The sequence below is a fragment of the Metabacillus sp. GQ13 genome (assembly GCF_059758525.1).
On the sequence record NZ_JCAXET010000001.1, the window covers coordinates 57672 to 115342 of the forward strand.

Here is a 57671-nt window from a genome sequence, read left to right on the forward strand (position 1 = left end):
AATTTTTTATTTGCGATTTCAATCTCATTTTCCCCATGAGTAGTCATCTCTTCTAGAGTTAGTCTATAAAGAGGATCAACAGCTATTGCATCATAACCTCTTTTACTTAACTCAGCTACAAACGAAGAAGCACCTGAAGCAACATCTAGAATTCTACCACTTTTCAATAATTGCTCATCAAGAGAAAATATTTTTTCATACTCTTTGAAGGAACGACAAGTCATAGCTACCCCTAATTGCTCATAATCTTCAGTTTTACTCACTCTTCTCAACTCTCCTTTTCTCGTCTCAACTTTTCTCTGCTCTTCTAAAGTTTTACAGATATATTATAATATGATATGGGAAAATTTACAATATGTTGTACTGCACAATTGTTGGAAGACAAATAATCGCTTTACACAACTGAATTCCGTTTAAGGTTCAACGGCTAATAGTCTTCACTTTTTTTACCTACCCAAGAAAGCTTAATAAAAATCGAATAACCCTGAATTCAGCTTATATTAGGTAAATATTAGATTTGATTCCTTTCAATTCTAGATATTGTTTCTAGTTGGTTTTTTTATTTTTTCTGTTTTTGTTTCACAAATTTTTTATTAGATAGTGATGAATATTTACTAACTTACTAGGTAAGTAAGAGTAATCTCTTTTTCACTATTTCCCAATCACTTTCGATGATACTATAAAATACCGAGTTCCGATATGTTCCATTTTTTCGAATCATATGGTTACGTAAAGTGCCTTCCTTTTGTCCTCCAATTTTTTCTATAGCTTTTTGAGACCTAATATTTAATTCATCTGTTTTAAGTTGTACTCGGATAAAATTTAGGGTTTCAAAACAATATTTTAATAACAGATACTTACATTCAGCATTTATATGAGTTCCCCAAACAGATGGTGTTAACCAGGTCCAGCCAATTTCTAACCGTTTGTTATGTTTTGATATTTCTAGAAATCGTGTACTGCCAATAACTTTGTCATTTTCTCGAAGTAACACGACAAATGGAAATTCTGTTCCTGTTTTTTTGTTGTATAATGCTTCTTCTACAATTGATTCCATATCATTAAATGTTTCTACTATGATGTCTGGATAGTGTGTCCAAATGGTTTTATCTTTCCCTATTTCATATAACTCTTGGATATGAGTTTTTTGCATTGGAACGATTCGAACAAACTCTCCTGTTAATTCCTCAATTGAAATATTCATCATACCTTTCTCCTTTAGTATAAATTCATATCAACCTAACCGCTCAAATTAAAAATTGCTTAAATTCATTTAATAAAACCTTACGATAAAATAAATGCTCAACTAAATTTCCAGTGTAATCTCCTAATCTCCCAATTCTTATTTTTTTTCAATTTTTTGAATGCCTGCATTAAATACTAGAAATGACTTTACATAGCTCTTCGGTATTGCTTACGGCAATTTTACTTTTTAAAAACGGGAATCCATATTTCACTTTTAAACGTTTGTGAGGTTAGATCTTTATTCTCATTCCATAGGATTTCTGGACCTTCTATTTGTTCGTAGTTTGATGATGGAAACCATTCGGAATAAATACGTCCCCATACATTTTGTAGTGTATCTGGAAAGGGTCCGATTGCTTCAAATACAGCCCAAGAAGAAGCAGAAACTTCAAGTTGAGAAAGGTTTTCTGGAACATCTTTAGTTGTTGCTACCCCAATATAGTGATCAAGCTCTCCCTTTTCCTCCATTCTACCTTCTGAAAAGTTCGTGGATGCACTAAGTAAGCCGATAGGTTCAATGTTAGAAAGTGTTTTAAGATGATTTATTGTTTCACCATCTAGACTTTCCCACATGGTAGCAATCTCAGGATTAACTCCATTGAAAATAATAGGTACTCTTTTCTTCAAACCAACGATACGAAATGCCTCTTTTTCTACAATACGATAGTTCATTTCAATTCCCCCTTTAATTGATAACTGGAAGGCCATTCTTGGGTAAGCTTTAAGTGAGTGTCCATTGTTCCTAGCTTCTGACGGAGTTACACCGTGTAATTTCTGAAAAGCTCGAGCAAATGAATCTGGTGAGCTATAGCCGTATATTATTGCAATGTCTATTACTTTCACGTTGCTGTCTTTAAGTTCAAATGCTGCAAGAGTAAGTCGTCTTCGGCGGACATATTCTGATAATGAAATTCCAGCAAGGAAGGAAAACATTCTTTTAAAATGATATTCGGAGCAGAAAGCCTGCCTAGCAACTTTTTTAAAGTCAATGTCGCAAGTGAGGTTGTCTTCGATATACTTTATTGCTTCATTCATGTTCTTAAGCAAATCCATTAAATGACCTCCTTGTTCAAAAGAATAACAGGAATTGAATGTAACCATCCGACATTTGGTGCACCATTATGTAGGCTTTAACCTTTTTATCAATTTAGTGTAAATGTAACGCATCTGTTAACTGATAAAAACGATCTTCTATAGTTATGAAGGACGAAAATGTCTATCCATAAAAAGTAGCATCTCAAAATCGACTTCATCTATGGAACCAATTTGTTCTTTAAAATCCCATAATTTAATTGCAGATGTTTCATTATTCTCTTGAAATGGTTGTAGTTTATCGAGCGTAGTGAAATATACAGGATTAAATTTGATGTTATCATTTGATATTTTTTCACTTTTATTAGACCCTTAAACTCCAAATCATCTACCTTTTGACCAGTTTCCTCATAAAGTTCCCTAAAGGCGCATTCCTTTGCTGTTTCGTTTTCTTCTCTTTTTCCTGCGGGTAATTCCCACTGTTTTAATTAAGAAAGAAAAACGTTGTCTATTTAAAGCAATGTACCTAATAGATGATGATTTTTTCTATTCAATATTTTTATTTATCCTTTACTTCATGAGGGACTTTATTCCTTGACTGTATTTTTTGATGTTCAATTGAATTAGATTTAATTAAACCGTTATTTATGTCATTAATAGGTGTATAGAGATTACTAGATGTAGTATTTTTCCTTCTAAACATCTTAAAAAAGCTGAAAATAACTACTGCAATTATTAGTAAAGGTACAATGTATTGCATATTTACACCACCTAAATGATATCTAAAAACGAGTAACTATATTTTACCATATGTTGATAAACTTTCAGTTATATCCCATAGTTAAGAACGAGAAAACTTCCTATCCATCAAAAAATAGTAGATTGAGTTATTAAGCACATTGCAAAATCAAAGGTTGTAAGTTTTCGATCTAGCTTTTTTTCAACTGTCTAACATATAATAGTGAACATAAGAGTAGGATTGCTATCGAAAATTCATATATGTTTTCCAAAAGGTTAATCAAAATAATCTCCTCCACTGTGATCAACAATTTTATTCCATAACTCTTTTTGCACCATTCCTTCAACGATCCTTTTTTCACAGCCCAATTATGATGTTGATGAATATGAATAAATAGCTCTCTAGATCTGTCATATACTTATACCGATCCAAATGGTCATTGTCTAATGGTTCCTGCACTTTTTCTGATAATGCCGTTAAGTAAAAATATCCATCAAAAAGTAGAGGTCCATTTTTTGTAGATTTAAAATATTTACGAGCATCGCCAATATAGAAGCCTATATATACTATATAACCTGTTTCTTCTAATATTTCTCTTTCTATACAGTCTTTGTCACTTTCAAAACACACACACGGTACGAAATAATGGCCCCTTATAGTTTGAACCAATAAAACCATGTCTTTTGTAGAAGTGAAAATCACCCCATAAACACCTTTTCTTATTTGAAAATAAAGATCAACTATCTTTTCTCCAAATATTTCATCGATTCAAATACCTTCTTGCTTCTAATCTTAAAAAACTCCATCTCATTGATTGATTGTTTTAATTTTGCATTTATTATTTCTTGCTATTTGTCCCTTCTTAAAAAATAAAAAACCAGTAATTCAACTTTAAGGAGTTAATAGGACTGACTTTTAATTTATAAATAGTACTAAAATATCGATAAACCAAGTATTGTAAAGATAATCAATACAATTGCTCCTAAAACAATTAAAGATATACTTTTTAATAAATTATTTTCCTGAGCTTGAATTCCGCATAATGATGCTCCTAACATTACTCTAGCGGGGTTGGCCATAGTTGAATGGGAAGAGCTAGCATTTTGAGCAAATGTAACTAAATCAGGAGACAATCCCACTTGACTAGCTGTTTGAATTTGTAGCTTAATAAACATGGCATTTGAGCCTGTATTACTTCCTGTAAGAAAACCTCCAATTCCACCGATTAGGGGAGAAATCAGTAGAAAACTACTTCCGAATACTATCCCTGTAGCATTTGCAAGGATTGTTGTCATTCCTGCTTCTGCCATTACTTCTGAGATACCAACAAAAGCTGCAGTTGAAATAGTGAAAGGGATCCATTGTTTAAAGGTCTTTTTTAGAGAAAGAAAAATCGTATTCTTTGAGATTTTAAAGATGAAAATAGTAAATATACAAGTAACGAACAACCAAAATCCTGGTGAATAAAGCAATGCCATAGAAAAAGAGTAAGATGGTAAGCTAATCACGACATGAGTCTCTAAAAATTGTCTGAAAGGTGTCCATAAACGAGAAATGAAGATGAATCCAGTTAAGATAATGTAAGGACTCATTACTTTAAATATACTCATTTTGCGATGTTCTTCAATTGAAACTGATATTTGTGTAGCTGTTGTTTCGGTTTTCTTTGATTTAGTTGAAGAAATCTTAATAATGACTATGCCCATTCCGGTAGTAATTAAAGCACCTAGAACACCAGCCAATTCAACACTAACAAAAGCATTGAAAAGGAGAATTGAAATTGAAAAAGTTAACGTAAATAAGGTAATCTCCTTCCATTTTGTTTTTATCGCATTAGTCCCTCCTGCTATATAAACTGCAGTAACAAGAAAATAAACAAAAACGGGAATACTTATTAAAGCAGAACCTGTTCCTATTTTCTGAAGTGAAATCCCTCCAAGTTCAGATCCTATTACTGTCCCCGTAGCTAATGCTCCCCAGGGTACGGCAAGTAAACTAACAAGCCCCAATAAAGCAGATTTCATAGGACTAAAACCCAATGCAATAAAAATTGGCGCAACCATCATAAATGCAATACCAAATCCACTTGTAGATTCTATTAGTGGGGAAAGCCCAATAACCATAATCATCACTTGTATAATATGATCGTTCGTAGTTTGTGAGATAAAAGTTGCAATTGCTTGAATCCCCCCTACACTGTTAATCAAATGGAAAAGAAATATACCAAAAAAGAGAACATACGCAGCAATAAATGAAATTAATATTCCTTTAAAAGATGAATGAAAAATATCCAATGGTGCAAGATTGAAACTAGGAAAGTAGATAGTAATCATAATCGTCACAATATAAGATAAAATCCCTGTTCGTAATGATGTTAGTTTCAAAAAAAAGAGAAAGATGAAAATACATAAAATAGGTAATAAGGCAAGTAACAATGTCAATATAAACTCCCCATTTCAATAAAAATACGTTTACACCCGAAAGGTGTAAACGTTAATTCTCATTAAATTTAGCTATATAACGTATGCAAGCTAGACTGAGCACTTGCAAATAGCGAAAAGAAAATTCGATCAGGGGGAGTCGATACATAATTTAGATCATGAGGGGCAGCGTTTTGAGTAAGCCACTTTACGGAGGCCCATGACCCTGCAATTTCTCCTCCTAAACCCATAAGATATTCACGTTTATTTAAGCGTTTCAAAAGGTTGGTCCGCTTTAAGGTTTGAACAATTGCTTTTCCTACGATTTGTTCATTTAAACTTTGAAACGGACTAGTCGTTATAATATTTAATTTAATATACTCTGGAATAATTGATGTAGCAGAATCTGAACGATTCATATTAAGACACGCAGCTGTAAAATCGTTCCCTCCAAATAGTACTCCATTTACTTCTACATGATCTCCTGCAACATTTAAGATATCTTCCGCCAAATGGAAAGAACCAGATGTTTCTATCATAACCGATATTCCGTGAGTAATATGTTTGGCATCAAACTTCTCCAAGAGACGGTCAAACGTTTCTATAAACATAGTAACCTCTTGTGGGAAAGTTACCATGGACAATAATACTTGTAGTTTAGTTGGTATACCATTGGTATTTGCCCTTTTAGCAGCTTTAATTACTCCTTCACACCACAATTCGCATATATCTTCTCTTTGGACTGTAACTCTAACACCTCTACAGCCGTGGTATGTTTCAGTTTCATTCGCCAGAATATTAATACGCTCTACAACAGCCTTTTCATTCAACCCGTATTTTTTTGAAAATTGAACAGCATTAAACTCCTTTGGAAATATCATGTTGTAGGGCATACACAATAGCCTTACTACAGCGATATCACCAGTTCCAACTTTAAATACATCGTAGATCATATTTGTAAACCTTTGGAGATATTGCTCCTTATATTTTAGATACTGGTCACTGATTACTTCTTTTCCCAAGAATACAATTCTCATAAGATCTATGTCATCAGGATTATTCCACATTCTTTCGTCGCGTAATAATCCAAGTCCATAACTATCAGAACAATTTTTCAAATGAAGGTTTCCATCGATAACTGATATATAACTACCAAACAATCTAGTTAGTGCCATTGTTTTAGAGGTATGAGCAGTAGATAGTACCTTCAAACCAGAGATCTCTTGAGCAGCATCTTTTAATATTTGAAAACCTTTGAATTCAGAAGATTCAGCTGTATGTATTAGAAAATCCCTATTTTTCAGATAAGTCTGTGTATGGATAATATTTTTTTCAGCTTTTACAGGTCCACCGATTTCTAGTGATTCAAGATAGGATTCTGCTAATATATCATAAAGTTTATAAATTCGAGAGGGTTGGGATAGTAATTTCCCTTTAAATATAAGTCCCTTATTTGCATTTAAAGATACATATTCTGATTCATTTATTTCACTGCTACTAAAAAGAACAGATCTAGTAGGTTGTTCTATTGTTATTTTGCTACCATCATTAAATGTATAAATTAGTTTTGAAAGTTCCGATTTTTTTTGATAGTCACAATTTACACCTACTAATGTTGGAACACCCTCACAACTGGCTTGCACTGGACAGAAAGTAGTCCTACCTTTTTGATTCGTGAAAAATCCTTTTGAAGACTTTAATACATAAAAGTCCTCAAGATTGCCATTCTTACAAGAGTATATTAAATCAATTGTCGTGTTTCTTATCTTTGCCTCCTGTAATAATGACTCACCAAGTTGACAATCAAGAATTAATTGGCCAGTTACATCGCCAGGGAGAATACTATCTCCTCTACCGATAACTTCCTGATCATTTACATTAATGAAATTAGAAGAAAGTATACTAATTAAATCTTCTTCTTTTATATCAAACAATACGTCCTGAGGAGATTTAACTGCTTTGGCTATTTTATTAAGGTCATCATAAATTTGGTTTTTTTCTTCTAATTTAAGCATTGGTCATCTCCCCTTGTTGCAGATATACAGAAGTTCCATATCGAGGATTACCTGTTCTCTCTTGGAATTTAGTAATCATTTTTTGGGTTATTTGACCCACTTCACCATTTGAAACTTCTAAATTATTGATACGAATCACACCAATAATTTCAGCGTGAGTTCCTGTAAAGAAAACTTCTTCAGCATGAATTAATTCATAAGGAGTAATATCTCTTTCTACGACTTCAATATTCATATCGTTCGCAATATCAATTACATTCCCTCTTGTTACACCTGAAAGAATCCCATTAAAGGAACCAGGGGTCACCAATTTATTTTTATGTACCATAAAAACATTGCAAATGGTAGATTCCGAAACAAATCCACGAGAGTCTAGCAAGATAGCGTCATCAGCCTGATATTCATTTGCTTCCATTTTTGCAACGATACTATTAATATAATTCAGTGACTTTATCTCATGTGATGTTGCATCGACCGAATCACGCCGGGTGGATACTATAACTACAGATAGACCCTTTTGTTTTACTGATGAGCCGTGGACATTCGGCAAATCTTCTACCATTATAATCAGGCTGGGACTTTCACAAGATCTTGGATCTGGTCCAATAGGCCCCCTTCCTCTTGTTACAATTAAACGAATATAAGCATTATGGAGCTGATTCTTATGCAGTGTCTGTAATATGAATTCACCAATCTCTTCCTTTGAATAAGGAAGTTTAATACGAAGGCTTTTAGCAGACCTTAAGAGTCGGTCCAGATGTTCATTCATTTGGAAAACATAACCCGAATAACAACGTAACCCTTCATATATGCCGTCACCATATAGTAAACCATGATCATAAACGTTTATTGTTGCATTTTCCTTGGTTTTGTACTTACCATTTACAAAAATTAATGAACTCATTAGTAACCCTCCGTATCATTTTAAAAAAAATTTAATAACAAGATAGTGTTTTCCCTTATGAAATTAATTGATTTTCAGGTTGTGAAAATCATGCCTCCTTGCTATTATTTAATTATGGAACCAAATCCACTATAATGGATTTGGTTCCATAATATTACATGTAATAAAATATTGTCAAGAAAAAAATCCACTATAGTAAATAAAGAGAGGGACTTATATGGAATTTGGAACAAATATAAAAAGAGAAAGAAAGAAAAGAAATTTAACTTTAGAAGAATTGGCTGAACGTTCGAAGGTTAGTAGATCAATGTTATCTATGATTGAAAGAGGAGAAAAAAATCCGACTATACAAGTTGCTTCTCAAATAGCTGAAGGACTAGAAGTGACCATTTCTCATTTGTTAGGAGAACAACAAAAAAGTGAGGTAATTGTTATTAGAGCAAGTCAAAAATTAATATATAAAGATGAAACAACCGGTTTAGAAAGACATCTTTTATCACCCTCGTTTTCAGCTAATGGAATAGAGTTTGTTCTAAATGTAGTTCCACCGTTACAGGAGACAGGTACTTTTCCTTCACATAAAAGAGGTGTGAAAGAATACATATATGTAGCACAAGGAAACCTAAAAATTGAGTTAGGTGATCAACCGGAAACGTTTATATTGGAGCAAGGAGATTCAATATATTTTGAAGCAGATTTAAAACATCGGTTCATAAACATTTTAAATATAGAGTGTCATTATTATTTAATTATTGATTCACACGGAGTTGGTTAGTAATCGTTTCTAAATTTAGGGGATTTTTAGTTAAAATACTATATATAGTCAAAAAGATAATAATATTGGATATCATTTAGATTTAAATCAATACTGTCGAACTGGGGGAAAATTATGTATAAACTGCGAGGCCATCATCTTTTTTGCCTTCTCGGCTATCGGGGAATGGGATATTCCCAAGAATACGTAGAAAATATGACACGTTTGCATCAAACCTTAAGAGACAACCCCCTCACATGGATCGAGCTTGTAAAGGGTCCCGATCAGTTGTGTGAAAAGTACCCAAACTCTGGTGAATATCACTGCCAAGCCGACGATATTTATGATAGAGATGCTGCTATATTGGAAAAATTAGGGCTTAAAATCGGACAAATTCTGAATTGGGAGGATATTGAGTTACAAATCAGAAAGTATGTTGTCCCCTCTGATATCCAAACCGTGTGTGAAACTTGTTCCTGGCGTTCATATGGGGTTTGTGAAGAAGGGATTCAAGAGGTTTTGAAAGGAAAGGGCTTAAGGGAAGTTAAATAAGCCCCCTTTTATTTAATATGAATGTGCTATGTCTCCTTAAGTATGCCTTTTTTTGAAATAAAGTATTTTTTGATGGTAGCAAATCACCTAGTGATGATTACTATTCACTAATATTACTTTATAAGCTTAATTTGTTTATTTTAAATGTTTATCCAGAAAATCAAGAACTTTTTTATATTGGCTAGTCCCTCAAACTTTATGTATCTGACCTGTAATTCCAATTTTCGCAAATTGCTGGTCCATGGTTAGGAAGTTAATGGGTCCATACCAGTCCACAGCCGCCTGAATTTTATCAGAAACATCTATATTCCCAAGAATAGGATTTTTAAATTCAGCAACATCACCCGAAGTAGCAAACATTGCTTACAATGCACCACCAGCAGAGCCTCCTCATGTCGCAATCTTATCCGGATTAAGAGAAAACTCTGACGCATTGGACCTAATGAAACGAATAGCTGCTTTTACATCCTCAATGTCTGCGGGAAATTAGCTTCCCCACTTAACCGATAATTAATAGACACAATTGCATAGTTTCTTTCGAGACCATTTAGTGCATATACACAGTCAGGACCACGATTCACCGAATGCAAAAGCTCCTCCGTGAATGACCAAAATGACCGGAAATGTACCGTTTCCTTCTGGCAAGTAGATATCCAACTTTTGTGTTGGTTAAATATCCGCATACGGAACTTCCAAAAATTTTCTGTGGTAATAATCCACATTTAATATTTGTAGGACCGTTCCATTCTTTCCCTTAACTTCATAGCTTGAATTGGTTGTCTCTATGATTTTTGTCCAGTATGTCTATTTTTATTTCTTTACTCTAGAAAGGGTCATCCCATCACCGATTGGAATAAGTACAGATTCTAGTTGTGGATGATTGGCAACAGTTTTATTAAAATTCTTCATAAATTCCGTATAACGTTTAGGTGTAGTATTTGGGTCTGCTACACTACCACCCGCAAGAACGTTATCAGTAACAATTAAAGCTCCTGGCTCCGCTAGATTGATGCAATACCTCAAATAATTTTCATAATTTTCTTTGTCAGCGTCGATAAAGAAAAAATCAAATTGCTTATTTTCAGCTACTAATTTTTCAAGGCTTTCCAAAGCGGGTCCTGTCATATATGTAACTTGATCGCCAAAACCAGCTTTAGTTAGATTGCTTTGTGCTAACTTTGCATATCTCTCCTCCAATTCAAGAGAAGTTAATTTGCCCTCACTACCGAATCCTCTGGCAAGGCATATCCCACTATAGCCACCAAGAGCACCTATTTCCAAGACATTTTTAGCTCCTGAAATAGAGATTAGCATCGCTAATAGTTTTCCGGAGGAAGGAGATACTGATATCGGCGGCATCTCGTTTTCCTTTATGGACGCAATAACTTCTTCCAACCGATCATCATAATTATGAAAAACTGTATCGATATAACTGTTAATTTGTTTCATCAAATTCATCTCCTTTTTGCTCATTATTTAAAGCCTCTTTACTTTCCAGTACTGATGTTTCAGCTTCTTCAATCTTTTTTTCATGATCTACATCGATTGATTCGCCTTCATGTAATTCAAATAATTGTATAAATTCGTTAATGATCATATCAAGCGCTTTTAATTCTCCGATTAAAATTTGATTAATAGATTGAAACTGTGGTTCCTCCAACTGTTGTTTAATGGTGGATCGCTTAAGATTCATCATTTCTAAAAAGGTAATTGCTCTCCCTCTGCGGAAGGTTTTAGCACCACGTTTATGTGAACTATGGTCTCTTCCTTTATGACGCTCACCACGGTGATGCCCCTCGTTTTTAAAATCCTTAAACTTTTCATCTCTCATAATATAGCTCCTCTCTTTGTATACATATGTATACACCCCATTACATTACCTATTGTATACATATGTATACACGTTGTCAATTTAAACGCAAAGAAATGATATCTTTTGAGTTTAAATTGATGTTCAACATATCCCTTACTGACCTTCTAAGACATGAAAAGAGGTAATCATAGAACAGTCAATCTTTTTCAGAATTCAATACGTTGAAGGATCAACGATAGTCTAAAATTATGCTTAATCGATAACAAACTGAAAAGAGCCAAACCCTAGGATATCTGGGTATGGCTCTTTTGCTTACTTTTAATTAGTTGACTTTATGTTAACTAGTATTGAAAAGAGTGTTTAGAGTGAGAGTTCAGTCTCTTATTCTACTTAAAAGTTATTGAAATAAACTTCATCACTTAATATAGATTGATAATGCTAGTCTTTACTAATACCAATACCAATGGATAAATAATTTGTCTCCGCAATTACGTCAATCTTATGATTATCTTTTTCGTAAGTTGTCAAAGAACCCTCCTGAAAAGTTTTTTCCCAACCACGTGTTTTGATCTGCAAACGATAGATAAATGGGAGTCCATCTTTTTTTGTTTCTGAAGTACCTATCCATCTCGCGGAATATGATTAAAAATCCTCTCGGTTATTTGTTACTGCAGCAAATTTAGGTATCGGAAAACGATTAAATTTTTTTGACTCTTCAAAAGAAAAAACGGCCCATGTATAGATAATAACGAATAAAGATAGAATTGACGCTAGGCAGATAACTCGTTTCTTATTAATCAAGTTGAACTTATATTGGTACATTTTACCACGTTTTTTCTTGAAAAAGATAAGAAGACGGCCACTGATGGACCGCCTTATTCCTAAATATTAACTTTATAATTCAATGCTAATTCATCTGCGGGTAAACCCCTTATCCCCCAGTTATGTTTTGGGGTTTCAAAATTTGTCATTTCAACATCTTGTGGTGAGATTCTAAACTCGCTTTTTATACGTTCAAAGAGTAATTTAGTAAATGTTTTTTCGCCTCTATCGTTCGACCTTCGAACATACTAATCTCAATTATTGTATATGCTTCTGTTCTTCCACTTGCATAGTGAGATTCGCTTTATCCATTGGGAAAAAGCGATGAAATTTCTTATCCGAAGTAAATTCAAGAACTTCCACCATACACTCATGAATCACATTTGATACCATTTCCTTTATTGGATTTATGTTATCTTTAAGCCCATAAATTTTAATTTGCCCCATTTCTCAGCTCACCTTTCTCTTCTCATCTAAACTGGCTAACCATATTATTCTCCTAATACGTTGAAATTCCTTCTTTACATATCCTTTTCTAGACTTGCTTCATATAAATCGATTATTCCTGAAAATCTTTCAGCTTTACATATTTATTAACAACTAGAAGCTGAAGAATATTTTCTTAATACATTCTTCAATTAGTTCTTTTGCTCTTAAAATCTCTTAACAAAAGCAATGGTCAAAATCAGGGATAAGCACCATTGTTTGTTCTACTAATTTAAATTTTTCACTATATAAATGGCCTTACTCCATATTGAAGTAAAGCCGACCATTCCTTAAAGGGGAAATTTAACCTCTATTAATCTCGATCTATCAAAATACCACTTAATTGTTCTACACTCTTAACAATATATGTTGGTTTAGATTCAGTTAGTTCTTTAAAAGAACCATACCCATATGTTACCCCAATAGAATCAATTCCAGTGCTAGTAGCACCAATAATATCATGCTTTCTGTCACCGATCATTATAAAGTCATCTAATTGATATTCATGATAGTGATCTAGTATGTATTGAATAATTTCTGTTTTGGCTGTTCTTGTCCCATCAAGATTACTTCCGACAACAAGATCAAAATACTCATCAATTTTAAAATGGCTTAGAATTCTCTCCGAAAATACAGTAGGTTTGGAAGTTGCAACAACCAACGTTACATTTTTTTCTTTTAAGGACTTTAATAGGTTAGGAATCGTTGAATACAACTCATTTTCATACATCCCCTTTTCTATAAATCTTTCTCTATATAATTCAATTGCTTTTCTCGTCATTTTCTCATCAAAATGGTAATAATCAGCAAAAGAAATTTGAAGTGGTGGACCGATAAAACATTCGAGTTTATCAAGATCCTGCTCATCAATGTCCATTTTTTGTAATGCATACTGAACAGATTTAGTTATCCCTACCTTAGGATCTGATAGTGTACCGTCCAAATCAAATAAAATTATTTTGTATTTATCCATAATAAACTCCTCTATTGCTTCTGTTTTTCTATACTACTTTTTAAAGTACCAAAAGAACTGGTCATTACACTTCTAACTATTTTTTACCTTCTAAATTAAGCTTTGTTGCAAAATAAGAACTTGTAAAAAAGAAGATTGTTCCAAGAATCCAGCCGAAGCTTGGCGAATATTCAAATATATTTTTTAATCCCATTCCACTTGATATTGCAGCCACACCTAGCATTTAGAAAAAAATGGTATAGCGATGATTATTATTCATTAGATTAGCCTCCTAATAGCGTAGCAAGTATACAATTGTTAACCCTTTACTGGTTTTTCAAATATAATTTCGTACTCTAGTGGTGCACCATTTCCATTAAATTTTGTAGGCAATACTTGTACTAAACGCCAGCCTTCTATAGCATACTCTTCTATCACTTCTCTATGTTTTGGAGAAGTGAAAAACCCACCTGAAGAAGTCTTTATAAATGTATATTCGTACATCTTCTAATCCCTCCATTTGTACCTTTTATGTAACAGTTACCCCATTATGTTAGAAAGATAATAGAGAAATCAATAAGCTCCTAGAGAACTAATACTAGTAACAAAATGTGCAATTAATAGATATTGGTTGTTATTCGTATTTTTTTCGAGCGAAAAAAATAAAAAATAGACAAGAATAAACTTATGATAAAAGTGACTGGCCATAGATTATTTAAAGGTAAAACTTCAAAATTGATGAGGAAATTGGCGATGTAGAAAACATGAATCAATAATAATAAAGGAATGATCATTCTTCTCTAATGACACCTCGGTTCGGTTTACTATTTTTTATATCTAAATTTTACCACATTATGTGAAATAGCTGAATGGAAGATCTTTTTCCCCAGTTGAACTCGTAGAAAAATTGATACAAGCTAGAATAATTCAATCCGTCTGTATCATAATAAAATAAAAGGGTGTGAATGTATGACAGAAAAGGCAGTTATTGAGGAGCTAAACACGATATTGAGAGGTACATATATGGGAATACGTTCGCTCGAACACTACATTCAAAAGGTAGACGATTTTGAATTAAAGAACAATTTTCAATCCATGCAACAAGAAGTTAAATTAAATGCACTAAAGGTAGCTGAACGAATTCAGAACTTAGGCGGAGTACCAGCAGACGATGAAGGTGTCTCTGGGTCTATGCATAGCTTCATGCATAAAATCATGCTTTCTGATGATAGGAGAAAAATAATTGAAGATGCCATTGAAGGCGTTGAAAAATATGGCGTACATTATTCAGAGGAACTTGTTAAAGGTGATTTAGATCCAACGAGTAAACAAATTGTTGAGGATGTAATTGATAGTAACCGTAGACATACTGATACGTTAAAACATTTACTTCATTGAAAAGTAGGATGAGAAGACATAGAAGACCTCTATAAGACGATGGTCTTCTTGTTGATTGAATAGTTTGCACACGATTATCAAATTTATCTAGATCTAGAAAGGAAATCAATCAATTCTCGATATGCTTTCTGTTCTAACTTCTCATTGTATTTTTGAGAGTATCGGTCACTAAATCCATGTTTCCCATTATAGTTTTGGATCTCGACTTGATGTTTAGCTAAATTCGAAATAAATTCACTACCACCAAATGTATGTTCTTCTAGCGAAAAGAATAGCAATGTAGGACATTTTGGTACGATATCTAGATAATCTCTTATACGTGATCCATAATACCCAACTATTCCATCAATATATGTTTCCTCACTACATAACCAAGCAATAGTTGCCCCTATACTAAATCCAACAATGTAAACTTTTTGATAATGCCCACGTTTGTTTTTTAGTTCAAGCTTAATTTTATCCGAAGCATTTGTGAAGCCTACGTTATTGATAAAATGTTGGTATGCTGTTTTCTCTTGGGAATAATCAAAAGCTGTTTCACGTTCTAATAAATTTGGGCAAATCACGTCAAACCCCTGGTCTGATAAAGATTTTGAAAAACTCATCATAAATTGATTTATGCCATAAATTTCATGAACTAGTATGATTAGAGAGTCTGAGGTTGTTATCATTTTTTTGCCTCTATTCTATATCTTTATGATAAAATACACTAATTTCCTTTCTAAAGGCTTCTACCTCGTTTGCCCGTATTGTTCTAATAAATGTTCTTCGATTATTTCAATAGTTTGTTTGTTTTCTAAATAGTTCATTATATGCTCTCTTATATTAGGATACAAAATAACAGTATGTAATTCAGCTAGTTTAATCCACTTTACACCCGTTTGGAACGGATCTGGATGATCAGGTAATTTTGGTCTGGACCCATCTCTTATTTTACATTCGAAGAAAAGACTTAACGAGTGTATCTCACCATATTTATTATCGTTTTTGGCAGGTGAATACTCGTAAACAAACGATAATGGTCCAACATCTACATCAATAGCTGCTTCTTCTTTTGCTTCTCTAGTGACTGCTTCAAACATTGTTTCACGAGGTTCTACCCCACCAGATGGTAAATTATAATGAAGTCCGTTTTTATCATTAAATTCGATCAATAAAATCGAGTGGTCCTCTATAATGAACGCACCTGCTCGTACTCTAATAGGATAGGTCATCTACTCACTCCTATTCTTCATCATTATATAGCGTTCTTTTGCTTCCCTTTACTTGAAAATGCACCAAAAATATCGCCTATGAAACTTATACTTCAATCATATTTGATGCTCCTTTCAATGCTTTTCTTATACTAATTATACGAATCAACCACCGATAAAGTTTCATCTTACTCCTTTATTCCAGAGAATGATAAAGTTTTTAATAAAGCTTTATAAAAAAGCAAAGCATAAACATGTACAAAATTTCATTGATTTATTATGATAGCTATACCCTACTCAAGGAGGAATAAAATGAATAAGAAAATTCAAGATTTATTATCTACATATACTTTTACAAACGGAGTAGAATTAAAAAACCGTATAGTAATGGCTCCGATGACTAATTTTTCATCTAATCCAGATGGCTCAGTTACCGAAGCAGAAGTAAACTACTATGCTCGCCGTTCCAAGGGTGTAAGCATGGTCATTACTGCTTGTGCCTATGTAACAGCCAATGGCAAAGGATTTCATGGTGAGTTTGGTGCTGACCGTGATGACTTAATACCAAGTTTAGCTCAGTTAGCAAAAGGAATTAAAGATCAAGGTGCGAAAGCTATTCTACAAATATTTCACGGCGGTAGAATGTGTCCTCCTGAGTTGGTTCCAAATGGAGAAATCGTTAGTGCAAGTAATATACCAGCAGAACAAGGTGGAGTTTCAACCGAAGAACCAGAGGTCAAACCAAGAGGGTTAGCGGAATCAGAGGTTGACGAAATCGTCCAAGCCTTTGGGGAAACAACTTGTCGTGCCATTGAAGCAGGGTTTGATGGCGTTGAAATACATGGAGCAAATGGATATCTGCTACAACAATTCTTTTCACCACATTCGAATCGCCGTGAAGATCGTTTTGGTGGTAGCATCGAAAAGCGGATGACCTTTCCATTAGCTGTGATTGATAAGGTGAAGAGTGTCGTTAACGAGCATGCTAAATCTCCTTTCATTGTTGGGTATCGTTTTTCACCTGAAGAACCAGAAACACCTGGAATCACGATGGCTGATACACTAACATTTGTGGATGTATTAGCTGAAAAAGGGCTAGACTACCTTCATGTTTCTCTTTTTGAATTCTTTTCTGAGCCTAGTAGGGGTGTTGATGATTTAACTAAACCACGAATAGACTATTTACTAAAAACGATTAAAAACCGAGTACCGCTTATCGGTGTAGGTTCGATTTACTCGGCAGCTGATGCGCTCGAAGCATTTGAATCAGGCGTTCCGCTACTAGCGCTGGGAAGAGAATTAATTATCGACCCTGATTGGGTTCAAAAGGTTGCAGAAGAAAGGGAAGATGAAATCATCACCCAGTTAGACAAGGATATGCAAGAAGAATTGGTTGTACCTGATCCTTTATGGAACGCGATTATTAATACCCCTGGATGGTTTCCGGGTGTATAACATTTAAAATAGTATTTCCAGTTGTTTAGTGTTTAACATTAAGACCTTTCTTTTTTATACATAAGGAATTGTTCTTTGTTCATTTATTAGAATAAACTCTCACATCAATTTACGTAGTTCTTTGAGTGTGGGAGTTTATTATTTAATTTAACCATCCAATGCTTTATACGATTGATGACAAGTTGTTTTAGCTAATAGCCTGTAATACTTTGCATCTTATATAAACGAGCGTATAACCATTAATATACTTAAGATGAACCCTATTAACCCAAGAAAGGAAAATACAAGTAATTCTTTTATTTCTTTTTTCCTTATTAATTTTGGTATTTCAATTGCAAATAGGATCAAAAAAAAGATGATAATAAACAAAATTTTAAACATATATCAACCTCACACTTAATAAGATGATGAATCTTATTCTGATAAACCAATCCTTCTAACAAATACTTTTGAATCAATCGATACGTCTAACTCTGAAAACTTCTTGCTCCATTCCTTTTTATATGTCGCGTTCCATTCTTTTGGGTATTTTTTGTAGACAAATTCTCCAAAACCGACAATATCTGAATCTAACTCATTTTTTGTCTTATGCAATCCTTCTTGTATTTTATCTCTAATTTCTTTTTCTATTTCCTTTTCTAATTTATCGATGTTCTTAGAATCATTTAAATTTAATTCTGAGGCATTTTCTATAACCTTCAACTCTGTTGTCGTTTTTACTGTAATTGTAATCCGCCCATCGTTAATTTTAGGGATAATTTCTGTTTCAGATCGAAGAACATTCGTGCTAATATTGCCACCACCTTTTTCTTCAGGAATTTCAACTGTAATAACACCCATTTCCATTTCATTTCGTAGCCATAAAATGCCCCTCATTTCGGAGTCGTTCACCCATCCCACTAATTTATCTCCTTTAAATACAGCAGCACCGAAGACTTCTTGCGTTTTTTTTGATTTATCTTTAACTTCAACTTCCAAAACACTTACTGCAAATTCTGGTGCTGAAGGCTCTAAACCTTCTGTAAGCAGCATGTCTAAGAAATCATTAATAGTTACTTGCAACCCCATACTTTGCTTTGTTAATTCTCTAGTTTCTTCAGCTGAAACACTCTCTAGACTCGGTGCACTACTGATAACCTCAAACGCATACCCTTTTGTAAACATAATATCACTATTCATCCTAGGTTCATGAAACCTTGAATAAAAATCAATTACATTTGAGACACCTTTTTTAGCTAGTTCCTCTCCTATTAATAAAATCCTACTATGGGAAAAGAAAATCCTTCTAGATAATTTACCTTGGAGGTGTCGATAGGCTTCTGAAAGTGTTTTGCCAGTCTCTGAAATCATAAATGTACTATCCCCACCGCCTTCTGAACCTGTAGTTGGTCCTAATTTTGATGGAATCGCAACTTGAAGCGTTAAAAGGATTTGTTCGTCTTCTAAAAGGTCTAACCCAATAGCAGTCACAATCGAAATGTCATTAATTTCTTTTCGATTCCAGCACCCAGTAAGTAAGAAGATTGATAGTAAAAATACAAATGATAATTTAATGGTTTTCATCAGCACCATCCTGTCTGTCTTCTTTAAATAGCTAATTTTTTCGATTTTGTGCTCCTAACCTTTTCAAATTCCTTTTTCCTACTTGTTTAGGACGATTGTCCATTTTCCACCATGGTGCCCGAATAAATACGTCTTTAAGATTATTAAAATTAAAAGGTGCAACAGGTGCAAGGTATGGAACACCGTAAGATTGTAACTGAACCAGATGAACTAAAATAAAAAATACCCCTAGCAGGATGCCATAGAAGCCGAGCATTGCCGCTAGAAACATCATGATAAAGCGAAGAAGACGAATCGCTCCTGTCAGGCTGTAACTAGGAAACATAAAAGATGCAATCCCGGTTATTGCAACGACAATGACCAAAGGAGCTGAGACAATACCTGCTTCTACTGCTGCTTGACCAATTACTAAGGCACCTACAATACTCACTGTTGAGCCAATTGGTTTTGGTAGCCGTAAACCTGCTTCCCGTAAAGCCTCAAAGGTAATTTCCATTAACATCGCTTCTACGATCGCAGGAAAAGGTGTTTTTTCTCTAGATGCAGCAACACTAAACAATAAGTTTGTTGGCAATAGTTCCTGATGAAAGGTTGTCACGGCAATATAAATGGATGGAAATAATAAGGCAATAAGTAAAAATAAATACCGGATCAATCGAATAAACGAAGCCATCATGAATCTCCCGTAATAATCTTCAGGAGAATTCATCATTTGAAAAAAAGTAACGGGTACAACAAGACCAAATGGACTGTTTTCTACAAGGATCCCTACCCTGCCTTCTAGAATATTTCCAACAATTCGATCAGGTCTTTCTGTTTGTAATACTTGTGGAAATAAAGAGAATGGACTATCTTCAATAAATTCTACAATGTATCCACTATCCTCAATCGCATCAATGTCAATCCGTTTTAGCCTTGTTCGTACTTCCTCAATTAATGAGGATTCCGCAATTCCTTCAATGTAGGTAATAACAACTTCAGTTTTAGAGAGGTTACCCAGCTTTAGGCTTTCTAATTTAAGTTTGGTAGATTTTACTCGCCTACGAATCATGCTTGTATTTGTTCGAATATTTTCAGTGAAGCCCTCTCTTGGGCCTAACACAACTGATTCAGAAGGAGGCTCTTGAACCGATCTTTGTTCCCAAGATTGCTCACTTATCAAAAGTGCTTGATTAAATCCGTTTATAAGTAACGTTGTCCCACCAATTAACAGATGATCAACTATTTGTTGAATGGTGTCCCCATTCTTTACTTTTCCTGAGCTTATTTCCGTTTCAATATCTTTTACTGTTAAATGATCCTTGTTTATAAGATCTTCTTTTTGGTTTAGTAAGGGATTTAAAATATTACTTTCCATTCTTTTCATATCTACTAGCCCATCAAGGTAAAGAATAATTGCCGTATAGGTCGTAGTTATTTTAAATTTCCGATAAGAAAAATCTGAAGAACCATCAAACTCTTTTCTAATCTTAATGAAATCGTCTTCGATCATTCCTGTTAAAAGATCACTATCATTCTTCTCCGTCTCTTGATTCGTGCTTTTCTTACTTTTAACTGGTAGAGAAGAACTAAATAATTTCATCCAACTTGAAATTTTCATATAATACCCCCAGAAATGATGAATAAATTCCATTTACGACTGAATTTTTTTTCGAATAAACGCGATACAAAGTAATAAAAAAGGGAAAATAATTTGCAAAGGTATATGGATATAAAAGGTCACTATTTCTAAACCAATTTCATTATATTTAACTTGATTTGATGCAGTTAAGAGTGATAATGGAGGGATAATTGTTCCTAGTCCTAGGTATACCGAACGAATCTGTTTTAACTTAAATAAATGAGCAATTCCAACAGCTGCCCCAAATGTCCAACCTCCAATCTTAAAAAATACCCCTGCGACCATCATTAAAATAACTAATGCATCAAAACGCTCAAGAAAATCAGCAATAGAAACCATTCGTGTTGCAGAAAGAAGAGGAAAAAAATCTTGACTGTAAATTTCAGGTCCTAAAACCGATAAAACCATGATCAAATTTACCGTCATCAAAACACCTGTAACAAGAATGACTGTTATCCCAATTTTTCTCACATGTTGCTTGTTTTTCAAAAAAGGTAAAAACATTGTGATAATGATTGACTCTCCAAACGGGAAAGTTACAACTGTTGGAAATACCTCTTTCAAAATTGGTTGTAGCCCATTACCTAAAATTGGGGAAAGATTTCTTAAGGTAAAGTGTTCAACACTAACCATTAGCATCCAGATGACCAACATTGACAGAATATAAATCGGAAATATTACTTCCCCCATTCTGCCAAAAATATCAACTCCACTTTTTAAACAATAAACCAATAACACCATAAAACTACCAATAACTATGATCATTGGCGTGTCAACCAAGATCGTTGCAGCCATTAATTCTCCAAAATCCCGACAAGCTTTAGCAGCTAAATATGTAAAATAAATGATGTAGATCAAAATAAATGGAAAGGCAAGAAACTTTCCAATAAGCTTAGGGATTATTTGAAGCAACGTATCTTCTGGATAATAGGTAGATAATTTTGTATAGACTAACATTAAGACGAGGCCACCTGACATCGCAACTAAAATTACCAACCATGCATCCTGCTTTGCATTTGCTCCTAATCCATAAACCAATGTATTCCCTATTAAAAATCCAACGAGCACATAAATTAGCTGGAGAGGACTTATTTTTTCCTGTTTCATTTGATCACCCTAAAAAGTGAATTTTAACCATGTTGAGAATTACAGATTAATGGATCATAACTTTGCAAACAATCACTATAGTAGGTACGTGAAAAACAGAAAAAATACCTGTCTGTATAGGTGATTTCAAATGTATCTCTTTAATCACTTTCTTTACTCTAATACAAGCTATAATTTGCCTTTTTCTTTATTTTTATCCATAACTCCCTAGTTTTTACTCAAATCAATCATCTACTATTCATTAAAAAACTCCCACTTGTGGCAAGAGCTTATAAGTAATGGTTTAAAATGCTTCTTATGAGCACAATAAAATCAGAAAAGACCAAATCCACTTACGATTTGGTCTTCTACATAGCACTTATTTAGATGTCTTAATAAAGGCAGTTTCGCAAAGATTGTTGTTTTCCGTACAAAGTACTAATGTACACATTTTAAGTATATCTTCGTGCCCTTTACGCTAAAATACTCTAATATTCCTTTGGACATAGCTTTAATTAGCACTAGAGCAACAAAATTTCAGGAATGAGCCTAATAAAAAAACACAGCCTAAATTAAGGAATGGAAGATGTAGTGTTTTTCTCAATCAGTTGGCTAATTGGACTCAATCGTATCATCAGGATCAACAAGATTAGAAAAGAACCATGTTTTACCTTCATCTATTGAAGTAAAACGCAGAAGAACTTTTCCTCCTTGATAATCTCCATTTGACCCCTGATTGACAAGCAACGTACCATGGGATCCATCGAAGGTAGGAATCTGCGCAACTGTAAATATCCCTTTATACTCATTCGGAATTGGTATTTCGACCTCATCCCAATTTTCTCCACTATCAGCTGTCCGGTATAAGGATGGGCGTGGCAATTCATCATTCACTGTAATCGAGCCAAATGAAATAAAACCAAGTCTTTCATTAATAAACCCACCGCTTGTCACGAATTGATTTGTTGCTTGAACATTTCCCGTTTCTACCCAATTTTTGCCGCCATCTGTGGTTAGATAGATCGCATGGGCTTCAAAACCCATGGTCCGGTCGCCAGTTACAAATAAATAACCAAATTGCTCTGACGTGTAGTCAAGCATTCGTAATCTTATACCAGGTAACTGACTTGGTACATTAAATTCATCCCATGTTTCCCCTTTATCAGAAGATTGCAGGATTCTGAGAGTGTCAGCATCACCAATGACGAAGGTTGTTTTTTCAGGAGATATAATATAACTATCTTCGACTAAAGCATTTCTTGAACCACTATAATCCCCTTTAAACAATTCTTCTATATTTATAGGTACTTGTAACCAGTGTTCACCATTATCATAGGTAACTTTCAACACATTATTAGCAAGTTCATAGAGATTATTGTCTTCCGATACCTTAATACCTGCATCCTTTTGGTATTTATCGGTAACAGGCGCTAAATCAGAAACAGCATTTGAGGTCTCTTCTATCCGCATAAGTGAATATTCATTCTCACTTGTTTTCTCTATTCTTAACGTCCATTGGATATCTTTAATCGTTCCGTCCTCTTGTATCTCACCCCAGTTATTGTGAATGCTCCACATTTTCTTTGCTAACTGTGCTGAAAAAGTTACGGCAACTGCAAATTCTTTTTCATTTCCTGCTAATAACTTATATTCATCGTATTCAACATCAGTAAGTCGTTTCCATGAAGTCATATCTTTCTCTGTAAAGGTCTGTATATAAGTCATCCAGACTAGGTATGCGATATTTTCTAGATCTTTATCATCAGACTCAACCGTATAAGTTATTGGCAAGTACTCGTTTAAATCTTCTTTGTAAAATGTAAGGTAATATGTAACTGAACCTGCTGTAATTAATAATAGAAATATTATGCTTATGATAATTAAATACCGATATTTTTTTTCATCAATATGATAATTCTCCTAAAAATTTCTAGCTCTTTGTAAGAGTATTAATTCAAATGTTATTTTAATTTGGAATAATCGCTAAAAGGTTTATTACCATGATATATCAATCTGATTTTTACTTATTATTTTTTACATCTATATCTTCTCATCCTGTTAAACACTTGAGTAGATGATGGTTTGCATCGAACTGAAAAGGAGAGGTTTTAAAAGTAAGTACTTCTATTTACTCCTATTTACATAATAGCCTCTGTGTCACAATATCTGCGTACAACTCCATCCCATCGGTTTTAGCAATATGAATGACATCTGAAAACTTCTCACTATTTGGCAGGATTGATAGCAACAGGTTTTCACTTTCCAGGATCCTTATAGGCTGATAAACGACATCCTTTTGACCATCAAAAATAGCTACATAAAAGATCCCTGTTTCAACGAGGTCTTGGAAAAAGTGACTACCATAGGATAACTCGGGCATTAATCCAGCTTCATCAGAAGCTACTTCACAAATAATCGACATATTACATAACTCTGTAAAATGAACGGGTACACCTAATGAAGGGGTGGTAGTTCCCCATCTTCCAGGGCCGATTAACATCGTGTTCTTTCCTTTCATCTCACTGTTGATTTTGCCAATCTGTCGGGCGACAGCATATTTCCCTTGTTCATTAAGCTCCAAGTATGACTTTGGATTTACGGAAACAACATAGTCAACAGGTAAGCGAACATTTCCCCCCATAAAGTTCCCTTTCGTAGAGAAAAAACAGTCTTTTTCATCTATAAGCTTTGGTATCTCGATGGAATGTCCTAATCCTCTCGTTTGCAAAGGACGACATTGCAAAAGATTCACTTTGAAATCTTTGTTATTTGAAAAGTTTGCTGTAAATTCGATATCAACAGGGTAATCATAAACAGTCGATAATAGCGATAGCATGTCTCTCATTAGTTGAGGGAATTCCGTGTATTTGAGTAATCTTTTAAAATCAAGAATATAGGGTGCTTTTCTATCGGTATATCCAAGCTCACGCAGCCGATTTGCTGTCTCGTAATCGACACTTCCAAATAGTCCATTGTCTACCTTACTAGGAAATGGAATGATGTCTTCTAATCTTTTTCCAATTAAATTGTTCTCTTTTAAAGCGAGAACATCAACAGTATTTTGTGAAAACTTTTTTTGATCCTCGGCATTCATTTGTGGTAATCGGAGTGGATTATCTAAGCAAATAATTTTAGCATAATCGCCAACCGTTCGATCTACTGCCCTTGTACCAAGTCCAAATACTAGTCTGAGCATACCAGCATCCATATCTACACTATCATCCCATACGTAAAGATTAGAGGAATTTCCGACACCTGCAACATGCGGGAAAAAGTTCTCATCATAATGATCTCCAGAAACTCGTTGAACCAAGATCGCCATCTGTTCGTCTCGATCAAAAAGTCCTCTGTTCATTCTGTAAGCAAGTGCCTCCTCGTTCATTGTACTAGCGTAAACGATCCTTATCGCTTGTTCAAATGCTTCGTACCTTTCCTCAGGTGTACCCTGATTTACACAAAAAACACTCTCATATTTTCCCGCAAAGGCATTCCCAAAATTATCTTCAAGTAAAGAGCTGGAACGCACGATAATTGGTGATTGCCCAAAGTACTCGAGCATCCTCATAAATTGCTCCTTTATATTTTCCGAAAATCGACCGTGGAGAATCTTTTCCTTTAATTTTGGAGCATATTTAAAATAGCCTTCTTTTGACTTTTGTTTGGTTCGAAGCTTCCACCAACCATTTTGGACGATATACGTGTAAAACACATCTGAACCAAGATAGAAGGAATCATGTGGCTCCATATATGGCGTGAAGCGATCTGCGCCATCACGCTCTAAGATTTTTCTGGCCAGCAGCATACCAACACTTTTCCCTCCAATATAGCCGGTTCCTACTTCTCGTGATTCAATCATAAGTAAATCTTGTAACGTAAAATAGTTGTCACAAAGCTCAAACATTCTCGTTTCTCTACCTATTAATAATGACAGTAAGAGTTTTTTTGTATCTTCCTGTTTTTCTGGTGCAAGTGAAAGCTCTGCCTTTGCTTTATTAAAGACGATATCCCAATAATCTTGCCGTTCCTCTACACGATTTATGCTCGAAAATAGTTCGGCTGCTTCTGTGCTTGCAGTAATACAAACTGCTTCCTGGCCTGTTATTAAATGTGGGAAAAACATCGTAGGAGAATAGCGTTGCCACACTTTCAGTGGATGGATGTATAATTTATCCTGTACGTTGTATAAATCTAGTAAAAGCTGTGTCGTTTCTCGAATACTAGCGATCGTACTATATGTATGTGCATGTCGAATAATCGCGAAATAGGCAATTGTATCAAGTTCATATAAAAATGGACAGGATACATTGAAAAAGTTACCAATCATTAAATCCGAATACCAATATTGCAATAAATCTGTTAAGCAATCAAAGACATAGAACGTCTTTTTGCCTTCATTCTCAATAAGTGTGTGAACTTCTGTCGCAAAGCTTTCAAATCCTTTATTGGCTTCAACATGATAGGTGATGACCTCAGGACGATCCTCCATCAATTGTTCATGACTGCCAAAACGGACATAAACTAATTTTCTATTTTCTTTAATCGCCTGTTCTACAAACGGTTCAATCATTTCTTTATAACTTGTGACAGAATCAACTTGCCAAACAACATTATCACCAAGTCGAAGCTTATCAATCGCGAGGTCGACCCCTTCCAGTCCTGTACTAGCTTTATCATGTAGGTTCATTGTCATCATCCCTTATAAAATTTTTGTGATAGATTTTATTAGCTTATTAAATTTAGAAGGTATTTTCTACTATAATCGCTGAAACTCTATCTATTGATTTCGATGAACCATTGGTAATCCCTTTTTTAATATAGCATTTTTATATCATTAGCTGTCCCGTTTACACTAAAAAAATTGAGCATTTAATCTATGATAATCAAAAAAATAATGATACAATATAAAGATATTAAAATTTTCTGAAGTTTTAAGTAACTGTTAATTGGAGGGAACGATCATGGCTGAACAACAACGTAGTAATATGATTAAAGAAGGAATTGACCGGGCACCACATCGAAGCTTACTTCGTGCTGCAGGTGTAAAAGAAGAGGATTTTGGCAAACCGTTTATCGCGGTTGTAAATTCATATATTGATATTGTACCAGGACATGTGCATTTACAAGAGTTTGGTAAAATTGTAAAAGCGGCAATCCGTGAAGCTGGCGGTGTTCCTTTTGAAATGAACACAATTGGTGTAGATGATGGAATTGCGATGGGACATATTGGGATGAGATACTCATTACCAAGTCGTGAGATTATTGCTGACTCTGTTGAAACAGTTGTTTCAGCACATTGGTTTGATGGAATGGTTTGTATTCCAAACTGTGACAAAATCACACCAGGAATGATGATGGCAGCACTTCGCGTTAACATTCCTACCATTTTTGTAAGTGGAGGACCAATGAAAGCTGGAGTTGATAAAGATGGTAACCCGCTCTCTTTAACTTCTGTTTTTGAAGGTGTTGGAGCCTACCAATCTGGTAAAATTGATGCTGATAGATTACAAGAAATTGAAGAAGTAGCTTGTCCTACATGTGGTTCATGTTCAGGTATGTTCACTGCAAACTCTATGAACTGTTTGGCAGAGGGTCTTGGACTTGCTCTTCCAGGGAATGGAACAATTTTAGCTGTTGCTCCTGAACGGAAGGAATTTGTTAAACAATCTGCTACTCAATTAATGGAGCTTATTAAAAAAGATATTAAGCCTCGTGATATCGTAACAATTGATACATTAGATAACGCCTTTGCATTGGATATGGCTATGGGTGGTTCGACTAATACAGTATTGCATACTTTAGCATTGGCTCAAGAAGCAGAAATCGAATATTCTATGGAACGAATCAATGAAGTGGCTAAACGTGTACCCCATTTAGCTAAAATTGCTCCGGCATCTGACTATCATATTGAAGATTTGCATAATGCTGGTGGTGTTAGTGCAATCATTAATGAACTTCTTAAAAAACCAGGCGCGATTGACGGAGATCGCTTAACGGTTTCTGGAAAGACATTACGTGAAAATGTTGAGGGCAAAGAAATTTTAGATAAAAATGTTATTCGTACAATTGATAATCCTCATTCTTCTGAAGGTGGACTTTCAGTATTATTTGGTAACTTGGCACCAGACGGTTCCATTATCAAGGTTGGTGCAGTTGATCCTGAGGTTGGTGGTTATCATAGAGGTCCTGCAATTTGTTTTGATTCACAAGAAGAAGCACTTTCTGGAATCATTACCGGTAAAGTTAGCGAAGGTGACGTTGTTGTTATCCGCTATGAAGGCCCTAAAGGTGGACCAGGTATGCCTGAAATGCTTGCACCTACTTCCCAAATCGTTGGACGTGGACTTGGAGCAAAAGTTGGCTTAATTACTGATGGACGTTTCTCTGGTGCATCAAGAGGAATTTCAATCGGTCATATTTCTCCAGAAGCAGCTGAAGGTGGTCCTATCGCGTTTGTAAACGACGGTGATATTATCGAACTTGACTTATCAAATCGTACCATTCAACTAGAAATTTCTGATGAAGAATTTGCAAAACGTAGATCCGAATGGAAAGGCTTCGAACCGAAAGTGAAAAAAGGTTACTTAGCTCGTTACTCTAAGTTGGTTACATCAGCAAGTACTGGCGGAGTTATGAAGATTTAATTAAGGAAAACTAAAACAGCCAAAAGTCTATAGTAGACTTTTGGCTGTTTTTTGTACTTGTTTACCCTATTTCAATTTTGTAAATTGATTTTGTAATTTCTTTGTCCACTCTCCAACTGAATAAGTGGTTTCAAGATCACCTTGAATGGAAGAAACAGGGGTAATTTCTACAGTAGTACCCGTAATGAATACTTCATCTGCTTCCTTTAATTGTTCGAGCATAAATGGTTCTTCTCTTATAGGCAGGTTCATTTGTTTAGCAATTTCAATAACAAGTTGTCGTGTTATCCCGTTTAATATTAAATTTGTTGCTGGGTGAGTGTATAGTGTGTCATCTTTAACCATAAACAAGTTCGTAGAAGACCCTTCAGTAACCGTACCTTCACGATGTTGAGCTGCTTCATAACAGTTATTGTCTGCAGCTTCTCTTTTAGCGAGGACATTACCTAGTAAGTTTATCGTTTTAATATCACAACGTAACCACCGAATATCTTTAGTCATCCACAAGTCAATCCCACTGGTTTGAAGTTCTACATTTACTTCTAACGGTTTTGCAAAACCACTTAATACAGCTTCGAGGTCACGAGAGTATAAATGATTTCGTGGCTCTATTCCTCTAGTCAATTGAAAATAGATCATTCCATTATCAATACGATTCTTTACGATTAGGTCCTCAATTAATTGAATGATTGTATCCTCGTCATACGGAATGACAATATCAAGTTTATTTGCACTTTGTTGCAAGCGATCTAAATGGGCTTGCATTGCGAAGGGTACTTTATTATAGACACGAACGACTTCATAAATTCCATCACCAAACATATATCCTCTATCATTCATGTCAATATGTAGCTGTTGGTCCTTGATTATACGATTTTGGTAAAGAATATACTCCATTTTTTCCCTCCTATCTATAAAAATATTATACCATTTTAGTTTAGTAATTTTCTAAAGATAACCACGTACATTATTGATGTAAAAATAACAAAAGTAATTATGAGAACAGTTCCTTCATAGGTGAAGTCAATTAAGCTAGTTATCATGACTAATAAGCCTAACGGGAGAAAAATTCTCATCCTGATATTTTAATTTATTCCTTTATTATATGATTAGTAAATGAAACTTATTTGTTACATAAAACGTATATATGAATATGAGGTGGTAAACATTAGAAAAATCATCAGTTTCTTACTTACATCAATCGTTTTAGTGGGGATTAATTATGGATTGACTGTTGTACTCAATGTAGATTTTAATAATTGCTATCGTTTACACTTATAAGGATTACTATTAATTTAGGTCTATAAAAAATGTACATAAAACAATAGGGACTTCAATATTGTCACTGAAGTTCTTATTGTTTGTTTAAAGCTGTTTTCGCAAAGATTTTTTTTCGTACTAAGTACTAACGTACACGTTTTAAGGATATCTTCGAGCACTTTTCGCTAAATTACTCTGATATCCCTATAGAAATAACTTCAATTAGCACTTAAGCAACAAACTGTTAGAAAAGAGACTTATTTAATAAACCATTACCCAATTTCATTATGAAAAATCACTTTATTGACATCATGCCTTACCGTTTTATGACCATCTTTAATACCTTTACCGATCGCTATAAGCATAATGTCAAAATACCTCTCAGAAATGTTCAATGCCAATTTCAGTTGTTCGGAATCATACCCTGACATCGTAATGGTCTTAAGCCCCATTTCATTTGCCAATAAAATTAATGACATGGAGGCAAGACTTGCATCTCGTGTTAATTCAATTGTTAAATCCGCTTTTGATTTATTTGCGTAGTAATCTATGGCAGCACCTGCTAGATAATCTCTTAGGGGCGCATCAAAAAAACCTTTCTGGAACCCCTCTTCATGTATCATTAAGATATTTTCTCTCTCAAAAGCTTGATAATCTCCAAGCACAACGATTAATACAGATGCTTCTGCTACTTGCTGTTGATTAAAAGCAATCGGTAATAGTAAATCCCGAAGATGTGGCTCGTCGATAACTAGGTATCGCGTGGCTTGGATATTGTTCCCGTTTGGCGATTTATTTGCACTTTCAATCAATGATGATAACGTCTCTGAACTAACTTTATAGTTTGGGTCGTAATGTCTGACGGATCGTCTTTTTTCTAAAATGTTTTTTACACTCATGATATCCTCCAAAGTTTTATTTGCTACATCACCAATTATAAAGGACAATAATATAGGAGAAAATAACGCACATTAATGTGGCATAGCCACCTTTAAGTGTCTATTAGGAGGAACAAGAAATGAGTAACCAAAAAACTGGAATCAATATTTTTATGAATACTGTAGGCGGAAAGTGGAAATGTTTAATCCTTTTTTTCTTGAGCCAAAAATCATTGAGAACGAAGGAATTTTATGAATTGATACCAGCTATTACCCAAAAAGTCCTAACAGATCAATTAAAGCAACTGGAAAGAGATGGAATTGTCCGGAGAGAAGTATTTAAGGAGGTTCCACCAAAAGTAGAGTACAGTTTAACTGAGTTAGGACATTCATTTGTACCTGTATTAAACACAATGTGTGAGTGGGGTAATAAGTATGCAGATGTAAAAGAGATAGATAGAGAGGAACAAATTTGTTGTAGTCATAATTAAATATAAACGATTGTTGGTGAACTAGAAGAAATAGGCTAGCAAGGACTTATTAGCAAAAAGGTCTTCATCTAGAGTCCTTTTTGCTTGTTTTTGATTAAAACTTTGAACTGATTATTTTAACTAACTCATCGTAATAAATGTATTTTTTATAGTTTGGTATTCTCTGTCTAAGATACTCATAAATACGTCTGTTTCATATTTCCCTTCAATTAATGCTCCTTCTCTTTCTATCCCTTCCTGGATAAATCCACACTTTTCGTAGCATGATATTGCACGATTATTATATTGCAAAACCCGCAAATCAACTCGGTGTAGAGTAAGTTCATCGAAAGCATAACGTAATACCAACTGTGTAATTTCTGTTCCTAAGCCTATTCCCCATACACTAGGTTCAAATAAACCAACAGCATAACGTGCGCGATTATCTATCTCACTTACCGTTAAACGAGCTTGACCTACTAATCGTCCTTCGAATTCAACACACCATTCAAGCTTATTTTAAAAATAGCATTGATGAATTGTTTAGCTTTTTCTTTTGTTTTAGGTGATATATTTTTTGTATCACCTCCGTACATTCTCACAAGTTCCTGACTTACCTCAACATTCAAAAAGTCCATTATATCACTTTCTTTTGGTTGCCTTAACAATACATTACTACCTTTTATTATAGGTGCTTCATTCAAATATATCGGCTCTTTTAGCTTTGGGATTCAATAGATCCTTTTTTAAATAGTAATGTGTATAGTCTCTACCGACATGATCTATACTTCCGAACACCTGATAGCCATTCTTTTCATAAAATCCTAATGCCTGGAAACTCAAAGTATCTACCTTAATAAAATCACAATCTTTTTCTATAGCTATCTTTTCAAGTTCTCCTAATAATTTCGTTCCAAATCCAGACTTACGTCTATCCTCATCTATCATAAATGTATGAATTTCTAACCAATTCCAGCATACTTCTGCGAATATTCCACCACAGACAATTCCGTTTTCATCCTTTAGAAATAGACTGATCTCTTCGTATCTGCCTCTTAAGTCTACTGGAAAATGCTTTAAATTAAATGTATACAGTGAGTCATCGATGTATTGTTTTTCTTTTTTAGTTCCTTCTACAGTAATATGAAGCCTCATTTTGGTAGCTCCTTAATGTTGTTTTTAGAATATAACATATAGGGGGATGCTATTCATTCGTTTTCCTCCTAAAGAATACAGATAATTCGTACCGGGGCAATAAAGTTACTGAGATTATTTTTCATTGCAGATAAGTTTTTTTCGTTTATGTTCTTGCGTATCATTTTGTTAAACTCTTTTACGATTAAATGATCCATCTCAAACATTGAATTTGATTGGGGTACTACGCATCAGTTTCAATCATTTTCAAATACAACATAAGAATTTAATTAAGTACCAGTCTAAAATCAACTGGACTAAGAAAAAGTGAAATAATAACAATCATGGCAAGTGGGAATATTATGCCTACTATGCTACATACTACCCCTGCTACTGCAAGTCCTCTTCCAGGTTGATTGCTATATTTCGTTTCTTTTAGAGCAATTACACCAAGGATTAAACTTACAATTCCAAACAAAATACTAAACATATAAAACATAGAAAATAAAATTGATATTATTCCTAAAGTAAGTGAAATAATTGCTTTGGTATTTTTATTGCCTATCTCTGAAGTTATAGAACCACTCATATCATCCCTCCTTCGTCATATGTTAACCCTGCATGAGTAGTGCTCTACGACTACAAGTAAATTGATATAGTCGATAGGGGATTATAAAACCCTATCTTCACTAACATTTTTCGCACTATACTTTTAAAACGTTAATCGAATTGAAAAAGTTTCATTTATGGTTAAGAATATTGAGTTTTAATTACCTGAGATGAAATATGCAAAGTATAGCAAAAAATTTAATTTCTTTTCTACAACCGATATATCATTGATAATACCAATAGCAAGCGTAGAGAAATGTCGTTAATATCTGCATGATTGACAGGAACAGGTTTTGAACAATTGATTATTCCGATAGACACGAGGCTAGTGTTTTATGAAAACGTTTTGCAGTAGTGAAAAAAAGAGGTAGTTAATTGAAACTGAATTTTTCATATAATCTTTGGAATCTCTCCAAAAAAAGAAGCATTTCAATTCAAATATGCAGTTTTTTTCATGTTGTTTCCACTCATTTATATCTAGCACAGTTTTTATTTATCCGGATAGCTCGATTGTAAAACCTAATAGACTGTGTTATTAATTCATTTAAAACATCTAAATCAATATCGGCTACTTTATTGATATACACACATGCTTTTCCTGATGTATGTTTTCCAAAGGTCTTTAGCAATTCTTCGCGTTTTGTTTCACCAGGTGCAAAGTAGTACAAACTGATCTTTGCTTTTCGGGGTGAATAACCAACTAGTGGTGCATCACCTTCGTGACCGGATTGATATTTATAATGATATGAACCAAATCCAATAATACTTGGTCCCCACATTTTCGCTTTGTATCCTGTCGTTTCGGTGAATACGTCTAATAATTTATATGCTTCTTCTCGTTTGTTCGGATTATCCACTGTTTCAATAAACTCTATGACACTAATGTCTGTTTCTTTTGTTTTTAATTCGTACAAATTGTTCTCCCCTTTATTTTATCTCTAATACTACTTCTTCATAGCTATTTCTTTTCCTTCTAAAAAAAAAGACGATTATGCTAATCATAATCGTCTTTGTCCAATATTTACTTAAGCGCCTTGCTTACTTTTAATTTCTTGCCTTTAATTGTGGTATTCTCCATCGCTTGTAAGACAATTGAGCCTTTTCCATTTAGGATATCTACATATGATAAAGTATCCTGAATCGTGATAATACCAATATCATCTGCTGATACGCCAGGAATATTTGAAATTGTTCCAACGAAGTCAACTGCGCGTATTTTCTTCTTTTTCCCACCACTGAAGTGGAGTTTCATGATATCTTTGTTAATACGTTGTGTTTTGTTGTTTTTAACAACGCGTCGTCCATTTATTTTTTCTTCAAATGCTTCTTTTCCGTTAGCTACTTCCTCAGGTGTAGGAGCTTCGATAGTCGGAATCTCAAAGCCAATATAGTTCTCGATTGATCTGATAAATTTTGCTTCATAAGGTGTTGCAAACGTTAATGCTTTTCCCTGATTACCTGCTCGACCTGTTCTTCCTGTCCGGTGAACATAGCTTTCTTTTTCCATCGGAACATCAAAGTTTATCACAATTGTCACATTATCAATATCAATCCCTCTAGCAGCCACATCTGTCGCAACGAGATATCTAAAATTCCCATCCTTAAAGCCATTCATCACAGCAAATCGATCTTCTTGGACTAAACCTCCATGTAGTTTTTCACAAGAATAACCAGATTGATCTAATTCATTAAATACGCTATCAACATGTTCCTTCGTTCTGCAAAAGATGATACAGCTATCTGGATTTTCAACAACCGTTACATCTTTAATAAGTGCTAGTTTACCTGCTTCTTTCACTTCAATTAAACGATGCTCGATCGTTTCTGTTGTTATTCCAGTTGACTCAATTTCTATATTAGAAGGGTCATTCATATATTTTTGGCAAAGAGTTTCTACTTTTTTAGGCAAAGTGGCTGAAAAAACCATTGTCACTCTGTCTATTGGCAATGCTTTAATAATTGTTTCGACATCTTCGATAAAGCCCATATTTAGCATTTCATCCGCTTCATCGATAATAAGGTACTTTATTTGATCAAGAACAAGTGTTTCTCGATCGATATGATCCATAACACGACCAGGTGTACCAACAACTACATGGGTTTTTTGTTTCAATTCTTCTCTTTGCTTTGAAAAAGGTTCCTTGCCATATACAGCTAACGCTTTAATCCGTTTAAATCTGCCTATGTTTGCGATATCTTCACGAACTTGAGCAGCAAGCTCTCGAGTTGGCGTAAGCACTAATGCCTGTGGCTTTTTTTCTTCCCATTCGATCATTTCACAAATAGGTATCCCAAAAGCTGCCGTCTTTCCACTTCCTGTTTGCGATTTTACAACGAGATCTCGATTTTCCATCGCTCTAGGGATGACCTCAATTTGAACCTCTGTTGGCATTTCATATTTTAGCACATCAAGTGCTCTCTTTATTTCATCACTTAAATTATAATCCTCAAAGTTACCTTCACTCATATGTATTAACCTCATTTTTTTGTATTTCCGACATACATATAGATTATCTCAAAAGAAAAATCATATACAAAATCTGAATATATTCATTATACTTGAAATATTGGTCGAATTGACTATTTTACTGAATTATTACAGATTTCGTTGGTTTTTGTCGAATGATCTTTCATAAAGATCGTTTTACTTACCTTTAATAACTTCTATCAATTCTATATCTTTGCAATTTATTACAGAAAGTATTTCGTCTATATTCGTTATTTCAAAAGGGAAAACTACATCTTTCACTTTTTTATGTATGGTGATTTTAGCTAATGCTGCCGTAACCATTGCTGTTGTATGATAATCAGAAAAGGTAGAAAAGGATAACGTTTTTATGCACTGCTTATTTTCTATTAACCCTTTAACCTCAACAGTAAGAAAGGCCTTTTCAGTTTTGTTGGGATTATGTTTAACAATTTTCGAAAATATCTTCTTGTTATTGAATTTGAGAATAGTACTAATTATTCGAAGTTTTTTAAGTATAGAGATTTGGATGTTAAAAAATTTACTATTCCAAGAAGTCCAATAGTTAATTTTTCCAACGTTCAGTTTTTGTTCTAAATAAATTTTTTCATCATGGTCAATTAGTCTAACTTCTCTTTCATGATATGGTTCATTAAATTGCATCATTCTTTTTTTTGTAAAGCCTGATAATATTTTTGTCTTTTTATCTGAATCATACTTAACACGTTTAGATATGATTTTTAACATATCCAACATTCCTGAAGTTCCAGCTAATGCATTGGTATTTTGTAGTAATCCTATATTCACCTCGGTTACTTCCTGAAAATTGGAGATTGATTTATGTACCATCAATCCTGATAATCCAGGTAAGAATCCAGACATTACAATAGAAGCGACATCTTTTTTTTCGACATCTTGATGCAATAATTTCAAGTTTTCTACAAATGTAGAAAACGGTGTTACATCAATAGATATAATATGGTTATCCATACAAACCCTCTGAATGGATGGATTTTCTTGTTCTATAGCAATAATGACTATATCGACATGCCTAATAGCCTTCTTTATATTTTCTTCATTCGTAATATCTAGATATTGAAATATAACTTTCTGATTAAACGATTTAGCTAATCTTCTACCTCGATCCTCTTTATAATCGGTAACCACTAAGTGTAATTGATTGTTAAATATTCGAATTAACTCCGTACAAACTAATTTACCAAGTACCCCTGAAGCTCCAACAACCATTATTTTTGTCATGCAATTAGAACCTCCCTATATCACCACAATTTCGATTTGTTCGACATGTCTTATTGAACAAATTGTACTCAGTAGTCGCAATTGGTCCTTTTATGGTTATACCATTTTACCGTTTTCAAATGGATTGTGGAATAAATATGATTTAGAGGTCAAATACTTAGATGGAAGAGATTTTATAGATCATTGTCAAAGATGTTCCTGATAAACCACATTGTTCAAATTTAAGTTTTTTATAAAGTTTCATAGCTTGAGTGTTAGTAGGATCAACGCTCAAAGAAAGTGATGTAAAGTGATCCCAAGAAGCAGCTTCTATTAACTTTTTCATTAACAGGATCCCAATTCCCTTACCTCTTGCTTCATTTGTTAACGCAATACCAAGTTCAGGAGTTTTGTCATCAACATAACCGTAACCTTTTTGATTTGCCGTAAACAGACGATACCATGCTGCACCAACAGGAAGATTATTCTCGTTAAAGGCAATTAATGCTTTATCGCCTGGTCTTCCCCATCCCTCACTATATTTTTTGATGTCTGGCAAATTCAGCAATTCTTCTTTAGGTGGCTTATTTTCAGGAATATGAATAGATTCATACATCATATCCGTTAAAAATTCTAAATCATTTCCATTTTGTTCCAAACTTCTAACCTGTATCAAAATTTATCACCTCATTTGTTTTTACCCTACATTTGACATCGAACATACAAAAGGATTATTACCTGGTAATCAATCGATAATCTCAATCTTCTCTAAATATTTCTGACAAAAACTTTTCCCTGTGTTGAATAAAATAACTTGTTATTTGGTAATGTTCTGTCATTTCATAGTCGATCTTTGAGATTTGATCATTATCAAAGCTTAAAATATTTGCATTAGGATAGCCTAATAAAATTGGCGAGTGTGTAGCTATTATAAACTGTGAGTTACCTTTAGAAGCCAAGTCATGAATGATTTTCAAGAAGGTTAATTGCCGTGTTGGTGACAATGCTGCCTCTGGCTCATCTAAAAGATAAATGGATTTCTCTTTAAAGCGATGTAAAAATAAGGACAAAAAGGATTCTCCATGTGATTGTTCATGAAGAGAACGACCTCCGTAATCTTTAAATCCCGTCGTATCTACCTCATCAAGATGAGTCGCAAAGTTATAAAAGGATTCGGCTCGTAAGAAGAAACCGTTTGTTATTTTAGGTAACCAAGAAAGCCTTATATACTTACCAAGCATGGATTCGGATTTATAAACCTCGTATAGGTTGTTACGTCCACCTCCAGCAGTATTAAATTCACATTTGTCTGCAATCGCCTCTAACAAGGTTGATTTGCCAGAGCCGTTTTCTCCAACAAAAAAAGTTACATTACTTTCCAATTTTATTTCTTGGAGGTTTTTAATAGAAGGTATGGAAAACGGAAAACTGTTCATAGAAGGAATATCTTCACGTAAAAGTGTAATTCTTTTCAAAAACATTTTAATCACCCATCAATAGTATATCAAATATAAGAGGAGAGTAAGGCATACTAAATTAAATATCATTTACAAGCATTTTTTTCGATTTTTGTACACAAAACAATATGATTTTGAGTTCCATCCATCTAACTTTTATCTTTCTAATATCCAATTTTACCACCAGTAAAAGATATTATTTATATAATATAGTTGGTAAAAAGAAAAGCCTAACTCGTCACATAAGTAACGAGTTAGGCCATTTGCTATAGCTGTTTTTAAGGCAATATTTGCAGGAATTTTCCCTTCAAGTGTAGATTTTCATTTATAAGTATATAGATTCCTTGAATTATTTCATAGCAGTTACATTTTTTGAAGCTTTTCTACCTAAACCATAATACGCTAGTAGTGCAAGAAAGCTTGCTGAAAAGATAATGACGCCCATTGGTACAGCTGTATTTTCTCCAGCAATTCCCACAAGTGGAGCCGTCATAGAGCCAAGAATAAATGGCAATACCCCTAATAGTGCAGCTGCGCTCCCTGCAATATGTCCTTGTGTTTCCATAGCTAAAGCAAAGGAAGTAGTTGAAATGATTCCTATTGACGTTACAAAAAAGAATATCGGAATGGCAATAGCAATGAGCGGTGCTTTTAAAAGTATAGCTATCAGTAAGACAGCACCAGCTGAGTTAGCAAGAAATAAACCGATCTTCAAGAATGTTTTCTCTGGAATGATATCTGCTAAGCGACCAACCGCTTGACTTCCTATTATTAAACCAATTCCATTGACACCAAATAATAAACTGAAGCCCTGAGGGGTCACATCATAAATATTTTGATAGACAAATGGAATACCAGATACGTAAGCAAAGATTCCTGCAATGATGAAACCCTGAGTAAGTGCATAACCTAAGAATTGGCGATCTTTTAATAAGGTTCCAAAATTACGTACGACTTGTAAAAAGTTACTTGGTACCCGTTTTTCAATTGGTAATGTTTCTTCTAGTTTCCATGTAACAGTTAAAAATAACACCATGCCGATACAAGCTAACACAATAAATACGCCGGACCAATTTGTAAAAAGGAGAATACTTCCTCCAGCAATCGGTGCGACAATCGGTCCAAGATTGCTAACTAACATCAATGAAGCAAAAAACTTCGTCAGTTCTCTGCCACTAAATACATCACGAACAATTGCTCTTGAAATAACAAGGCCACCTGCTGCTGCAAAGCCTTGTAAAAAACGAGTTCCGATAAAGAAATAAATATTCGGTGCAAGTGAGCATATGACAGAAGCAATTAAATACAAAATGAGAAAAATAAGTAATGGTTTACGACGTCCGTGAACATCACTCATTGGACCAATAATTAATTGTCCAAGACCTAATCCTAATAAGCATGTTGTTAAACTAATTTGTACGAGAGAAGCAGTCGTATTATAGTCTTTTACGATTGTAGGGAATGATGGCAAATACATATCGATTGTAAAAGGGCCTAAAAGGGCAAGAGATCCTAAAAGGATAGCAAGCTGTATTCGTTTCGTTCCGCTTATTGTATTCAATTTTTCCTCGCCTTTCTGTAATAACAGTCATTTTGGATTCACTTTTGGTATGTATGATCTACTTATTCATTCTATTGCAAACATTTATCCTCATGCCAGTGGATATATAATTTTTTATATTGAAAACCTGTTATTCCCTTCACATACACCACTTTACAAACCAGTACATAGCGAAAAGCAGTCATCCTTTTAATTCAGTTGTTTGTTTTAGTATTAGATTTAAACATAATTGAGTACCAGTTAGTATATAGAGGTCGTAGCGAAACTTCTGATGAAAAAAGCAAACCCTATCGCTCGACAAGGTTTGCATCTTCCCTTCCCTCGTTACTTTCCATCAACCACTTCTTTTAAAATTTCATAAGAACGTTTTTGTTTTTCTGGATCATACATATAAGAAACAGCCATAATTTCATCGACATTATACTTCTCTTGAAAGCTTGTTAATTGTGTACGAATCGAATCTTTCCCACCCATTAGCGTTACACTTGACATCGATGTTGCCATTTCTTTTTCAGATTGTCTCCAAATCTGATCCATGTTTTCAACAGGAGGTTGTAAAGGTGATTGAGTACCACGTACAACGTTCAAGAAAAACTGTTGCATCGTTGTTGATTCCAGTTTGGCCTCTTCATCACTTTCTGCTGCAATTACATTCAGACATACCATCATATACGGTGATTCCAAGTATTCAGACGGCTGAAAACGATCACGATAGATGGAAATTGCTTCTTCCATATGTTTTGGTGCAAAGTGAGAGGCAAATACATATGGCAATCCTAATTTTGCTGCTAAATAAGCTGAATCCGTTGAAGAACCAAGGATATAAATCGGTATATTCGTGCCTACTCCTGGGTAAGCTTTTACATAATCTTGTACTTCTTCAGGACCAAAATGTTTAAGTAACGAGTTGACATCGTTAGGAAATGTATAGACCGAATCGTTCTGAGAACGTCTTAATGCACTTGCAGTCATCATATCTGTACCTGGTGCACGGCCAAGACCTAAGTCCAACCGATTCGGATAGATTGTTGCCATCGTTCCAAATTGTTCGGCTACAACCAAAGGTGAATGATTAGGCAGCATAATTCCACCAGAACCTACACGGATGTGGTCAGTGTGTTCTAAAGTATGTTTAATTAAAATCGAAGTAGCTGAACTAACTAAAGTTGGTGTATTGTGATGCTCAGCAATCCAATATCTTTTGTAGCCTAATTTTTCAGTAACTTGTGCTAATTCGACCATCGATTCAATAGCACCCTTAGCCTCTTGACCTTTTCGGATAGGAGCGAGATTTAAGACTGATACGGGTATTTGTATAGTTGACATTTGATTTTGTCCTTTCTTGATCAAGTTTCCATACTATAGTACCAATTAAATAAAAAGAAACAAACTTAAATGCTTAGAGAGTTTTATTATGATATTGTGTTTTAAGGTTTAGAATCTATTAGTCAATACAAAGATAAGTTATTATTATTGCATTTCTTGACTTTTTGAAGTTTAAGAATTTTTTCGGCTATACCATATTGTTTGATAATAAGTCTGAGCATATACTTTGTATTAAGAATATGGGGAGCAGATGTTTCCAAAAGTAACATGCACATATTTTTGTACTTACCTACATAGCTGCTAAGCAACCATTATGAAGTTTTTAAAAAAACACACACTCATCTCTAAAATAGAGACAAGCATGTGTCATTTACCTAGGATTCCATACATTAGGGAGAAATGATGGTTTCGGTTAAGCTTTATCGAATCGTCTATGGAATCTAATGAATTATTTCTTATCAAGATAAAACAAGATTGCATCCCGTAAAAATTCTGTTCTACCTTTAACGCTTTTGTCATAGTAGGTTGTGAAGCGCTCATCTGCAACATACATTTCTGCAAGTCCTGCATGTGCTTCTTTGGAGTAGCTAGTCCACGAATACATTAGCCACTCTTTGTGCTTAGCAGCAAGTTCCTGGGCCTCAGTTGATTCGGGGTCCTTCGTTTCATAAGCCTTTTGTAGTAAGGTGAAAATATCCATTTCCAAGGTTATCATAGCCTGATAGTTTTCTTGAGACATCCCTCTTAGTTTGGCATTGCTCGCATCTACCGTCTCATCACCATACTTTTCACGGATCTCTGTTCCATATTTCTGTTCATTTTCTTCAATCATTTTATCTTTAAATCCTTCAAATTTTGCTTTGTCTGACATCGTTTTTCCTCCTTCATTACTGGCAATTGTCTTTTCGACTGTCGCCATTATCTTGTCAAGGCGGGTACGTTTTTCCTTTAGTTTCTGATAGTGATTTTTCAAAGCAGCAATATGATTAAAGGATGGCTGATGGATAATTTCGATAATCTCTTCTAAACTGACTTCCAATTCGCGATAAAATAAAACTTGTTGAAGCAGATCTACTTCCTTTTGTCCGTAGATTCGATAACCGGATGAATTAATCCTTGCTGGTTTTATCAGCCCAATTTGATCATAATAACGGAGTGTGCGTCCACTGACTCCTGACATCTGCGCCAATTTGTTTACTGTATATTCCATGAATAACCCTCCTGACATTTTCATCATAAACCTTTACGCTGCGTAAAGGTCAAGAGGCAATTTGATACTTTTTATTAAAAATGAAGATAAAAAAAGCGGAATCAACTTTAGAATACCGCTTTGAATGATGAAATATAACAATTCTATTATTCATTTGCTTGATACTTCTTTTTAGAGTAGATAAGGAAGATAACTGCTAAAGACAAAAATAAGACAAAGGCAGGTAAAATAAATGCGTTTATATATGGGAGATCAACAATACCACTAATTATTAATATGAAGCCAAGAATTGCATAAAAGGCGATAGAAATTTTGGGATTATTCTTAAATCCAAATGAGGTTACTAACCAATTGTACTTACCCTTATTAAAGATTACTTGCAAAGCACAGACAATACTTAAAAAACCTAAAAAGGTTAAACCCATATTTCCCGCCACCTAATATATGGAATACACATTACTCCAACTCTATCATATTATGGTTCAGGTGCAAACGACCATTTGTAACACCAAATTGCTTACTGCGATATGACTATTAGTGGTATTATGGGTGTCCTAGCTAATATGCTTATTTCTTAATTCTTGCTTCTATTATCTAAAAAATTTAGACATAGTAAGAACACCAATACAATTTAAAAGAGTGATCTAAATGATATTAAAAAATGACTCAATAAACTCACCCTACCGTAATATGAGGTTTGCTTATATGATAGCCGTTGTTATCTCAATTTTCTTAGGTTTAGCCTCCAGAAAATACAGCCAGCATCTACTATTTTTTATAGCCCAGAATGCCGGAGATGTGCTGTGGGCAATGATGGTCTATTACGGATTCCGTTTCTTACTAGTGAAAAAGGGTCTGCCTATAGCAATCTTGCTTAGTTTATTAACCTGCTCTGTTATTGAATTCAGTCAGTTGTATCAGGTAGACTGGATCAATCAGATTCGTGGTACAAGGCTGGGTGCTTTAATTCTAGGGAAAGGTTTTCTTTTTGTCGATCTAATTCGATATACTGCTGGGATTTTGATTGCCTCCGTCTTGGATAAGCTGATGATCCTGTTCAAACATCGTCGATAAACTTTGTTTCAATTTTTCATTGCTTTTGCCAATGCGTTAACTTTGTTTAATGTTTTCCAGTTACGTACTGTGGCTGGAACATCCAAATTTTGTAGATTATTCGCCAATTTGGAATTGCGAATGCTCTGTCGAAAGAGGAGATAGATCTCTCGGCCTTCAACCCGATATTTCTCATTTTCATTGCCGAAGGAACTCAGTTGATTGATCTTTTCTTGTAAAGGTACATCTTGTAGCAAAGAAACTTAGAGACTCTCGCCTACTGACGATGTTTCTGCTTCTAATATTTCTTTTTCAGAAAAGGGTATAGATTCGATTATCCATTCCAACTCTGTTGCGGTTCGCATGACAACGTTTACTGAAAATCCGAATACCTTCTCAATTTCACTCTCTATTTGCTTTTGCAATGCTTCTGTCCCTTCCTCTGATTCGAACAGAATATTCCCACTTTGAATATATGTTTGTACGTTGTTAAGACCGATCGTTTCCATTGCCTGCCTCAAGTCGGCCATTTTAATCCTGTTTTTCCCTCCTACATTAATACCACGTAGTAGGGCTATATAAATTGTCATTCCACTCCCTCTTTTCCTAGTAACCAAGTCTCAATAGCTTTTATGTACCTGAACGGCTATTTCTCATTGCAGCAACTACCTTTAATTTTTCACCACCATTATTAAGGAATTCTTGATACTCGGTAGATTCTTTGCCGTATATAGCAACTTTGCCATTTTCATTAAAATGAAATCCCCAACCATACTTTTTAGCAAGCATGGACGCCCGTAAGCAAGGATGGGATTTTTTGAAAAACTCGGTCCTGATTTGTTGGCCTTGAGTCCCTCTTTCCTCTTCGGGTATCAATTTATGTCTTACATGTACCTCAAATAGTAGGTCCTCTTGTGTGTAAGTATAAGGATTACTAGTGAGGAGTTCATATTCTATTCGTGGTTTAGTCGGTCCTCCTTTTCGAACTGGAGGTACCATTCCTTCTGTTACGGGACAGTCTGTCGAAACAGTAATAAACGTTTGATAATAATTCATATTCATGGTCGTTCCTCCCCAGAGTCACTATCTTTATGTTTATAATTAGTTCTATTTAATCGATACTCATTCCTTCTAATACATAATAAAAAGGAAATTTTAATCTAACTGAATTAAATCGTTATCAGAATCATATAAATTTACAAATAGTTAACTTTTGATTGGGAATTTTTTGTAGTATTATTACTCTATAATACATTATTAACAAATGAGATAAATGTAATAGATCTGTATAAGCCAATTTATTATATGGGCGCAAAGTGATAGATCATTGATTTATACACTGTGATGTTTGCACCACCTGAAGGAAATTAGGGGGTAGATTTGGTTGAAAATTAAATCAATCATTTGTTTTTTTAGCAAAAGACACAAGTATAGTTATTATTCTGATTTCTGTATTAGATGTGGAAAGAAAAAAAGTAGAGCAGCTTAAAATAAGTAGCGCTTGGGATACATTTAATCCAAGCGTTTTTTTCTTTATCAAACCTTCAGCGAAGTCATAATATCTGATATATGGAAACGTGATAGTACTATACATTAACTTTATAAATTGAACCTTCGGCAATCCATTATTAATTTCTCTACTTGTTCTCAGAACTAGAGTCGGCGTCCTTATGCAAATAAAAACGTCGACTCTTTGTAAATCAAATGTAGATATTGAATACTTACAAAATTTCTCTACTTTAGAAAATATGATTATTCATTTTATTAACTAGCGTTACCTTTTATCCTCTAGGTCTATCTCTTTTATCACTCTAGCTAATATCTTACAGGTTTGAATTATTTATGTAAGACAGAATATTATCAAAACTCATAAATTATATTGCTGAAGAGTTTGAATTTATTCCACTTACTAAATCCCTCTTTGTAATCAAGAGGTTTAATTTTTCTGAACCCAAGAGCATCGCTACAACAAAAATGACAATAAAAAAGGGTAAGATTCCGATCGTCGAATAGGATGCAATGAAACCAAGAAGAGGAGGCATGAATGTACTCCCTGTATAGGCAACAGCCATTTGATAGCCCATAATTGTCTGGGAATGCGTCTTACCAAATCTTGCTGGTGTTTCATGTAACATGCACGGAAATATTGGTGCTAATCCTAATCCAATCATAATAAAACCTAGAAGGGAGAAACTAGACGCCAATGGTAAGAATAGAAGGGCTGCACCAGTTAATGCAGTTATCTGCCCTACCCGAATGAGAGTATGGCTTCTGACTTTTAACGTAATAAAGCCGGTAATAAATCTACCAATTGTTATTCCTCCGTAATAGAAGGATACCCATTGAGCAGCAATTCCTACAGGTAGTTCCTTAACATTTACCAGAAAGCTACTTCCCCATAACCCCATTGTTGCTTCAACACCACAATAAAACAAGAAAGAGGTTAGTGATAGTTTCACTCCGCTAATCTGTAAAGGTTTAATATTTTTAGAATCGTCCCTTCTAGAATCTACTGGCTCTTCACTTAAAGTGACGTTGCTGTTGCTAGCTACTCTTTTCCATAATGGCAGAGTAAAGAAAAGGATGACGACTAATGCGAACTGAATTCCAGCTATAGCAAAATAGCCGTTTCGCCAAGAATGATCTCCTGTAATAAACTGAGCCATAATGATGGGACCAAGAGTTGCCCCAACTCCCCAGAAACAATGGAGCCAACTCATATGGTGTGCTTTGTAATGTGTGGCAACATAATTGTTTAATCCTGCATCAACAGATCCTGCACCTAATCCAAGTGGTATGGCACATAGAATTAACCATATGAGTGATGGCGCAAATGTAAAACCTAACAGAGACCCAGCAGTCATTAAGCAACTGACAAATGTGACATTTCCAGTACCAAAACGTTTAAGTACTTTTCCGCTTACTAAACTGGAAATTATTGTACCACCTGCTATCGTCATAAAAAGCAAGCCAGCAGTCTCAAGAGGTTCGCCATATTCCGATTGCATCACAGGCCATGCGACTCCCAACAATGAATCAGGTAAACCTAAGCTGATAAAAGCCAAATAAATGATTATTAAAAAGAATGTAGCCATATGTAACCCGCCTTTATAAATGATTGTATTTCTCCTACGTTTACCTGTTCGTTCCTTTAATCATGAGATCAAGTCCAAGACTTTGTAATCCATATAGATAGTCTTGTTTCCAATCACTAATTGTAAGCTTTGGGAGATGCTCTACTGGAATATATTTTGAGCTTTCTATTGAAATTTGTTCTAGTATTAATTTGTTCACTTCATCATCGCAAAAAATAATCGTATGAGGGTTCATGATCGCTACAAAAGAAGCGATTAACCTACTAATGGCATCAATCTTATATGACTCGTTGCCATTTTCCAAAGCTTGCAAGAAATTTCGATTATCATACTGAGGGACGAATGAAATTTCTCCAGAGAAAAAAGTACTTCCTCGAACAACGTCTCCATTTATCAAAATTCCGGCACCTGGACCATTTTGCCCAGAATACAAATAGATAAGAGATCGGTTGTCTTTCATTCTCCGATTATTTTGATATCCAAGAACTGCAGCATTCATATCATTCTCTACGACCACAGGTATCGAAAACCGCTCCTCAAAGTCAGCTTTTAAATCATAATTTTGAAAATGCTCGTAGCCTGGAATATAAAAAACTCTTCCATTATCAACGGAACCCGGCACGCCAATTGACATCGAACCAATCTTCGGATATTGAGCCATTAAGTCTTCAATACATTGTGTTACTAAACTTAGATCATCATCTATTAATACACTTGATGTTTTCCCTTGTTCCTTAACGTCTCCTAAACAATTAAAAATTGTATAATTTGTTTCTGTTCTCTCTAAAAATATTGCCAAACCTAACATATAGTCTGGATTGTATGCATATCGTTTTGCTTTTCTACCACCACTTGAATCATCGAGACCGACAGAAATTAGCTCTCCATCCTTTTCCATTAGCGTTAGGAATTTACTTATTGTTGGAAAGCTAATTTCCAATTTACGACTTAGTTCAACTTTTGTTGCACTTCCGAGTTCTAAAAGAGTTGTTCGTATCCCATGAAGGATTAGCTTCCTCATAGATTTTGGCGTTGCAATTAGGTCACTCACACTATTCACCACCTATTTTATCACCTATACTTATTAAACTTCTTTAATAAGTATAGGTGATAATATATCATAATCGTTTTTTGAAAACAATGTAAATTTAATTTTGATAATCAATTTACTAACTCTTTCGGTGTATCATTCAATATTCGTTTCATTCATAAAAATAGAGTTGCCTCGGCAACTCTATTAAATGATCGATAATTTAATCTACATGACCTAATTACCGAGTTAGATAATATACGGATTTGCTTCGATCGCTTCTGCTTTTGCAACAGCTTCTTCTAATGACAAGCCATAGAAATTTGAAGCGTGGAAAAAACGCCCACTCTTTTGATCATCTACAAATGCACCAACTGCTACTCCAGGTACTGCACTTTCCACAGAATTAGGTGCTAGTGTTCCACCTAGATCTGTTCTACACCAGTTCGGATCAGTGATATTAATCATCACATTCGTTCCTTCTAGTCTAGATGCCAAATCCTTTGTGAATTTATCAAGAGCAGCTTTACTTGCTGCATAACCTGCTTGTTCTGGTTCATCTTTAATACCACTTGTCGTATTGATGACGCGTCCGAAGCCTCTTTCAATCATCTTTGGAATCAATCGATTACAGATTGTAACGATCGAAATGAAGTTAATTCGAAAACTCATTTCAAAATCTTCGACTGGTGTATTCCAGTAATCCTCTCTATAAGCAATTTGTACGGCTGCATTGTTGAAAATAATATCTACTTGCGTTTTCTTGGCTTCGATTACATCAAGCATCTTAACAACTTCATCGTTATTTGCAAATTCTGCTTGGACGGTATAGGTTTCAACACCAAGTGATTTTACCTCGTCTTCTACTCTTTTTGTGTGCTCTAAACTTCTGCTATGCAAGATTAGGTTACACCCTTGTTTTGCCATAAAAATAGCTGCTTGATAACCGACGCCTCTACTTGCTCCTGTGATAAGTGCCCATTTTCCTTTTACGTCTATCATATTAAAACTCCTTTTTTAAAAAATCGAAAACAACTTCTACCAGATACAATTATCTAGTTACTGCACTGGGATGACTTTCTTTTACTAAATCAAGTTCAACTGCTCTTGCATTTGCTTCAACCTGCTCAATACTCTTACAGCCAGGAATGACACATGTAACGGCAGGGTGCTGTAGACACCATGCTAAAGCCCATTCTGCCATATTCACTTCCTCTGGCACTTCATTCTGCAGAATTTGCTCAACTAAACGTAACTTTTCATCAATTTCTTTTCTCTTACGCCCTTTTCTTACATTATCATTAAAAACAGCTCCAGGTTTATACTTACCACTTAAGAATCCACTAGCTAGAGGAACTCGAGCTAATACACCTAGATCTTGTTCTATACAAGATGGGAATACTTGCTCTTCAGGAATTTGGTCGATTCGATTATAAACAACTTGAATCGCTTTAGCACCAACTGCAGTTGCCTTAGATGTTTGATGGATGTTGTCATTGCTACCAATCGATATCCCTAAGTTTCTTATCTTACCAGCCTGAACCTGTTTGTCTAACATCGTCCATAAGTCATCGTTATTAAAATCTTCATCTGATCCAGAATGAAACTGATAGAGGTCAATATAATCTGTTTTTAAGGATTGTAAAGATTCCTCTAATTGGATGCGCACATCATCGACACTCCATGCATTGCCCCAATTATCATGCCATTTATGTCCAAATTTAGAAGCTACAACCCAGTCTTCACGGCTGTCTCGAGAAAGGTAATCACCTATGAAACGCTCAGACATATGATGAGGACCATAACATTCCGCCGTATCTATCAAATTAATCCCAAGTTCTTTTGCTCTTGATAGTATTGCGTCAACCTCAGCTTGATTAAAATCTCTACCCCAATCACCACTAAATTGCCAGGTACCTATACCAACTATAGAAACATCTAAATCAGTCTTACCCAATCGTCTATACTTCACTCTAATCACCTCTAGTACTTTCTTTTAAATAATTTTATATATAAATGGACCTTTTTCTGTTTTCAAAGTCAGCAATAGCTCATGCTTTATTGAGTATTTCTACTCCAAAATACCTTCAATATTTTCAATAACCTCATTTGATAGTTCTAGTTCAATAGCTTTTACATTCTCTTCAACCTGACTCGGTTTACTTGCACCAATCAATGTGCTTGAAACATTTGGCTGTCTTAAGATCCAGGATAATGCAAGTCCTGGTAAACTAACATCCAACTCATTCGCCACTTTCTCTAACTGTTCCACTTTCTTAAAGACATCCTCATTTAGCATTCCTTTTATAAAAGTATTGATTGATTCATTCGACGCCCGACTATCTTCGGGGATTTTATTCGTCTTGTATTTTCCCGTTAATACACCTTGTGCAAGTGGTGAAAAGACAACTTGACCGACACCATACTTTTCACTCACAGGGATGACTTCTTTTTCAATATAACGGTTAAACATGTTATAGATTGGTTGATTAACCACGATTCGATCTAACAGATATTGATCGGCTACACGCATGGCTTCTTCAATTTGTGCGGCGCTCCACTCACTTACACCAGCATATAGGATCTTTCCTTGTCGAAGTAAATCATCGATTGTTCTTAATGTTTCTTCAACAGGTGTTTCTGGATCATAGCGGTGGCAGTAAAAAATATCAACATAGTCTAAATCCATTCTCTTCAGGCTTGCGTTTACCTGTTCTGTTACATGCTTTCTAGATAGCCCACGATCATTTGGACCTTCTCCCATTGGCCAAAATGCTTTTGTTGTAATAACGTAAGACTTTCGTGGATACTCTTTCAATGCTTGAGACATAACACGTTCTCCTTCACCTTGCTCGTAAACATTTGCAGAATCAAAAAAGTTTATACCTAATTCATAAGCTTTATGTATTATTTTTGCAGCCGTATTATCTTCCACCGACTTCCCATAGGTTAACCAACTACCTAAACTAATTTCACTAACCTTTAACCCACTTCTTCCTAGTCTTCTGTATTTCATCTTACCGGCCTCCTAGTATTTAAAATTACTACTTTTAAACTTGATAAAATCTTGGTAGTTAGTAGATTTGCTATCCTATTTTCCGCGAAAGAAATCCCTTAAAATAGGATAAAAAACCTTTTCTGTAATCCCTTACAATAAACCCGCTGTTTATATCTAAATACTAGTTATTCAAGCATTTGTCTCTCCACTTATACTTGAATGACATACTATTCCACCAATGAAGAGGCTTTCAATTTCTTTTCTTCCATAATTGTTGCTATTTTAAACGCGTGTTAATTAATTCATTCTTAAAAAGTATATGTTTGGTTTTGAATTATATCAATGACTGAAATATTATTGCATTAATTACGTAAACTGTAGTTACTATAATTAATATAGTTACTATTTATGAATGTGGTACCCTCTACTTATAACTTGTTAGAAAAAACAAGCAACTTCCAACTAACAGGTCTTCTAAGTTAAATATAAAAAAATTAACTAAAACTTGAAAACTACTGTACTAGTATGTAACAATCAAATCGGTTACTCAGAATAATTGTGTGACCGTTTACATAGATTTGGGTAACCTGCATGGAAGATGTGGTTGAACCGCATTATCTATGCATGCAATGAATTTATTTCAACATAAAATCAATTAGAAATTAGGAGGATATCAATCATGAGGACTATGAAACTTGGACAAAGCACATTAGAAGTACCGGTCGTTTCAGTCGGTTGTATGCGAATTAATTCATTAGAAAAAACCGAGGCAGAGCAATTTGTGCAAACCGCGTTGGACTTAGGGGCGAATTTTTTCGACCATGCTGATATTTATGGTAGTGGAACTTGTGAAGAAATATTTGCTGATGCCATTGGTATGAACGATGATATTCGTGAAAAGATCATCCTGCAATCTAAATGTGGCATTCGAAAAGGTATGTTTGACTTCTCCAAGGAACATATTTTAGAATCAGTGGACGGGAGCTTGAAGCGTCTGAACACTGATTATTTGGATATTCTACTTTTACACCGTCCTGATACATTGGTAGAGCCAGACGAGGTTGCAGAAGCTTTCGATATTTTAGAACGTTCAGGAAAAGTACGTCATTTCGGTGTTTCTAATCAAAATCCGATGCAGATCCAATTACTGAAGAAGTCAGTCAAGCAGACAATTGTTGCAAACCAACTTCAATTAAGTATTACCAATGCAAACATGATCTCTAGTGGATTTAACGTCAATATGGAAAATGAACCTGCAGTAAACAGAGACGGTAGCATTCTTGATTATTGCCGCCTGAACGATATTACGATTCAGCCGTGGTCCCCTTTCCAATACGGATTCTTTGAAGGTGTATTCCTTGGAAACGAAAAGTTCCCAGAATTGAATGAAAAGATTGATGAAGTTGCAGCAAAGTATGAGGTTAGTAATACAACGATTGCCATCGCGTGGCTATTACGCCATCCAGCACATATGCAACCCGTTATCGGAACCATGAATATTGGTCGATTAAAGGATTGTTGTAAGGCAAGCGAGATTCAGCTTTCGCGCGAAGATTGGTATGGTATTTATCGTGCAGCAGGTAATGTTCTACCTTAAGCAAAAACTCATTTAAAACGATTTACCAATGCACCCTAGAGTCTTTATCGACTAGAGGGTGCTTTTTTAAAAGGGAAAATCAATTGATAGAATGGTAGTCAAGTAGAATAAATTTGAGACCTATTGCATATTGGTGAATGATTGGTTAATAAGGGACAAAAGGCAACTACTAGCGTTCCTTAAGTTACGTTGGTAAACGAGAATGTACCTAGTGAAAATTATTTCACTCCTTACATTTCTTGCTGTTCACGTTTAGAATATAGTTGATAACTTTGATAGGAGGAATGTACTTTGAGTATTCAACAGATTACTGACTTTACGGTATTAAACAATGGTGTGCGTATGCCACGATTAGGCCTTGGTGTTTTTCAAGTGGAAGATGGCGAGCAAGTTATCGATTCAGTCGGCCATGCTTTAGCGGCTGGTTATCGCTCAATTGATACCGCTGCTGGTTATCAAAACGAGGCTGGTGTCGGAACTGCTGTTAAACAAAGCGAAATCCCTCGGGAAGAGCTGTTTATTACAACAAAGTTGGCTAATCCTGATCAAGGCTACGAGTCCACCCTTCGCGCTTTTGAAGAGAGCCGTCGCAAATTGGACCTGGAATACATTGACCTCTATCTTATTCACTGGCCTGGAAAAGATAAATTTCAGGAAACGTGGAAAGCATTTGAGAAATTACATAAAGACGGATACATACGCGCAATTGGCGTAAGTAATTTCAAGATTCATCATTTGGAAACCCTTAAACAAGACAGCGATACAATTCCTGCAGTCAATCAAGTGGAGTTTCATCCTCTGCTTAACCAGCAAAAGCTTCTTCAATATTGTAAAAATGAAGGAATCCAACTTGAGGCATGGACTCCAATTATGAAGGGTAATTTGAATCTACCAGTCATTACTGAGCTTGCTAAGAAACATGGGAAAACCCCTGCTCAAATCGTTCTTCGTTGGGACATTCAGCATGAGATCGTCACGATCCCTAAATCTGTTCATCAAGAACGTATTATTGAAAACGCAAATATTTTCGATTTTTCGTTAACACAAGAAGATATGAATAGAATCGATCAAATGAACCTAGATCATCGGTTCGGTCCAGATCCAGATCAGTTCCTTTTTTAATCTTTTAGTTCAGAATGGCAATCCGGATTTTAGTTAAAATCCCTGATTGCCATTTAGCCATTAAATAAAGAATTGTTAGGTAGTCATCTTGAATTTTTCATTTAAGTGCTTCTATAGCAAAACCATTTATTTCAAGAACATTTTAAGCTTTAAGACATTCCTGACAAATTCTTCGAATGAAGAAGATTCCGTGTTCCTTTGGTTGTACCATTTTCGAACAGTTTCTACCAACCAATACGGAAGAGATTTGCCATCGATTAGATGATAATACTCCTCATACGCCTTCTTCAAATGCTCCCAACGAAAGTCATTTTCTGGTTGTAAGTATTCTGAAACATCGATAACCTTCCCTCGCCCATTTTGTAGTAAAACATTTTTCAAATGGATATCACGGGGATTCAACCCTTTTTGACGGGCATATTTTCTTGCATCTTCGACATCGTGAATAACCTGTTCCGGAATATGTATACCTTGAAGGAGACAGTCATATAGCGTTATACCAGGTTCAAAGCTTAACACTAAATAATTTTCATAAGCTTCAAAGCAAGTTGGAAAAAATGGTGAAGCTCCTAACTCGTGATAGACCTTTTTTTCTAGTTGGATTTTCGACCTTTTCTCATCAGCGTACAATTTAAATGCATAAATTGGACTATGAATTGATTGAAAAACCGCAGCATCAGTTCCCACCCCTATACACTTTAAATCATCAGAACTGCCATAAATACTTACTGGATTATTGTCTGGATTTGAAGTAACTGTGATTTGAGATAGTGATTTGGCTGTATTTTTCCATTCCTTTTCCATATAATCCACTCCCTTTACCATTCATTTACTACGTGAGGTTTATCTATAAATGGAATCCAATATTAGTGAAACTGATAGATTTACTTTATCCCTCTCTATAAAGACTGACCAGTTATTTACACTGTTATCAGTAAATCGATTCAAACTAAAAATGGATACTCTTATATAAATACGCTTCTAATGTCAATTATATAGCTAATTTTTCGTTCAGTCCCAACATCAAAAATAATAATCAATATAAAATGACCTAGCCCATTATTGAGGCATAGGTCAGCATTCATATGACAAACAAATCTGTTTATTTCTTGCTCCAAAAATTAATTTTCATGTCTAAATGTAAAAGGAATTTAAACTAGTGACATAGGATTTAACTAGATTTCCCTTCAGATACACTTTTTACCCGAGTGACAAACTCGACTACCACTTTATCTGTAGAAAATATTAAAAATAATTTCAAAAACCCCTTTAAAGGCCGATTCGTTACGGTATATGTAAAATGAGTAAGATTATCATTCATTTTTACCAATTCATATAAAGCAGTAATTTCAAACATTTTTGCAAGTGTAAAAACGACTTTTAGCCTTTTTTTATCTGGTGTATTCAAGTAGTCTAAAGTCTCTACATCATACTCCTCTACTCGCTTACCCTCTTTATATTTTTGGCGGTATACACTACCAACCACTTCTTCCGTTATTTTCACGGGCTTTTGTTCAATGACTTGAGGCATTATTTTTTGCATATTATCTAATGAACCATCAAGAAACGTCCAAATATGTTCAATTGGAGCATTTATTTCAATCTCTTTTGTCCATTGTTTCATCTAAAACACCTCATCTAATTTAGTTCCGTGGCTTTACGTAGATAACAGAGTACCAATGACCACCAACGATGAATCCAGATAACCCCGCTTCTACCATAAGTGTTTAGGCACCTTCAAAAGTTCCGATCTTTGTTTTGGTATGTAAAGGTTCTTTCATATTTTTTCCATTCACACTTCATTGGTTTATCTCCTTAAAGACGCGTTTATATAAAGTTTGTTGCTCCTGAATGGTTACCTTACTTAAGATTTTTCCCTTCTTATTTAGTTCAGTGTTACATCCTATATATTGTTGAAATCGAAATGAATTTAAAAGATTTCAATAACATATGAAGTAATTTCTTTTATTTTTGAATGCTTACTTGCATTGCTGAAATTGAAAATGTTACTAAATGCGAAGCTTTTCTTATTTTCTAATCGTAACAGACCGTTTACCGCTCCAGTTCGACCGTGGGTGATGATGTTCTTCATATGTATTTCTATTACCTTATGCTTCTGCATGTGGTACAGGTATGCGGTGAAATCTTCTTTTCCTTGAATAAGTTTCTCTCCAATAATGTTCCAGTAAACATCAATAGTCAAATTATCAGGGATTAAATCTATATCGTTTTTAGCTAAAGCTATGTGAAATTCCTTAAGAAGAATTTTTTTTGGTGCGTTTTTGCAATCATCAGCACATATGATTTTAAGATCGCTGTTATGGGTCATTTGATGCTCCATTCATTCTAACTCTTTTACAGTTAGTAAATAGTTGTTCCTCTATTTTATCAGTATTCTTTATATTTCATAACGAACAAAAAGATCTCTGAGTACAATTCTAGTTTTTCCTGCACCGCTTTTCCTGATGAAATGCTATGGACACAAATTACTTCTATGTCACTCTCGCCATAATGGTTCCCTATTATAAAATGGCTCTGTTGATTACACACTTTACATATATCCTGATAATAAGATAATACTCCACTTTCATATACTTTTTGGTGGTATGTAAAAAACGGGAATTTATCAGTTGTTTTAAGCGGTCCTGTCAACTTCCAAATTTAAGTTATATGGCATATTCGATCATCTTTTTTCTATTTCTTCGTTCGTTATAGGTTTGGATACTTGTAAATCTCCTAATAACTACTTTACGTTTTTTCTAGTCTTTTATCCATTTTAACACGATATAGTAAGTTTAATTGTACCATTCCTATTTTTTGCAACCACCCTTTAAGCAAAGATGGTTGCAAAATAGATTGCTAATTTAATCTATATCAAATGAAAGTTTATGGATAATCAGACTAGAAAACAAAAATTCTTACTCATTTCAACAATATGGTCCAAATCCGCCCACAAGATAAAATAATTGTACATCGTTCCCTCTATCGTGATCGGTGTTGGATACTTGACGATTAATGCAGATTGACCTCGCATCTCGATCGGTTGGTCTTGAGACGGGAATATGAAGCATGCTTCTTGATGTTGAATTTCTGTTTCAACAATACGTGGCTTTGATCCGTATGGTAATAGGGTGTGAAATGCTTCATTGTGACAAACTTGGTTAATAGCTTCCTCTGATGCAATGGCTGAAATTTGGAAGAAGCCATCAGGACCTTCATATCTTTCTTCCGTGATTTTTTCCCAATGTGAAGGATAGTGAAATTGAACGTTATAGATAGTGTTGGTGTAGGTCTTTCTCAAAGGAGATGTGGGCTTTGGTGACCATTGCAATGCCGTTATAGATTCGTCTATTACTAAACCAACCGGAACAGGGTGATGAATATCAAGCATCCATATTTCGCTTGAAGTGCCATATAGTTGACAACCTGAAAGATAGGCAATTCTCACGCCCTCTGGTGACCAGCTAACTGGCGTGTCATAGCAATTCGATATAGACCAAATGTGGTCGTTATCACCTTTCCTACCAGTTGTTCTAACTTGTGAAAAATAACCTTTGTCATCAAAAGCAGTAGCACTATAAGCAATTGTCATTGAATTGGGTGACCATACAGGGTGATAGTTTTTCGCAAGTGGTCCGCCCTTCACTTCATATACGGTTCCCGTTGAAATTTCGACCGTATAAATAATTGAAATACTTGCACCAGGTGATGTATAAAGCGCAAATGATCCATCAGGAGAAAGTCGGACATGATTATGCAATCCACCCGTGTTTTCCGTGATTTGCCGTTTTGCTAAGCCGTCGATTCTGATACGGAAAAGCTGACTGATTCCTAATCCATCTAGCGCTTGAAAAAGTAGTTCTTCCCCACTGGGAAACCATTGGACCTCTCTTGCCCCAGATTGGTTTATTCTTTGGACTTGATGTGTGATGACATTATACAAAATAATACGATCCTGTTTCGAATAAACGAGTTTTTGACTGTCAGGTGACCACGCGACATATATGCCTAACCCTTCCGCAAATTGATCAATACTAGAAATCGTATGATCCACCAGATTTACAACGTAGAGAATTGCATTTTTTCCGACAAATGCAATTCGTCTGCTGTCAGGTGACCAAAATGGTGTCGAAAAGGATGCACCTAAACCAGCTGTTACCTGTTCGTTCACTCCATTAGTAGAGTGATAGATCCATAGATCATAATCTCCCCCACGATTGGAAATATAAGCAAGTAAACTACTATCCCCTGGGGGTGCGTAAGGAATGATTAGGTTTATCCCTGGTAAAATATCCGTAGAAGTAAGTTGGTTCACCTCCATAATCAGTTCGTAATTTATATGTTCTCCCGTTATGACGTTAAAACGTCTTGCAATCTCGTACAGTGTATCACCAGGATAAACAACATAGTAAGGAACGCCAGGCGGGATTTTCAACAACTGACCCGTTTGGATAATGTATGGATATTGAAGCTG

58 protein-coding genes and 3 pseudogenes (2 of these 61 cut by a window edge) are annotated in these 57671 nt (G+C 34.8%); 9 read left to right on the plus strand and 52 right to left on the minus strand.

Features of this window, described 5'->3' with window-relative positions:
• The 9 genes and pseudogenes from AC6CHR_RS00340 to ilvE form a co-directional block, all read right to left on the minus strand.
• Positions 1-263, minus strand: the beginning of a protein-coding gene (locus AC6CHR_RS00340; protein ID WP_498246456.1) for a class I SAM-dependent methyltransferase. Its footprint begins 442 nt before the window's first position; the window shows 263 of its 705 coding nt (coding positions 1-263); it begins with the start codon at positions 261-263; its stop codon lies off the left edge, out of view.
• A 359-nt stretch (positions 264-622) separates the two neighbouring features.
• Positions 623-1204, minus strand: a complete 582-nt coding sequence (locus AC6CHR_RS00345; protein WP_498246457.1) for a GNAT family N-acetyltransferase — start codon at positions 1202-1204, stop codon at positions 623-625.
• A 221-nt stretch (positions 1205-1425) separates the two neighbouring features.
• Positions 1426-2298 (minus strand): AraC family transcriptional regulator, encoded by an 873-nt coding sequence (locus tag AC6CHR_RS00350; protein WP_498246458.1) that lies wholly within the window; start codon positions 2296-2298, stop codon positions 1426-1428.
• A gap of 200 nt (positions 2299-2498) precedes the next feature.
• A pseudogene (locus AC6CHR_RS00355) lies at positions 2499-2702 on the minus strand (NUDIX hydrolase); the annotation flags it as partial.
• Positions 2703-2836: 134 nt separating this feature from the next.
• The gene (locus tag AC6CHR_RS00360; protein WP_498246459.1) at positions 2837-3037 is read right to left on the minus strand and encodes a hypothetical protein; all 201 of its coding nucleotides are present in this window, start codon (positions 3035-3037) and stop codon (positions 2837-2839) included.
• Positions 3038-3373: 336 nt separating this feature from the next.
• Positions 3374-3646 (minus strand): NUDIX hydrolase, encoded by a 273-nt coding sequence (locus AC6CHR_RS00365; RefSeq protein ID WP_498246460.1) that lies wholly within the window; start codon positions 3644-3646, stop codon positions 3374-3376.
• 302 nt (positions 3647-3948) lie between these two features.
• Positions 3949-5457: an L-lactate permease gene (locus AC6CHR_RS00370; protein WP_498246461.1), complete on the minus strand. Its 1509-nt coding sequence runs from the start codon at positions 5455-5457 to the stop codon at positions 3949-3951.
• Positions 5458-5525: 68 nt separating this feature from the next.
• Positions 5526-7451, minus strand: a complete 1926-nt coding sequence (locus AC6CHR_RS00375; RefSeq protein WP_498246462.1) for a putative PEP-binding protein — start codon at positions 7449-7451, stop codon at positions 5526-5528.
• Positions 7444-8355, minus strand: coding sequence for a branched-chain-amino-acid transaminase (gene ilvE / locus AC6CHR_RS00380; protein WP_498246463.1), 912 nt, complete (start codon positions 8353-8355; stop codon positions 7444-7446). The genes AC6CHR_RS00375 and ilvE overlap by 8 nt, the downstream gene beginning before the upstream one ends.
• Before the next feature lie 217 nt (positions 8356-8572).
• Between ilvE and AC6CHR_RS00385 the strand changes: the two genes are divergently transcribed.
• Complete coding sequence (locus AC6CHR_RS00385; RefSeq protein ID WP_498246464.1) at positions 8573-9130, plus strand: helix-turn-helix domain-containing protein; 558 nt, start codon at positions 8573-8575, stop codon at positions 9128-9130.
• Between the two features lie 114 nt (positions 9131-9244).
• Complete coding sequence (locus tag AC6CHR_RS00390) at positions 9245-9661, plus strand: DUF1284 domain-containing protein (RefSeq protein WP_498246465.1); 417 nt, start codon at positions 9245-9247, stop codon at positions 9659-9661.
• 189 nt (positions 9662-9850) lie between these two features.
• On the opposite strand, the gene AC6CHR_RS00395 is transcribed toward AC6CHR_RS00390, so the two are convergent.
• From AC6CHR_RS00395 to AC6CHR_RS00430, 8 genes and pseudogenes are all read right to left on the minus strand, one after another.
• Entirely contained in the window at positions 9851-10021 is a 171-nt protein-coding gene (locus AC6CHR_RS00395) for a hypothetical protein (protein WP_498246466.1), read from the minus strand.
• 30 nt (positions 10022-10051) lie between these two features.
• A complete protein-coding gene (locus AC6CHR_RS00400; protein WP_498246841.1) occupies positions 10052-10135 on the minus strand; it encodes a hypothetical protein in 84 nt (27 codons plus the stop codon).
• On the minus strand, positions 10123-10383 hold the full coding sequence (locus AC6CHR_RS00405; protein ID WP_498246467.1) for a hypothetical protein: 261 nt from the start codon (positions 10381-10383) through the stop codon (positions 10123-10125). The genes AC6CHR_RS00400 and AC6CHR_RS00405 overlap by 13 nt, the downstream gene beginning before the upstream one ends.
• Before the next feature lie 88 nt (positions 10384-10471).
• Entirely contained in the window at positions 10472-11110 is a 639-nt protein-coding gene (locus AC6CHR_RS00410; RefSeq protein ID WP_498246468.1) for an O-methyltransferase, read from the minus strand.
• Positions 11097-11492 (minus strand): hypothetical protein, encoded by a 396-nt coding sequence (locus tag AC6CHR_RS00415; RefSeq protein ID WP_498246469.1) that lies wholly within the window; start codon positions 11490-11492, stop codon positions 11097-11099. Before AC6CHR_RS00415 ends, AC6CHR_RS00410 begins: the two co-directional genes overlap by 14 nt.
• An 863-nt stretch (positions 11493-12355) precedes the next feature.
• A pseudogene (locus tag AC6CHR_RS00420) lies at positions 12356-12743 on the minus strand (tautomerase family protein).
• 352 nt (positions 12744-13095) lie between these two features.
• Positions 13096-13755, minus strand: coding sequence for an HAD family hydrolase (locus AC6CHR_RS00425; protein WP_498246470.1), 660 nt, complete (start codon positions 13753-13755; stop codon positions 13096-13098).
• A gap of 297 nt (positions 13756-14052) precedes the next feature.
• Complete coding sequence (locus tag AC6CHR_RS00430) at positions 14053-14238, minus strand: DUF4177 domain-containing protein (protein ID WP_498246471.1); 186 nt, start codon at positions 14236-14238, stop codon at positions 14053-14055.
• Between the two features lie 465 nt (positions 14239-14703).
• On the opposite strand from AC6CHR_RS00430, the gene AC6CHR_RS00435 reads away from it, so the two are divergent.
• Positions 14704-15132, plus strand: a complete 429-nt coding sequence (locus tag AC6CHR_RS00435; protein ID WP_498246472.1) for a DUF2383 domain-containing protein — start codon at positions 14704-14706, stop codon at positions 15130-15132.
• Positions 15133-15215: 83 nt separating this feature from the next.
• Here the strand turns inward: AC6CHR_RS00435 and AC6CHR_RS00440 are convergent, their stop codons facing one another.
• Positions 15216-15803 carry a dienelactone hydrolase family protein gene (locus tag AC6CHR_RS00440; RefSeq protein ID WP_498246473.1) on the minus strand — a complete coding sequence of 196 codons (588 nt, stop codon included), beginning with the start codon at positions 15801-15803 and terminating at the stop codon, positions 15216-15218.
• 60 nt (positions 15804-15863) lie between these two features.
• Positions 15864-16346 carry an NUDIX domain-containing protein gene (locus tag AC6CHR_RS00445; protein WP_498246474.1) on the minus strand — a complete coding sequence of 161 codons (483 nt, stop codon included), beginning with the start codon at positions 16344-16346 and terminating at the stop codon, positions 15864-15866.
• 291 nt (positions 16347-16637) lie between these two features.
• Between AC6CHR_RS00445 and AC6CHR_RS00450 the strand changes: the two genes are divergently transcribed.
• Positions 16638-17780: an NADH-dependent flavin oxidoreductase gene (locus AC6CHR_RS00450; protein ID WP_498246475.1), complete on the plus strand. Its 1143-nt coding sequence runs from the start codon at positions 16638-16640 to the stop codon at positions 17778-17780.
• 414 nt (positions 17781-18194) lie between these two features.
• Here the strand turns inward: AC6CHR_RS00450 and AC6CHR_RS00455 are convergent, their stop codons facing one another.
• From AC6CHR_RS00455 to AC6CHR_RS00475, 5 genes are all read right to left on the minus strand, one after another.
• Complete coding sequence (locus tag AC6CHR_RS00455) at positions 18195-19343, minus strand: Ger(x)C family spore germination protein (protein ID WP_498246476.1); 1149 nt, start codon at positions 19341-19343, stop codon at positions 18195-18197.
• A 31-nt stretch (positions 19344-19374) separates the two neighbouring features.
• Complete coding sequence (locus AC6CHR_RS00460) at positions 19375-20943, minus strand: spore germination protein (protein WP_498246477.1); 1569 nt, start codon at positions 20941-20943, stop codon at positions 19375-19377.
• Between the two features lie 33 nt (positions 20944-20976).
• Positions 20977-22071 carry a GerAB/ArcD/ProY family transporter gene (locus AC6CHR_RS00465; RefSeq protein ID WP_498246478.1) on the minus strand — a complete coding sequence of 365 codons (1095 nt, stop codon included), beginning with the start codon at positions 22069-22071 and terminating at the stop codon, positions 20977-20979.
• A gap of 591 nt (positions 22072-22662) precedes the next feature.
• Positions 22663-23841: a hypothetical protein gene (locus AC6CHR_RS00470; protein WP_498246479.1), complete on the minus strand. Its 1179-nt coding sequence runs from the start codon at positions 23839-23841 to the stop codon at positions 22663-22665.
• A 343-nt stretch (positions 23842-24184) separates the two neighbouring features.
• Positions 24185-26734, minus strand: coding sequence for a PEP/pyruvate-binding domain-containing protein (locus AC6CHR_RS00475; RefSeq protein WP_498246480.1), 2550 nt, complete (start codon positions 26732-26734; stop codon positions 24185-24187).
• Between the two features lie 274 nt (positions 26735-27008).
• On the opposite strand from AC6CHR_RS00475, the gene ilvD reads away from it, so the two are divergent.
• Positions 27009-28691 (plus strand): dihydroxy-acid dehydratase, encoded by a 1683-nt coding sequence (ilvD, locus tag AC6CHR_RS00480; protein WP_498246481.1) that lies wholly within the window; start codon positions 27009-27011, stop codon positions 28689-28691.
• A gap of 66 nt (positions 28692-28757) precedes the next feature.
• Here the strand turns inward: ilvD and dat are convergent, their stop codons facing one another.
• Positions 28758-29588, minus strand: coding sequence for a D-amino-acid transaminase (gene dat, locus AC6CHR_RS00485; RefSeq protein ID WP_498246482.1), 831 nt, complete (start codon positions 29586-29588; stop codon positions 28758-28760).
• A gap of 635 nt (positions 29589-30223) precedes the next feature.
• Entirely contained in the window at positions 30224-30850 is a 627-nt protein-coding gene (locus AC6CHR_RS00490) for a nitroreductase family protein (protein WP_498246483.1), read from the minus strand.
• Between the two features lie 119 nt (positions 30851-30969).
• Here AC6CHR_RS00490 and AC6CHR_RS00495 point away from each other — a divergent pair, with 119 nt between their 5' ends.
• On the plus strand, positions 30970-31320 hold the full coding sequence (locus tag AC6CHR_RS00495) for a winged helix-turn-helix transcriptional regulator (protein WP_498246484.1): 351 nt from the start codon (positions 30970-30972) through the stop codon (positions 31318-31320).
• A gap of 120 nt (positions 31321-31440) precedes the next feature.
• Here the strand turns inward: AC6CHR_RS00495 and AC6CHR_RS00500 are convergent, their stop codons facing one another.
• From AC6CHR_RS00500 to AC6CHR_RS00565, 14 genes and pseudogenes are all read right to left on the minus strand, one after another.
• Entirely contained in the window at positions 31441-31611 is a 171-nt protein-coding gene (locus AC6CHR_RS00500) for a GNAT family N-acetyltransferase (RefSeq protein ID WP_498246485.1), read from the minus strand.
• A 12-nt stretch (positions 31612-31623) separates the two neighbouring features.
• A pseudogene (locus tag AC6CHR_RS00505) lies at positions 31624-31749 on the minus strand (GNAT family N-acetyltransferase); the annotation flags it as partial.
• 29 nt (positions 31750-31778) lie between these two features.
• On the minus strand, positions 31779-31967 hold the full coding sequence (locus AC6CHR_RS00510; RefSeq protein WP_498246486.1) for a hypothetical protein: 189 nt from the start codon (positions 31965-31967) through the stop codon (positions 31779-31781).
• Between the two features lie 28 nt (positions 31968-31995).
• A complete protein-coding gene (locus AC6CHR_RS00515; protein WP_498246487.1) occupies positions 31996-32454 on the minus strand; it encodes a GNAT family N-acetyltransferase in 459 nt (152 codons plus the stop codon).
• A 265-nt stretch (positions 32455-32719) separates the two neighbouring features.
• Entirely contained in the window at positions 32720-33022 is a 303-nt protein-coding gene (locus AC6CHR_RS00520; protein WP_498246488.1) for a DUF4190 domain-containing protein, read from the minus strand.
• Positions 33023-33509: 487 nt separating this feature from the next.
• Positions 33510-33956 carry a DUF1801 domain-containing protein gene (locus AC6CHR_RS00525; protein WP_498246489.1) on the minus strand — a complete coding sequence of 149 codons (447 nt, stop codon included), beginning with the start codon at positions 33954-33956 and terminating at the stop codon, positions 33510-33512.
• A 107-nt stretch (positions 33957-34063) separates the two neighbouring features.
• Complete coding sequence (locus AC6CHR_RS00530) at positions 34064-35509, minus strand: DEAD/DEAH box helicase (RefSeq protein ID WP_498246490.1); 1446 nt, start codon at positions 35507-35509, stop codon at positions 34064-34066.
• A 177-nt stretch (positions 35510-35686) separates the two neighbouring features.
• Positions 35687-36769, minus strand: a complete 1083-nt coding sequence (locus AC6CHR_RS00535; RefSeq protein WP_498246491.1) for a saccharopine dehydrogenase NADP-binding domain-containing protein — start codon at positions 36767-36769, stop codon at positions 35687-35689.
• A 157-nt stretch (positions 36770-36926) separates the two neighbouring features.
• Positions 36927-37406: a GNAT family N-acetyltransferase gene (locus tag AC6CHR_RS00540; RefSeq protein WP_498246492.1), complete on the minus strand. Its 480-nt coding sequence runs from the start codon at positions 37404-37406 to the stop codon at positions 36927-36929.
• A gap of 100 nt (positions 37407-37506) precedes the next feature.
• Positions 37507-38229, minus strand: coding sequence for an AAA family ATPase (locus tag AC6CHR_RS00545; protein WP_498246493.1), 723 nt, complete (start codon positions 38227-38229; stop codon positions 37507-37509).
• Positions 38230-38554: 325 nt separating this feature from the next.
• Positions 38555-39766 carry a multidrug effflux MFS transporter gene (locus AC6CHR_RS00550; protein ID WP_498246494.1) on the minus strand — a complete coding sequence of 404 codons (1212 nt, stop codon included), beginning with the start codon at positions 39764-39766 and terminating at the stop codon, positions 38555-38557.
• A gap of 324 nt (positions 39767-40090) precedes the next feature.
• The gene (locus tag AC6CHR_RS00555; RefSeq protein WP_498246495.1) at positions 40091-41092 is read right to left on the minus strand and encodes an LLM class flavin-dependent oxidoreductase; all 1002 of its coding nucleotides are present in this window, start codon (positions 41090-41092) and stop codon (positions 40091-40093) included.
• Positions 41093-41540: 448 nt separating this feature from the next.
• A complete protein-coding gene (locus tag AC6CHR_RS00560; RefSeq protein WP_498246496.1) occupies positions 41541-42302 on the minus strand; it encodes a MerR family transcriptional regulator in 762 nt (253 codons plus the stop codon).
• A gap of 146 nt (positions 42303-42448) precedes the next feature.
• The gene (locus AC6CHR_RS00565) at positions 42449-42727 is read right to left on the minus strand and encodes a hypothetical protein (RefSeq protein WP_498246497.1); all 279 of its coding nucleotides are present in this window, start codon (positions 42725-42727) and stop codon (positions 42449-42451) included.
• Positions 42728-43007: 280 nt separating this feature from the next.
• Between AC6CHR_RS00565 and AC6CHR_RS00570 the strand changes: the two genes are divergently transcribed.
• Positions 43008-43376 (plus strand): ribosomal maturation YjgA family protein, encoded by a 369-nt coding sequence (locus tag AC6CHR_RS00570; protein ID WP_498246498.1) that lies wholly within the window; start codon positions 43008-43010, stop codon positions 43374-43376.
• A 242-nt stretch (positions 43377-43618) separates the two neighbouring features.
• Here the strand turns inward: AC6CHR_RS00570 and AC6CHR_RS00575 are convergent, their stop codons facing one another.
• From AC6CHR_RS00575 to AC6CHR_RS00605, 7 genes are all read right to left on the minus strand, one after another.
• Positions 43619-43945: a DUF1697 domain-containing protein gene (locus tag AC6CHR_RS00575; protein ID WP_498246499.1), complete on the minus strand. Its 327-nt coding sequence runs from the start codon at positions 43943-43945 to the stop codon at positions 43619-43621.
• A gap of 40 nt (positions 43946-43985) precedes the next feature.
• Positions 43986-44417, minus strand: coding sequence for a DUF6157 family protein (locus AC6CHR_RS00580; RefSeq protein ID WP_498246500.1), 432 nt, complete (start codon positions 44415-44417; stop codon positions 43986-43988).
• Positions 44418-45229: 812 nt separating this feature from the next.
• A complete protein-coding gene (locus tag AC6CHR_RS00585) occupies positions 45230-46450 on the minus strand; it encodes an MFS transporter (RefSeq protein ID WP_498246501.1) in 1221 nt (406 codons plus the stop codon).
• A 40-nt stretch (positions 46451-46490) separates the two neighbouring features.
• Entirely contained in the window at positions 46491-47501 is a 1011-nt protein-coding gene (locus AC6CHR_RS00590; RefSeq protein WP_498246502.1) for an ROK family transcriptional regulator, read from the minus strand.
• A gap of 228 nt (positions 47502-47729) precedes the next feature.
• A complete protein-coding gene (locus tag AC6CHR_RS00595) occupies positions 47730-48482 on the minus strand; it encodes an SDR family NAD(P)-dependent oxidoreductase (RefSeq protein WP_498246503.1) in 753 nt (250 codons plus the stop codon).
• Positions 48483-48531: 49 nt separating this feature from the next.
• On the minus strand, positions 48532-49452 hold the full coding sequence (locus AC6CHR_RS00600) for an aldo/keto reductase (protein WP_498246504.1): 921 nt from the start codon (positions 49450-49452) through the stop codon (positions 48532-48534).
• Positions 49453-49551: 99 nt separating this feature from the next.
• Positions 49552-50496 carry an aldo/keto reductase family protein gene (locus AC6CHR_RS00605; RefSeq protein WP_498246505.1) on the minus strand — a complete coding sequence of 315 codons (945 nt, stop codon included), beginning with the start codon at positions 50494-50496 and terminating at the stop codon, positions 49552-49554.
• A gap of 661 nt (positions 50497-51157) precedes the next feature.
• Between AC6CHR_RS00605 and AC6CHR_RS00610 the strand changes: the two genes are divergently transcribed.
• Positions 51158-52075 carry an aldo/keto reductase gene (locus AC6CHR_RS00610; RefSeq protein ID WP_498246506.1) on the plus strand — a complete coding sequence of 306 codons (918 nt, stop codon included), beginning with the start codon at positions 51158-51160 and terminating at the stop codon, positions 52073-52075.
• A 342-nt stretch (positions 52076-52417) separates the two neighbouring features.
• Positions 52418-53197, plus strand: a complete 780-nt coding sequence (locus tag AC6CHR_RS00615) for an aldo/keto reductase (protein ID WP_498246842.1) — start codon at positions 52418-52420, stop codon at positions 53195-53197.
• Positions 53198-53323: 126 nt separating this feature from the next.
• Here AC6CHR_RS00615 and AC6CHR_RS00620 read toward each other — a convergent pair whose 3' ends face one another.
• The 5 genes from AC6CHR_RS00620 to AC6CHR_RS00640 form a co-directional block, all read right to left on the minus strand.
• Entirely contained in the window at positions 53324-54001 is a 678-nt protein-coding gene (locus tag AC6CHR_RS00620; RefSeq protein WP_498246507.1) for a serine/threonine protein kinase, read from the minus strand.
• 367 nt (positions 54002-54368) lie between these two features.
• The gene (locus AC6CHR_RS00625; RefSeq protein WP_498246508.1) at positions 54369-54821 is read right to left on the minus strand and encodes an SRPBCC family protein; all 453 of its coding nucleotides are present in this window, start codon (positions 54819-54821) and stop codon (positions 54369-54371) included.
• Between the two features lie 306 nt (positions 54822-55127).
• Complete coding sequence (locus AC6CHR_RS00630) at positions 55128-55538, minus strand: hypothetical protein (protein WP_498246509.1); 411 nt, start codon at positions 55536-55538, stop codon at positions 55128-55130.
• A 47-nt stretch (positions 55539-55585) separates the two neighbouring features.
• Positions 55586-55849: a CbrC family protein gene (locus AC6CHR_RS00635; protein WP_498246510.1), complete on the minus strand. Its 264-nt coding sequence runs from the start codon at positions 55847-55849 to the stop codon at positions 55586-55588.
• 244 nt (positions 55850-56093) lie between these two features.
• Positions 56094-57671, minus strand: partial view of a LysM peptidoglycan-binding domain-containing protein gene (locus AC6CHR_RS00640; protein WP_498246511.1) — the 3' portion only. The gene runs 249 nt beyond the window's last position; only the last 1578 of its 1827 coding nucleotides appear in the window; its start codon lies off the right edge, out of view — the gene reads right to left on this strand; it ends in the stop codon at positions 56094-56096.

Bases quoted from the DNA above. Each gene is read 5' to 3' on its own strand.
- AC6CHR_RS00405 (WP_498246467.1), bottom strand. From the start codon at position 10,383: ATGTGGATTATTACCACAGAAAATTTTTGGAAGTTCCGTATGCGGATA.
- AC6CHR_RS00425 (WP_498246470.1), bottom strand. From the start codon at position 13,755: ATGGATAAATACAAAATAATTTTATTTGATTTGGACGGTACACTATCA.
- AC6CHR_RS00410 (WP_498246468.1), bottom strand. From the start codon at position 11,110: ATGAAACAAATTAACAGTTATATCGATACAGTTTTTCATAATTATGAT.
- AC6CHR_RS00630 (WP_498246509.1), bottom strand. From the start codon at position 55,538: ATGGAGCATCAAATGACCCATAACAGCGATCTTAAAATCATATGTGCT.
- AC6CHR_RS00430 (WP_498246471.1), bottom strand. From the start codon at position 14,238: ATGTACGAATATACATTTATAAAGACTTCTTCAGGTGGGTTTTTCACT.
- AC6CHR_RS00350 (WP_498246458.1), bottom strand. From the start codon at position 2,298: ATGGATTTGCTTAAGAACATGAATGAAGCAATAAAGTATATCGAAGAC.
- AC6CHR_RS00565 (WP_498246497.1), bottom strand. From the start codon at position 42,727: ATGGGTTTAACCTTTTTAGGTTTTTTAAGTATTGTCTGTGCTTTGCAA.
- AC6CHR_RS00570 (WP_498246498.1), top strand. From the start codon at position 43,008: ATGATAGCCGTTGTTATCTCAATTTTCTTAGGTTTAGCCTCCAGAAAA.
- AC6CHR_RS00395 (WP_498246466.1), bottom strand. From the start codon at position 10,021: ATGTTTGCTACTTCGGGTGATGTTGCTGAATTTAAAAATCCTATTCTT.
- AC6CHR_RS00385 (WP_498246464.1), top strand. From the start codon at position 8,573: ATGGAATTTGGAACAAATATAAAAAGAGAAAGAAAGAAAAGAAATTTA.
- ilvD (WP_498246481.1), top strand. From the start codon at position 27,009: ATGGCTGAACAACAACGTAGTAATATGATTAAAGAAGGAATTGACCGG.
- AC6CHR_RS00520 (WP_498246488.1), bottom strand. From the start codon at position 33,022: ATGAGTGGTTCTATAACTTCAGAGATAGGCAATAAAAATACCAAAGCA.
- AC6CHR_RS00545 (WP_498246493.1), bottom strand. From the start codon at position 38,229: ATGTTTTTGAAAAGAATTACACTTTTACGTGAAGATATTCCTTCTATG.
- AC6CHR_RS00615 (WP_498246842.1), top strand. From the start codon at position 52,418: ATGCCACGATTAGGCCTTGGTGTTTTTCAAGTGGAAGATGGCGAGCAA.
- ilvE (WP_498246463.1), bottom strand. From the start codon at position 8,355: ATGAGTTCATTAATTTTTGTAAATGGTAAGTACAAAACCAAGGAAAAT.
- AC6CHR_RS00555 (WP_498246495.1), bottom strand. From the start codon at position 41,092: ATGTCAACTATACAAATACCCGTATCAGTCTTAAATCTCGCTCCTATC.
- AC6CHR_RS00345 (WP_498246457.1), bottom strand. From the start codon at position 1,204: ATGAATATTTCAATTGAGGAATTAACAGGAGAGTTTGTTCGAATCGTT.
- AC6CHR_RS00610 (WP_498246506.1), top strand. From the start codon at position 51,158: ATGAGGACTATGAAACTTGGACAAAGCACATTAGAAGTACCGGTCGTT.
- AC6CHR_RS00515 (WP_498246487.1), bottom strand. From the start codon at position 32,454: ATGAGGCTTCATATTACTGTAGAAGGAACTAAAAAAGAAAAACAATAC.
- AC6CHR_RS00530 (WP_498246490.1), bottom strand. From the start codon at position 35,509: ATGAGTGAAGGTAACTTTGAGGATTATAATTTAAGTGATGAAATAAAG.
- dat (WP_498246482.1), bottom strand. From the start codon at position 29,588: ATGGAGTATATTCTTTACCAAAATCGTATAATCAAGGACCAACAGCTA.
- AC6CHR_RS00605 (WP_498246505.1), bottom strand. From the start codon at position 50,496: ATGAAATACAGAAGACTAGGAAGAAGTGGGTTAAAGGTTAGTGAAATT.
- AC6CHR_RS00455 (WP_498246476.1), bottom strand. From the start codon at position 19,343: ATGAAAACCATTAAATTATCATTTGTATTTTTACTATCAATCTTCTTA.
- AC6CHR_RS00585 (WP_498246501.1), bottom strand. From the start codon at position 46,450: ATGGCTACATTCTTTTTAATAATCATTTATTTGGCTTTTATCAGCTTA.
- AC6CHR_RS00595 (WP_498246503.1), bottom strand. From the start codon at position 48,482: ATGATAGACGTAAAAGGAAAATGGGCACTTATCACAGGAGCAAGTAGA.
- AC6CHR_RS00415 (WP_498246469.1), bottom strand. From the start codon at position 11,492: ATGAGAGATGAAAAGTTTAAGGATTTTAAAAACGAGGGGCATCACCGT.
- AC6CHR_RS00625 (WP_498246508.1), bottom strand. From the start codon at position 54,821: ATGAAACAATGGACAAAAGAGATTGAAATAAATGCTCCAATTGAACAT.
- AC6CHR_RS00465 (WP_498246478.1), bottom strand. From the start codon at position 22,071: ATGAAACAGGAAAAAATAAGTCCTCTCCAGCTAATTTATGTGCTCGTT.
- AC6CHR_RS00440 (WP_498246473.1), bottom strand. From the start codon at position 15,803: ATGATAACAACCTCAGACTCTCTAATCATACTAGTTCATGAAATTTAT.
- AC6CHR_RS00390 (WP_498246465.1), top strand. From the start codon at position 9,245: ATGTATAAACTGCGAGGCCATCATCTTTTTTGCCTTCTCGGCTATCGG.
- AC6CHR_RS00535 (WP_498246491.1), bottom strand. From the start codon at position 36,769: ATGACAAAAATAATGGTTGTTGGAGCTTCAGGGGTACTTGGTAAATTA.
- AC6CHR_RS00495 (WP_498246484.1), top strand. From the start codon at position 30,970: ATGAGTAACCAAAAAACTGGAATCAATATTTTTATGAATACTGTAGGC.
- AC6CHR_RS00575 (WP_498246499.1), bottom strand. From the start codon at position 43,945: ATGACAATTTATATAGCCCTACTACGTGGTATTAATGTAGGAGGGAAA.
- AC6CHR_RS00445 (WP_498246474.1), bottom strand. From the start codon at position 16,346: ATGACCTATCCTATTAGAGTACGAGCAGGTGCGTTCATTATAGAGGAC.
- AC6CHR_RS00490 (WP_498246483.1), bottom strand. From the start codon at position 30,850: ATGAGTGTAAAAAACATTTTAGAAAAAAGACGATCCGTCAGACATTAC.
- AC6CHR_RS00450 (WP_498246475.1), top strand. From the start codon at position 16,638: ATGAATAAGAAAATTCAAGATTTATTATCTACATATACTTTTACAAAC.
- AC6CHR_RS00360 (WP_498246459.1), bottom strand. From the start codon at position 3,037: ATGCAATACATTGTACCTTTACTAATAATTGCAGTAGTTATTTTCAGC.
- AC6CHR_RS00375 (WP_498246462.1), bottom strand. From the start codon at position 7,451: ATGCTTAAATTAGAAGAAAAAAACCAAATTTATGATGACCTTAATAAA.
- AC6CHR_RS00560 (WP_498246496.1), bottom strand. From the start codon at position 42,302: ATGGAATATACAGTAAACAAATTGGCGCAGATGTCAGGAGTCAGTGGA.
- AC6CHR_RS00580 (WP_498246500.1), bottom strand. From the start codon at position 44,417: ATGAATATGAATTATTATCAAACGTTTATTACTGTTTCGACAGACTGT.
- AC6CHR_RS00475 (WP_498246480.1), bottom strand. From the start codon at position 26,734: ATGAACCTACATGATAAAGCTAGTACAGGACTGGAAGGGGTCGACCTC.
- AC6CHR_RS00460 (WP_498246477.1), bottom strand. From the start codon at position 20,943: ATGAAAATTTCAAGTTGGATGAAATTATTTAGTTCTTCTCTACCAGTT.
- AC6CHR_RS00435 (WP_498246472.1), top strand. From the start codon at position 14,704: ATGACAGAAAAGGCAGTTATTGAGGAGCTAAACACGATATTGAGAGGT.
- AC6CHR_RS00620 (WP_498246507.1), bottom strand. From the start codon at position 54,001: ATGGAAAAGGAATGGAAAAATACAGCCAAATCACTATCTCAAATCACA.